The following is a 57,671-nucleotide window of genomic DNA, read 5'->3' on the forward strand; positions in this document are numbered from 1 at the left end:
TCGGGTCTCTGCCTGCCTTTTCACTTTTTTCTTTACGATTGTGTACTTCATCATTGACGCTTACAATCAGTTTATTGGAGGCAGGCACCGCTGTCGGCTTTTCTTTTTAATTTGCTGCAAAATCAATAAATAAACAGAAAAAAGGCTGCAAAGTTATTACAGCCGACCAAAAATTAGCAGGGTATAAAAGCCGTGAACTTAAGGAAATCTATGAAGGAATTTTTTCTTTATGATTACCTACTTTTTTAATAAGAAGGGTTGTGCTTTTATGCCGCTTTCGTACGAACATCAGGTTTCCCTGTTAACAGATATATTAAATAATCATCAAACCGACTGCTGCGGATCTGTAGCAGAATGCGAACAGCTGGAAAGACTCATTAAATCTCTTATGGTTAACACCCAAATTGATGCCGGCGTAAAGACCGTATTGGAAGAAGTTTACCGCTACAGCCAGGGCGGCAGGAATTCATCCGATTTAGACAGCCATATTCTGTCGCATCAGAACCAGCTGGCACAATGGGTAGAGGATATTGGGCAGTTATCTTAATTCTTAATGATGACTTTCAGCGATTCCAGCCCATAGTTGCTCTCTTCCACCCGGTTTTTATCCATGTGCCACTGAATCGAGATGATGGTCTGGCATATCACATACCATTTCATTCTAAGCTGTAGTTCTTTCGTAAGCTCTATTCCGTATAAATGGAGCCAGTCGGCCCATTCTTGTTTCGGGATATATGAGTACAGCAGGACTCCTAGATCAATGGCTGGATCTGCAATCATGGCTCCGTCCCAATCTATAAGATATAGTTCATTGGATTGGGAAAGCAGCCAGTTATTATGATTCACATCGGAATGGCAGACAACCCATTCCTCGCATTTTATATGTTCCAGCTCTTTTTCTAAAAATGCAAGAGACTGCTGTATTACGGGCTTAGAGGCCAGGCTGTTATCAAGCCCGGCTAGAAGCTGTTCTAATAGAGCCTCAGGTTTCAAAGGCGTTTTACCCATTCGTTTCAGCATATTTAAAAGCGGGCGGGATTGGTGAATTTTCCATAATAGTTGAGCCACATTCTCTTGATTCATTTCATCCGATTTAAGTTCTCTGCTGTTCAGCCATTCCTGGGCAATAATGACATCCCCATTTTCAAGCCTCTTTGTCCAAACCAGCTTAGGAACAATACCTTCTGCTGAAAGGACGGCTAGGAATGGGGAAGAATTTCTCTTCAAAAAGAGTTTCTGGTCATTATTCTTTGCTATGAAGGCTTCTCCTGTAGCTCCCCCAGCTGGGGATATCTCCCAATCCCGGCCTAATAAATAATCCAAATGGTTCACCTTCAATGTTTGCGGATTAACAGGGATGTTCACGCACCCCGGTGTTTAATCTTACATGATTTTAAATTCTATATAACCCATTGGCAATTATTCTAAAGTAAACCCTGAAAAAACAGGATATGTAATACAAAAAAGACAGCTAGTCGCTTTGGGTTCTGAAAGCGACAGAATAGCCATCTTATAAATTTTAGTTGATAACAGGTTTTCCCGTCAAGAGGAGGAAGGATTTTCTTCTTGAACCCACACGTTTGCACTTAGTCCGGCCACTTTGAAACTTGAGTGTTCAGTGGACCTAATGCACTCAAGTCCGGCCTTGGACCCGTCACACAGCTGCTTCCAGCCGCCTGATATTCCTGTATCGAGCACGATTTCTTTTTCTGAGCTGCCGTTATAAAAAATAATGGCTATGTTTACCCACGGACCATATTGCGCCACTCCTTTTAAAAGATAGGCCGCTGTATGCTCATCATGGTAAACCAGCTTTAGGTGTCTTTTAATTAATTCGGCCTCATTGAATCGGAAAGCTGCATGCTCTTTTCTTATTTTAATGAGACCCTGTACATATTCTACATTTGAGTTATATAAACTTTTGCGTCCCCAGTCAAGCCAATTGATTTGATCTGGAGAATTATAGCTGTTTTCTATATTTTGTTTGGTCCGATAGAATTCCTGGCCGCTGTGCAGGAACGGGATGCCCTGTGATAAAAGAACAATGGACGTGCCAAGCCGATGCCTGCTTTTCCGGACTTCTTCCGTATCATCCGGGCTGCATAGCGACAGCTTATCCCAAAGAGTATGGTTGTCATGGGATTCAATATAATTTATGGTTTGGTAGGGCTGCTGAAATAAACCAGGGACTTGCGGCTGCAAACTGATGCTTCCCGTTATCACCTGTTTTACAGCATCCATTTTTTGTGTGCTGCCAAGAATAAACCCCCGATCAAATAAATTGAAGGTGCTTCCTTTAATCGTGTCTCTGAACCAATCATTAAAATGGGCTATCCTCGGCAATTTATGGGCGTTCTTAAGGATCGCTTTCTGTTCTTGGGGCAGCGGAGTATTCAAGTCCCATCCTTCACCCAAAATGATGCAGCTCCTGTCGGCGGCATCCGCAGTTTTCCTCACCTCATTCATCGTATCTATATCTAAAATCCCCATAAGGTCAAATCGGAATCCGTTTACATGGTATTCACTTAACCAATACTTCACGGAATCCAGTATATATTTTCTTGCCATCCGTCTTTCCGAGGCAAAATCATTTCCTACACCTGTACCATTCGAGGGTATTCCAAATTGATCATGTCTAAAATAGTAGCCGGGAACAATTTTCTCAAACTGAGAGCTTTCCCGTTCATAGACATGATTATAAACGACATCCAAGATTACCCGGATGTTTCTCCGTTGAAGAGAGGCTATTAAATTCTTAAGCTCCAGGATCCGGGAATATGGATTTTCCGGATGGACAGAGTAGCTGCCTTCAGGCGCATTAAAGTGAAGCGGGTTATAGCCCCAATTATATTCTTTAAGGGGGTCTGTCTCATTAACGCCCTCAAAGTCATTGACCGGCTGCAGTTCCACATGGGTGATTCCCAAAGCCTGAAGGTAGTCAAGCCCCGTAGAGCTGCCGTCAGAGGATTTCGTTCCCTCTTCCACAAATCCACCGTACTTCCCTTTCAATGTGATTCCGCTTTCAGGATGAATGGAAAAATCACGAATATGCGCTTCATAAATTATGGCATCTGTCGGAGACGAAAATTCAGGGAGAATCGGGTAGTCCATTTTCGTTTTAGCCAAATCGATGATCACACCGCTTTTTCCATTAAGAGAAACAGACTCCGCATAAGGATCTGCCGCTTCCGTCCAATTCTTATTCACACATAATTGGTATATATAATGAAGGCCTTCCAAGTTGCCTTCTACTTCTGCGGACCAGACGCCATTTTCTCCCCTTGAACAAGTATGGACCGCCAATAATCCACCGGCAGGCAGAGATAATTTGACTTTTACTTCTGAGGCTGTTGGTGCCCATAACTTAAATAATGTTTTTTCCCTGCTGTAAGATATGCCCAAGTCGCCGCTGTAATAAAATAAATCGTCAAACTCTTTAGTCCTTATGACCGCGCCTATCTGTAAATCTGTTTGAATTCCATTCCCATCTTTAATGACGTAGGATTGTTCAAAGCGGATCGCCTCTGTTGTTTCACATATATATTTTTTATATTCCGGCAGCGGGATACTCTCTTTGATTGTAAGTTCAGACAGCAGATCTTTACTTTTGATAAAAAAGGAGTCAGCCTCTCCATTGTTGCATGTGTAGGGCAAAAGGATCGTAATGATGTCTAATGTGTCCAAATAAGCTAGAAATGGCCGGCTCAAATCCTCCATTGCTTCCCTCCTTATAATTTTCGGGGCAGGATGTTTAGTTTTCCTTTAAGGACTGTTATCTTGGCATGAGAATTCCCTGCTGCTTCTCCATCTGTCTGTATCGCCGTTTCCTGGCTGGAAGATATAGTGGCTTCGCTAAATGAAAGGCTTTCTACATTTTTTATTCCTAAATGCCCGCCCCAATATACGGTTATAAAAACCAAAAGCAGCTTAAGAGGCGAAATGTTATGTACTATTATCATATTTAATAACCCATCATCAGGAACCGCTTTTGGGGCAATTTTTATCCCCCCTCCAAAGAAAGGCTGGTTGGCAGCTACCACGAACCATACCTTAGAATAGCTGCTGGTTACACCATCTATGTTTACAAGGATATCCGGCCGCCTGTACGAAAACAGCATTCGTAAGAAAAAAAGGATATAAATCAGTTTTCCCAGTTTCACAGTATTAAAATACTTCTTCCAAATCGACCGATTAACCATATTGGAAACTTCTGCGTCAAGGCCCATTCCTAAAGAATTTACAAATAACACTTTTTTTTCGCCGATGGAGCTTTCCCCAAGGTCAATCAATGAGGGTTCCCGTTTTTCGTCAAGAAGAACACTGACAAGTTCGCTGATGTTCTTAGGACTGTTAAATCCCCTTGAGAAATCGTTCGCAGACCCGGCAGAAATATTTGTGATAATTGCATGCGGAAAATCCGCTGCCCCGTTGATGATCTCGTGCAGTGTCCCGTCTCCCCCAATAGAAACAATAACTATAGTATGGCTCTCGGAGGAGAGAATGTGCCGAGTGATTTCCGCAGCATGACCCGGACACTCTGTAAAGCGGGCTTGAAAAGGAAGATTTTGTCTATATAGAACTCTTTCTAAGTTTCTCCATAACTTCAGGCTTCCCCCATTTTGTGCTTTAGGGTTGATGATGAAGTATATTGGAAGCTGCCTGCCTTTATTCTCTATTCTCTCCTTTACTTCCATCTTCAATCTCCTTATCCCATTCCAATCTATGACTATATGTGGTCTGGCAGTAATCTAATAAAGCCTGCGCAGCCTTTAGCTGATTATGTTTAAGCGGCGAGGATGTGCTTCTCATTCGTTCCAGCCAAGACTGATGTATTTTTTTATCCACAAACATCGTATCGTGAGGTGCAGAAGGGTAATCAATATACCCATTTCTGGAGATGATTGCCTTTTTCACTGGCAATTCGATTCCGAGTGAAGAATAAATTTTCGTAACTACTGCAGCCGTCCGATTTACAGACAAGAGCGGATTTAACACTTTTTTGTCCCCGTATACATGATGCCGTTTTACCCAAAAACGCTCCTTTGATCCAATGAAGGCAGCATTTTCTTCGCCTTCTAAAATAGTAATGCACCATGTTTCAGTCGGTGAGAGTATAATAATCTCCAATTCGATCGGTGCATTTTTTACAAGAAAAATAGGTTTATATAATATAAGAAAGTTATCAGGAAACCTCTGTAGAAAAAACTTAAGCTTTTCATCGAAAAAATACACTTGGTCGATATACGATTTTTCCCGAATCGTGGAGCTGACCCATTTCAGCTGAAACCGGAAAACCTGATTGAGAAAGGAACGCTTTAATTCTTCTACTGTTTCGGGCTTGGATGACAGAGCAAACGATAGATCAAGAGGTTCCTCATTGGTGCTCACCTCTGTTGATTCTAAAGTTTCTGTGAACGTTTCCTGCCGTTTAAATATTTTTTTCATTTTGGTGAAGACAGTATCCTTTTCAAGTGCTATATATTCTTCTTCCTTTACTGCCGATTCAGCTAATGTTTCCAGCTCTCCGGCTAGGAAGGCCGCCTTCACTTTAGTCCACTGCTGTTTTTTTAATCTGACGAATTGAGCAGGATATCTGTAAATATCCTGCTCATATCTTGAAATATAATCCTGAAGCTTTATAAGCTGGCCCATTGTAATACCCTGCCTCCTTTCTTTCTTTTATTCCATTGTATGAAAAGTAAAGTCCTCTATAGTCTCGTAACTCGGACTCATCCCCATATTTGTTTTATACAACGTGAATTGATCTGCCGTAAATGTATAATCTCCAGGCAGCCTTAATGATGCAGCGTTGAAGCTATTTTCTCCTGTATATCTCCTGGCTGTAGTAATATGCGGCTTAAACGGCTTTTTGTCCAATCGAAACCCCGACTCCTCGCATGCCCGGTATACATCTCTCTGAAGGCTGTACAATTTTTTGCTGTGATCGATTCCTGCCCATAATATCCTTGGAGAGGAAGGAGGTCCGAAAATACCCATTTCGGTCAGCCTCAAGGAAAAGCGTGGATGCTCAGTGGATATCCGCCTCATTTTTTGTATGGAGTTCTCCAATTTTTCTTCTTCAATTTTCCCGAGAAAGGCTAATGTTATATGAAAATCCTCTGGATGCACCCATTTTTTAAAAGACATCTTATCCTTTAGCTCCGACATTTTTTCCTGCAGGTGATCTTTCGCTTCCTTAGGCAATTTTAAGGCATAAAAATAGTTTGAATGCGTCATATATATCTTCCTATCTTTTCTTAATTTTGGCAATGTAACTCACAGAGAAATTCCGGGAATGTTTCTTCTAAAGTAATGTACCCCATTTTCTGCTTATTTTTTCTAATTAGATATAAAAACTATTACGATAAGAAGCCTTGTGAAGTAAAATCTGGTGTGTTATATTAATGGTATAACCGACTGACCAAATTAATCATTTGGTCATTTAGTTTTCTGAAGGTGTTCTCTCTGAGTCATCCTTCTTTTTTTAATCCAATAATGACTAAATGAACTATATAGTCACTCATACAACTCATAAATAACGAAAGGAGAATTTCTGTGAAGGTTCTAACATCATTGAAAGGTGAATTTTTAAATATCTTTAAAACCAGAAAGCTTCTTGTGGCAATCATCGGAATTATGTTTATTCCCTTAATCTATTCCGGGGCTTACCTGTGGGCCTTCTGGGATCCTTATGGACATGTAGATAAGCTTCCTGTTGCTGTTGTAAATAATGACACGGGAGATACCTATAACGGCAAAGACCTCACAATTGGGGCAGATCTTGTTGATAAATTAAAGAAGGAGAAAAAGTTTGATTGGCATTTTGTTGACGCGAAGCAGGCAAAAAGAGGTCTGCAGAATCAGGATTATTATATGGAGATTGAGATACCAGCGGAATTTTCCAAAAACGCAGCCAGTCTCCAAAGTGATGAGCCAAAGAATCTGGAGCTTTTATACACGCCTAATGAAGGTGCGAATTATTTGACTTCAAAAATCGGGGATTCAGCAATAGAACAAATTAAGGAGGAAGTAGCGGCTGCTGTAACTAAAACCTATACAGAATCCATGTTTGCAAACATTAAGGATGTCTCAAAGGGGCTTCAGGATGCAAGCGATGGTGCTGGTGACCTTCATAATGGAATTGAATCTGCAGAAAATGGGGCTGGCCAGATTGATCAAGGAATGAGCTCGGCAAAAAAAGGTGCAGATGATTTAAAAAATGGCATCAGCACCGCGCTTAAAGGCTCCACACAGCTAAATAGCGGAATAAAAAGCGTGAAGTCAGGCACTGAATCCGTAGCGGCTAATTTGAAAACAGTTGCTGAAAAGTCCATTGTATTCACAGAAGGGCTTCAAAAAGCGGCTGCTGGGACTGATGATCTTGAAAATGGCCTCCAAAGATTAAATGGAGGCTATGGTCAGATGAAAACAGGCCAGGATAAGCTTTTAGATGGAGCCAAAAAAGTGGAGTCAGGTACGAATGCTATTGGATCAGGAGCGCAGGAACTAGCTTCAAAGACGGCGATCCTGAAAAAAGGTGCCGAACAGACAAGGGCTGGTTCGGCACAAGTATCAAGCGGACTCAGCCAGCTTGCTGCCCAAATAGACACGATGGCACAGCAAAGCACAAGCCCAGCAGAAAAGGCAAAGCTCGACCAATTAAAAGTAAAGGTACAGGAGCTGAGCCAGGGCAGCAAAAAAGTAGACGAGGGATTAGGCGGTCTGGGAGATGGAGCAGAAGCGATCAATAATGGTGCAGCTGCCCTTTCTGACGCTGCAAGCCACGCTGCTGCCGGGCAGAACGGTGTCGTCCAGGGCTTGACTTCCTTTGGTGAGAAATTGGATGAAGCTCACGCAGGAGGGGTAAAGCTTGAAAAAGGCAGCCGCGATCTTTCTTCAGGATTGAATGAGCTTGCGACAGGCTCTAAACAGCTTGGAGAAGCGACAAACACATTAGCAGCCGGTTCAAATCAATTATCATCAGGACTTGGTGATTTATCAGGCGGCTCAGAAAGCCTTGTTAACGGTATGACGAAACTTTCCGGCGGTTCAATGACCTTATTAAACGGGATCGATCAGTTAAATGGAGGTACCGGAGATTTAGTGAATGGGATGAAAAAACTATCTTCTGGTTCCGAAAAGCTGCAGAATAAACTCCAGGATGGAGCGGATGACACCGGTGATCTAAAGGCTAATGACCAGGTGTATGAAATGTTCGCGAAGCCGGTACAAGTAAAGGAAACCCATCTGAACCGCGTACCAAACTACGGAACAGGCTTTGCACCTTATTTCCTTCCACTGAGTTTATTTGTTGGTTCATTGGTCGTATCTATTATTTTCCCTCTCCGCAAGCCGGCTGTTATGCCGAAAAGCGGTCTTGGATGGTTTGCCGGAAAACTTGGCGTAATACTAGTGATTGGTATGGTGCAGGCTCTGCTTGCTGACTCTGTCCTTCTTGGCCTGCTTGGTCTTGAAGTGAAGAGCATTCCATTGTTTATTGTATTGAGTATATTTACGAGCTGGACTTTCCTTGCTATTGTCCAGTTCCTGGTCACAGCACTTGATAATCCGGGACGTTTCATAGCCATTTTAATTCTAGTTGCACAGCTTGTCAGCAGTGCAGGAACATATCCAATTGAACTTGTACCGGACATTCTGCAAAGCGCTGCAGCATTCCTGCCCATGACATATACGGTTGCGGCCTTCAGGTCGATTATCTCAACAGGGGATTTTAGTTTCATGTGGCATAACACAGCTATTCTTGGTGTATTCTTTTTAGGAGCCATTTCTTGTACACTGATTTACTTCACAATCAGTTTTAACAAGGGGAATAGCTTGAAAGAGCAGCACGCATAAAGTAAAAAAGGATGACTGAGCGAGAAGCTCGGGGTCATCCTTTTTTATTTGGGCTCTTTTCTTGAAGATTGTTTTTTTATAAGTTCTGTGGAACTTTACCCTATTGTTAAACAGGTTGATTGGAACGTAAGGTGCGAGACTCCTTAATCCAGCTACAAGGCTTTAGACCCTCGAGTCATAAGCCATTCCGTCTATGGGGAGAAAAGCACTCCCCACAGCCGGCTCGTCTTATGCTTGGCTAACGCACGAAGCACAGGATGTGCGAGCCAGGCGTGGCCACAGGACGTGGCGTTCGAGCGTGGTAAGTGCGACTAGGCTTCTGTCTTCACTGTCGTTCGCCAATCAGCAAGTCTTCTTTATCGGGTCTCTGCCTGCCAAATTGTTTAGAATTTTATATCAATTGGGATTATCACTGAGCGTTTAATATTTATATGTTGGGCAGGCACCGCTTTCCGCTTTTCTGTGCGGGAGTAGCGGGACAGGTGAGACCACAGGCGAAGCCGAGGAGGCTCAGCGCCCGCCCCGCGGAAAGCGAGCAACCTCACGTTCCAATCAACCCCCTTGTTCAATAACAGCAAAGTATGCGGAAACATCCTTTAGTTACCATTTTACTATCCTTACTTCGCCAATTCATAGATGGCTTTCGCGTAGATAACTGCCGCCTTAAGCATGTCGTCAATTTCAATGTATTCATCAAACTGATGCGCTCGTTCTTCTTTCCCAGGGAAAAGAGGGCCAAAGGCTACGCCTTGTGTTAATGACCTGGCATAAGTACCTCCCCCAATTGCCAAAAGCTTTGCTTCTTCCCCGGTCTCCTCTTCATATACTTTCTTTAGAGTTTGAATAAGGAAGCTGCTTTCCTCCACATGATGTGCAGCGTTGTGACTAATGGTTTTTGATTGAAAACCGTGTCCTTTTCCCGCAGCTTCTAGAAGGTTCTTTCCTTTTTCATACTCATAAGTCACAGGATATCGGAGATTTAGGCCTATTTTCCCGCCCTTTTCTTTTGTATATTTCATGGTACCAACATTAATTGTCAAATCACCCGTAATTTCGTCTGAAAAATCCAGTCCAAGCTTACGGCCGCGGGAATCACCAAAAAAGTGATCGTGAATGAACATAAAATAATCCTTCGCCTGTTTAGGAAGGTCTTTTCCTCCCAAGAAAGCAGAGAGAAATAATCCGGCATTCACTCCGTTTTCCGGCTCAGCTCCATGTGCAGATAGCCCTTCAATTTCTAATACAAGGCTGTCTGCCCCTTCTTCTGCCTTTCCTTTTAGTTCGTGCTTCTGAAGAAACGTACTAAATTGTTCTTTAAATCCTTTTATATCCTGTACCTGTACTTTAGCCACCGCATAATCCGGAACCATATTCAGGCGTCTTCCTGAAGAGAACTCCAGTACATCTAAAGCTGAATCCTCCTCCGGCTTCTGCAGCTCCTGAGTTAGGTGAAGGTCCCAGATTCCTTTTTCCGCATAGATGATAGGAAAGTCAGCATCCGGGGCAAACCCCAGCACAGGCATTTCTTCCTTTTCAAAATAACGCTCCACACATCTCCATTGTGTTTCTTCATCTGTCCCCAGAATCATTCTTACCCGCTTCTTTAATGGCAGATCAAGCTCTTTGATCATCTTCATTGCATAATAAGCTGTCATGGTCGGGCCTTTATCATCTATGGCTCCTCGTGCATACATTTTGCCGTCGCGGATTTCCGCAGCATAAGGGTCTGATGTCCAGCCGTCTCCTTCCGGCACCACATCAAGATGGCAGAGAATCCCTACAATTTCTTCGCCCTCACCCATTTCAATATGTGCAGCGTAATTATCGATATTCTTAACAGTGAATCCGTCTTTTTCGCCCAGGTCCAGCATGAATTCAAGGGCCTCTTGGATTCCCTTTCCGAAGGGTGCCTCAGGGGTTCCCTCTTCGTCTTCTTCAAGAACACTCCTTATGGCTAAGAGCCTCTGTGTGTCGGCAATTAATTGTTCTTTCCTTTCATCGACTTCTTGCCGCCATTCTATTCGTTTCATCGTACCACCTCATTTGAAATTATTCCTGTTACAAGCGATCCTGTTTCCTGGATGTTCAGTCTGTTTGTCGTATGTAAATAACAGCTGGCAGGCTATATGTAGAGTATACCATTTTATTCCTACCCTAACCTTGTCCCGCGGCCTGTTAGTTCATTCCTAAAGGAATCCTTTATTACCGCAGCACCTAATCCCGGTACAGCGATAAAAATTTTTCCAAGAAATCATTTTACTAGAATATTTTACAAGGTTTAATACGTATAATTTAGTGATAAAGATTATAAAGTTAATATTTTGTTAATTTCTCTTTTCCATATAGAAACTATTGTTTTATTTCGTTACAATAAAATTGTAGTACAAATGAACAGCTGGGAAAGAGAGGGGTATCAGGTCTCTGTATAAGTCATGTAAAAAAGAACCATATTATTTATGATTCATGTAAAGGTCAGCCTTTTGGAATAATAATAAGGAGTGGTTAAAATTGAAAGCTTCAACAAATCGAATGTTAACACGTATCAAATCCATGTATGTATTCATAAGGAAGAATGGTACAGTCACGACACAAGACCTTGTAGAAGAGTTCGGCATCACTCCCAGGACTATTCAAAGAGATTTGAATGTACTAGCTTATAATGAATTGATACAAAGTCCCAGCAGAGGCCTATGGACTACAACAGCCAAGAAAGTTAAACTAACCTCATAACCCCCTACTTATTAACTCCATATTAACTTGCAGCAAAAGCAGTGTGCCCACACTGCTTTTGTTTATGGTTTAAGACATGAAAAAAGAGACCTACTTGTTAGAAAGGTCCCTTTTCCTGTTACTTACCCTCTAAGCTGTTCCAGTTCTTCCTCCGTAAGCTCCCTGTACTGACCCAGCTCCAGCTCCTCGTCCAGCGGCAGCGGCCCCATGGAGATTCGCTTTAAGTAAACGACTCTCTTGCCTACTGCACCAAACATTCTTTTCACCTGATGGTATTTGCCTTCAGTAATGGTAACCTCCACATCACTCATTAACCCTGACTTCAAAATAACCAGGTCTCCCGGCTTCGTCTGATAGCCATCCTCAAGGAGGACACCCGCACGGAAGGCTTCAATATCCTCTTCAGTGACCTCTCCTTCAATCACAGCAAAATACGTTTTAGGCACGTGTTTCTTTGGGGATAAAAGCTGGTGTGCAAGCTGGCCATCATTCGTTAGCAGCAAAAACCCCTCTGTATCTTTATCCAGCCGTCCTACTGGGAATGGCTCAAAAACAGCATCCTCCGGTTCCAGCAAATCGATCACCGTGCCCTGCGCGGCATCCTCGGTTGCCGATAGCAGTCCCGGCGGTTTGTTCATCATTAAGTAAATAAACTCTCGATATTCCACCCGGTCGCCATAGACGGTTATCACATCATCGCTGGGATTCACATGCTGTTTTGGATCTTTCACAGATTCCTCATTCACTTTTACAGATCCGCTTTTTAGAAGCTTCTTTACTTCTGTCCGGCTGCCATAGCCCATATTCGAAAGCAGTTTATCTATCCTCATATCGTACATTCCTTTCACGGTGGAGTTTTTGAATAAAAGCTTTTTTTATTATTTCGATGTTTGAGGCCGTTCTGCTTCCCAGGGCAATTAAAAAGTCCGGCCATTTTTAGCTATACGCAGAAAGAATACCATTTACATCATCAACTGTTTTAAAAGCATCGAATTGTCTCTCAGTCTATATGGTTTCTTGCAAGAAAAAACAGGTTTTATCGATTGGTTTGAAGTTTATTCTTATGTTTCCTGAAGTTTATGCTTATGTTTCCTGAGATTTATGCTTAGGTTTTGAAGTAATATGCTTACGTCTAAGTGATTTATGCTTAAGTGCTTCTGGCCTATGCTTATCTTAGTGGAGATATGCTTATCCTCAGTGAGTTATGCTGGTAACATACAGGTATGCTTATCTTTCAGGCAGGTTTGTTATTCCTAGATGATCGGCTTAAGGCAGATAAAAGGCCATCCATTAGATGACCTTTCATTGATTACCCTCTTAATCCTAACTTTTGCTTCAGTCTGTCAATTCTTGCCCCAAGTAATTTTTGTGCCAGTTTCGTTTTTAAGGAAAGCAGGAAGTACACGACTGCCCCTATTCCTGCACATAACGCTATTACAATCAAAGACTGAATTCTTGATTCGGTATTCATGAATACATCCAGTACGCTATGTACAAGGATGACGGATACAGCCATGAATAATGTCAGAACGGCCATAAGAACCGTCCTTCTTATGACAAGTGAGTAGCGGTATCCTGTAAAATAATAAATTACATATAGATTTATTAAGCTAGCTGCCAAATAGCCGATGCTTGTTGCATATATTGATCCTTTTGTTTCAAACAGATGGATAAGCGGAATGTTTAAGCTCAGCTTCAGCAATATCCCAATCATTAGGCTTAAGATGGTAAATCTCTGCTGGTTTATTCCCTGCAGGACAGCCGCGCTGATTGAAAATAAAGCAAACAGGATAGCAGCAGGTGCGTAAGTCTGAAGAACCTCTATTCCTAACTTGTCATAACCGTAAAAGGCGGAATACACAGGCTTAGCAAGCAAGGACATACCGACTACTGCAGGGAAAGTCAGGAACAGGAGAATCTGAATCGCCTGATTTAAATGGTTAGTAAACGCATTATATTTATTTTCAACAAATGCCTTCGTTATATTCGGCACAAGGCTCAGTGAGAAACCGGTAGCCAGTGTCATTGGTATAATAACGAGCTTTTGAGCCGAAACATTCAGGATCCCTATGGCGTGTCCCGATTCTTCACGCATCCCGATATCTGTCATCGCTCTTGTGAAAGTCAGGGAATCGATCCATTGAAATAAAGGCATGGCAATCCCTACAAACACAAAAGGAACCGCATATATAATGATTTCTTTATAGGTGTCTTTCAATGAGATATTGAGTGTACCCTTATCCTCTTCTAACAATTTATCAAGGGAGGGCTTTCTCTTAATCCAATACCAGATCAAAACGGCCAGACTTCCAATGGCGCCGATAAAGGCAGCGAAAGTGGCAATACTGATCGCGGTTACCAGGCTTCCGTCCATGACTTTGAGGACAAAAAATGCTCCCCCAAGCAGCACGACAATCCGAACCAGCTGTTCCACGACCTGGGAAACAGCTGTCGGTCCCATCGATTCATGCCCCTGGAAAAATCCTCTGATCAGACTCATAAAGGGAATGAGAATAAGGGCGAAGCTCACAGCACGGATAACTGTGGTTACATCTCCAACTGTAAAATCAGGGGAATCACTTACTTTTGCAAAGACCGGAGCAAGCAGATACAGCAGGATAAAGGCAAGTATCCCCGTAGCCATCATGACTTTAAGGCCGGATCTAAACAGCTTCCTTCCTACTTCATATTCCCCGAGAGCGTTATATTTTGCTATAAACTTAGAAACAGCCAGGGGCACCCCTGCTGTGGCAATACTTATAAAAATGGTATAAGGCACATATGCATATTGGTATAATTGAAATCCCTTTTCCCCAACGATTGCGTCAAACGGAACAACATAAAGCAGGCCCAGTACTTTTGATAAGACCATGCCTATAGTAAGGACAAAAGTCCCTCTTACAAGCTTAGATGACATAAAATCCCTTCCTATGCAGGTACAAATTAAACACGCTCTTAATCATATCACAAAACCTTTAACAAGCTTTATTAAGAACTGTCTATTATTTAAAATAAATTACTCTAGTAAGTGTACTCCCAGTATCCAAGGTTTACAATCAGAGAAAATATTCCAGCAGTAAAACCAACTAGGAACTTCTGGATAATCCTCGACAAAAGGAGTTTTAGTGGATTAAAGCATTATGGCAAAGGGTGACTTTAACCTTACTGGTTTAACTCACTGAGGTGTAGGTCTAAGCGGGTCATCGCCGATTTTTGCTAAGTTTTAAACGTGTATGTCCTGCTTCTATACAAGGCTTTGCATTGCACTATCGGCCCTTTAAATTATTCATTCCTTCTTTTTTTCTTATACCAATACCAAACTCCTGCAGCTATCAGAACTACCGGGACCAGGACAGGAGATCCCCCTATCAAAAATACTAACAGGCCGGAAATCACCGAGATTAATCCTTGCAGCGTATGGACAAAGCTTTGCTTGCTCCGTTCCCAGGTATTGAGTTCTTTCGAATCTATATCCGGTATAATCACTTTATCTTCTCTTATATGAAGAGTCACTGTACTCATTTGGCTATTTTTATCGAGGAATTGCATGCGCCCTTTTATGTTCTCTATTTCTTCTTGTACCGTCCCCAAATCCCGTGATATTTGGAGCAGCTCCTCCGTCTTTTTCGCTTCTTTCATAAATGCATACAAACGCGCCTCCACTGCCTGCTTTGCTTTTAATCTTGAAGAGAGATCGACATATTCCTCCGTAACATCATTTCCCTGGATATTCTGGCTTGTCACTTGAACTCCCTTCAGAGATTGGAGCCTTCGGAGAAATTCCTGAAATGACGGCTGAGGGACCCTGAGTGTGAAGGTACCTTCCTGGTTGTTTCCTTCCGTGTTAAATACCTCCTGGTTAATCATCTGTCCCTTTACGTTTTGAATTTCCTTTTCGATCAATGTCTGGCTGTCTTTGAAGTCTTTTACCTCCAGGTCGACCTGTGCCTGATAAATCATTTTCCGCTGTGTTTCTGCGGGTTTGCCTCCGTCTTCCACGGTACTGATATTTTCCTTGCTTTTATCCATAGCTGAATCGCTTTTGGACGATTTCATGCTTGAGTCACCCGAATTTGATTCTTCTTTTGAATGGGAGCAGGCAGCCAGGGCAAAAGCTAAAAAAAAGACCGCAAACCAGGTGAGCAGATGATTCACTCTTTTCATAAGAAATCCCCCTTTTTGGTATAGACGTAAGCTCTATGTAAAATGTTGCTTATATTCTCAAAAGTTTTTAATCAACAGGATATGCTTTATAATTAAGTCACTCTTTGATTAAACTGAAATATATAATCAAGCTTACCGAGTAAAAAAAGTCAGGGTGATATAGATGGAATTTGATGTAATAGTAGTAGGGGGCGGCCCCTCGGGTTTAATGTCTGCCATAGCTGCAGGCGAAAAGGGCGCAAAGGTCCTCTTGATTGATAAAGGGCAGAAGCTTGGCAGGAAACTGGCAATTTCCGGCGGCGGAAGATGCAATGTAACGAACCGCCTTCCAGTAGATGAAATCGTAAAGCATATTCCCGGAAATGGACGTTTCTTATATAGTGCTTTTTCCGAATTCAGCAATGAAGATATTATCAAGTTTTTTGAAAACCTTGGAATTACCTTGAAAGAGGAAGACCACGGCCGGATGTTTCCAGTGACAGATAAGGCTCAAAATGTGGTAGACGCCCTTATAACAAAATTAAAAGAGTTAAAAGTGACCATATATACGAACTCTCCTGTTAAAGATGTATTGTACGAAGAAGGAAAAGTGATAGGTGTCGTGTTAAAAGAGGGACAGAAAATTTCCGCGAAAGCAGCCGTCCTTGCAGTAGGCGGCAAGTCTGTTCCCCATACGGGTTCCACCGGGGATGGTTATGCCTGGGCAAAAAAAGCCGGCCATACCATTACGGATTTGTTCCCAACTGAAGTTCCTGTAACCTCGGGTGAACCTTTCATTAAGGATAAAACACTGCAGGGATTATCGCTGCAGGATATTGAGCTAAGTGTGCTAAATCCAAAAGGAAAACCGATTATTACCCACAAAATGGATATGATCTTTACGCATTTTGGGATTTCCGGTCCAGCCGTGCTCCGTTGCAGCCAATTTGTAGTCAAAGCAATGAAGAAGTGGAATCTCAATACAGTTACTATGAAATTAGACGCTTTACCAGAACAAAATAAGGAAGAGATCTTCCAGTCTCTCCTCCAATTACTTAAAGAAGAACCTAAGAAGGCAGTGAAAAATACATTCAAGGGTTTGCTGCCTGAAAGATATCTGCATTTCCTGCTTGAGAGAGCCGGAATTGACCTGCAGGCTCCCGGCTCAACTGTGTCCCATGAAAAGCTCCGCGCCTTTGCCCATGTCTGCAAAGAGTTTAACTTTCAAGTGAACGGCACTTTATCCATTGAGAAAGCTTTCGTAACCGGAGGCGGAGTGTCAGTGAAGGAAATCCATCCAAAAGAAATGGCTTCTAAATTTATGGACGGGCTGTATTTCTGCGGCGAGATTTTAGATATTCACGGCTATACCGGCGGCTATAATATAACCTCTGCCCTAGTGACAGGACGGTTAGCAGGATTAAATGCCGCCCTCTATAGCAGGCAGATAAAAATGAACGGAAAGAAGGCTGAATAAAATAATGAAAGCACTTGTATTTTCTCAATTCGGCGGTCCCGAGGTTCTGACCTATACGGACATTCCGGAGCCGGTGATTAGCAGCAGTGAGATCCTGGTGGAAATGAAGGCAATCGGTCTTAATTTCGCTGACGTATACCGCAGGAAAGGAAATTACCATCTGGCAGGGGAACCTCCATATATTTTGGGTTACGAAGGTGCGGGAGTGGTAGTGAAAACAGGGGAAGCCGTAAGCCAGTTTAAACAGGGTGACAGGGTGGCATTTGCTGATGTCCCTTATGCAAATGCGGAAAAAGTTTCTGTGCCCGCTTCACACGCTATCCCACTGCCTGATGATATTTCATTTGAGACTGCAGCTTCCCTCCTGCTTCAGGGACTGACCGCACAGTATTTAACTCACGATAGCTATAAATTAAAATCTGGTGATACAGTTCTGATCCATGCCGCAGCTGGGGGTGTGGGCCAGTTGTTGACTGGAATTTCCAAACACATGGGAGCAAAGGCAATAGGCCTTACATCCTCCGGGCAAAAGCGCCAAACTGCAATTGAAGCCGGCGCCGAACACGTATTTTTATATAATGAGAACTGGAAAGAGGAAGTCCTTTCTGTAACGGAAGGAAAAGGTGTCGATGTTGTTTACGAATCTGTGGGTTCCACTTTAGCAGACAGCTTTGCAGCTGCGCGGATAGGTGGTACAGTCGTATTCTTCGGAATGGCAGGGGGCGATCCAGCCCCTGTCGATCCAAGGATGCTGATGGATACCTCAAAAACACTGACTGGCGGGGACCTCTGGAACTTTCTGACCTCCAGTGAAGAAAGAATAAGCAGGTCTGCCGGGTTATTCCAATGGATTAGAAATGGAGCAATCCAAATCGCCCCCCCTGCTGTTTTCAAACTGAAGGATGGTGCAGAAGCACATGCTTATATCGAAAGCCGGAAAAGCACCGGGAAAATACTATTAATTCCATAAGAAGGATCGGCCTCTATCCATTTGGATGGGGGCTTTTTCTGTTTTTTTAGCATAATTGGTGAGTGACAAGCGTTCTTTTGAGCACTTCTACATTTATGAGTGCAAACCATTGTTATGTCGGCATTTAAAATGGATGTGAGCAGGCAGTATAAGTGATTTCAATGTTAAGAGTGGAATCCGCATTTTAAGAGTGGGATTTCAATGTCTAAGAGTGGAATCGACATTTTAAGAGTGGGATTTCAATGTCTAAGAGTGGAAGCCACATTTTATGAGTTAGATTTCAATGTTAAGAGTGGAAGCCACATTTTAAGAGTGAGATTTCATTATTAAGAGTGGGAGCCACATTTTATGAGTGAGATTTCAATTTTAAGAGTGGAATCCACATTTTATGAGTGAGATTTCAATGTTAAGAGTGGAATCCACATTTTATGAGTGAGATTTCAATGTTAAGAGTGGAATCCACATTTTAAGAGTGGAATCCACATTTTAAGAGTGGAATCCACATTTTAGAGTGGAAAATTTTAAGAGTGGAATTTCGGTTACGGTTACGGTTAAGAGTGGGATTCTAAAATAAGAGTGAGACTTCAACCTAAGGGTGAAATGCCTCCATTTTAAAATGATATATATCTATAAGAAATAAAGGCACCCTGATTTCACAAGGTACCTTATTTCTTACGGTAAATAACCATTGCGCTAAAGCAGTAAATTTGGTCCTCTTCTTCTTCGCTAATGGCTGCAACATTGTATTTGATATCAACAAGCTGGTCTTCCTTAATTACTTTAAGGAACGAATTCATTCCATTTTCTAAATCTTTTTCGTGTTCATAGTCAAATAGCTTTACTTGAATCACGGCCGGTCTCTCCTATGACTTTTAGTAACAGTATGAACAAAAGAGATTTTTTTTATTCAATTCGGAATTGTTTGTCAGAATACTTTTTCACCTTTCCAATTAAGCATGCCGCCTGTCATATTTCGGACTTTATAGCCTTGATCCTGCAGATAGTGGCAGACGTTTCCGCTTCTTCCTCCAGAGCGGCAGATAAAGATGTATTCTTTATCTTTATCCAGCTGATCCAGCTTTTCCGGGATATCTCCCATTTTTATATGGATAGCACCTGGAATCATCCCTGTAGCAACTTCTTCATCTTCACGGACATCCACTAAAAGAAGCTCTTCTCCCTTTTCAACTTTCTCCTGAAGCTCATCAGTTGTAATCGTCTTTAGTTCTTCCATTCGACATCTTCCTCCCTTATATAACTGCCTTGATCGTACCTTACTAGTAACCCTACAATCTAAAGACTATCTTAAATTAAATCCATGCTCATGTAGCGTTCCCCGCTGTCAGGGGCAATGCACAATACTTTTTTTCCTTTGCCTAGGCGTTTTGCCACTTCAATAGCTGCAAATACGGCGGCCCCTGCAGATAAACCAAGGAAAAGACCTTCTTCCCTAGCCAGCTTTTTGAAAGTTTCCACTGCTTCTTCATCGGCAATCTGGATAATCTCATCATAAATATCGGTATTCAATATATCCGGCACGAATCCTGGGCTAGTACCCACCAATTTATGCGGTCCAGGACTACCTCCGGAAAGAACAGGAGAACCCTTCGGTTCAACGACAGCTATATACAAATCCGGAAGCAGCTCTTTCAGTTTTTCTCCTGTGCCAGTAACGGTGCCTCCTGTTCCAGCCGTAGCTATGAAAGCATTCAGGTTTCCGTCCATCTGCTCATAAATCTCAATAGCGGTTGTTTCCCGGTGGATGTCTGGATTTGCTTTATTCTCAAATTGCTGGGGAATAAAGCTTCCGGGTATGCTCTGTTGAATTTCTAAAGCTTTCGCAATCGACCCTGGCATTTTTTTCTCGCTTGGAGTGAGCACCACTTCTGCTCCATAAGCTCTCAGGATGTTGATTCGTTCTTTTGTCATATTATCCGGCATAACCAGTATAGAACGATATCCCTTTGCTGCTGCGGCCATAGCAAGCCCGATACCTGTATTGCCGCTGGTAGGCTCAATTATGGTGCTCCCCGGCTTCAGATGCCCTTCTTCCTCTGCCTTCTTGATCATATTGGAAGCTGCACGGTCTTTAACACTGCCAGAAGGGTTAAACATCTCCAGCTTTACAAACACATCCGCTGCCCCCTCTGGGACTAATCTATTTAACCGTACCACTGGTGTATCACCGATCAGCTCAAGTACATTGTTGACGACTTTCATTTGAACAAAACTCCTCTTGTGTAAAAGTAAACCTGATACCTTTATCTTAACAAAAACAATTATAGTATTACCAACACCTGAGCTTATATATGAGTTCACAAAAAATACCGAAGCCCATAAGGCCCCGGTTAAAGTTATTATTGATTTGTACGTAAAGGATCTGTTTCTCTGCCAGTCTTTATGTCTATTACCTTTCCTGGAGTTGCCGGTACCGGGATGACTTTGCTCTTCGGTGCTTTACGGGAATTTTCTACCCAATCGACCAGCATATTAAATGATTGGAATACATATGGAAGCAACGGCTGCAATTCTTTTTTATTATCAGGAGATCCCCAGACGAGACTATCTACATGGTTTCCGTTTGTTATTGTATACAGCCGGTGTAAAGCAGATTTCCCCTGACTTTTTACCAGCTCTTGGTAAGGATACGCATGTACTGATGGGAAAATAAGTGAATCCAGACTGCCCGCTATACTAATGAGCGGGACGTTAATATCTCCCGTATTTTCTACCTTTTTAACGTTCTCCTTTACACTAAGAGGACGTGTGGTATAATCATAGCTTTTAAATATACCGTCATAGGTGCGGTCACGTGCTCCATTAGGAAGGAAGTTTAAATATTTCTGCCATTCAATCCGATTTGGCGCTTTAGGATCAAATTCATCACGGTAAATATTCAGAGATATAAACCAATACACAAGGTCATGGTATGCCCACAGGTTTTCAGACCCCTTTGGAAGCCCGGCTTTATATAATTCATTCACAGCATTTACCTTTTCTTCTCCCGCTCCGTAAATAGCTGCAAAGGCATTGTTTACAACCGGAGTCAACGATGTAATTAAATTAAGATCATTCGCTCTCCAAAGAACACCTTCCCAGTCGACGCCTCCGTCATATAGCTGCTTGCCTTTCTTTTTCTGATCATGTTCTAAAGCATATCTCACAACATAGCCTCCATTAGAGATACCTATGGCATATGTGGGAATACGATGTTTCTTTGATACAAGCTTGCTTGCGGCATTTTCCTTATCTTTGGGATCAATCAATTGTGAAGTATAATTTTTTTGCAGGTAGGCTTGTGCCGCTACAGTGATTTCCCTGAACCGGACATTCCATTCTTCCATACTGTCGTCTTCAGATGCCAGGGCATTTTTAGACTTCGATAACGGATCATTATCGAGCATCTCCCCTTGAGTACCTTTATCCGTTGCGGCAAAAGCATATCCTTTCGCTAGGACAAAATCGCTGAAAAGTAAATCTGTCGAGGTTTCATTTCGGGTAGCCGGGATTCCGGCCACAATGAGCTTTCCATTCCAATTGGCTGGTACACGGATAACAAATTTTGCGTCTTCAAATTGACCGTTAATCTGTGTTCCTTTTACTTCCGCAGGATTATTCATATAATGCCAGCCAGTTTTAGTAGCAGAATCTCCCCAGTTGATTGGAGCTAATCCTGAGTTCCCGAATCTAGTGGCTTCGGTAAGTTGATTAGGGTTTTTAGTCGTCAGCCAATTTCCGTTCGTTCCATCAAACGCTGTAACAGTAACATTTTCGGCGCCAGGGATGAGCGGTGTTTCTGATGTTTCAGCCCCAGCTCCTGATGAGGTGAAAGGAAAGGTTAAAATGGAAGCCGAAATAAGGGCTAATAACTTGTGTTTCATACATGTCATTCCTCCATTCAATATTGTAATCGCTTACAAATTTAATCAAGCAAGTTATGTGCCAATCTGAATTTACTCGTGAAAACTTAGTATACAAGTCTTTCTTCCTTTACTCAGTTCCATTTTATCGGAATTATCGATCATAATTCTTCCGTATTTCAGGAAAATTCCGCATATCTGTACTCTCCGATTAATAATAAAAGACAGCCTTGGCATGCCGGCCAAAACTGTCTTTGATAACGACGCTTAGGAAGCGCGCTTTAGGCATTTAAATTGTCCTTTAGATAATACACTTCTTTCGAGACGGTGACCCATTAACCCTGCACACACTGCTAATAATATATCCTTCGGCAGAGGAGCCAGCATCCATAGCCACGCCACTTTGTAGCTGAAAACCGGAGGAGCAGCAGCCCATAATTTAAAAGCCATGTACATCCAGTTTGTACCGAACAGGTAATTCACAGCCATTCCGATCAGAGAGGCTGTAACATACGCGCTAACACTCTTAAATCTTTCAACGATTCTGCCGGCAATGTAAGCTGTCAGGATATAAGAGATAATAAATCCAAATGTAGGGCTGAGAATCGTTGAGAATCCGGCTCCAAATTTAGCAAAGACAGGGATTCCAACAAGGCCGGCCAATGCATATCCCGTCATAGCAATTGCTCCAAGACGGCTTCCAAGTATGACCCCTGCTAATATCGCAAAAAACGTCTGCAGTGTAATCGGAACACTCCCGACCATCATAAATGGAGCGATGGAAGTTATATTTGCCCCAATTGCCATTAAAGTAATAAACATTCCCGCTAAAGTCAAATCAATAGGTCTCAGTTTCATTAGTTTCTTCCCTCATTTATTGTTTGATAATTTAAACATAAAGGGGACTGATATTTTTGTCAACTTATTTTATTAAGCAGTTAACATATCACTTTTTCAAATAACTTTTGGTAAACCATTTCATAGTATAGCTCGATTTTTATTAGAAGAGATATTCTTCAAATCAGGGCAGCCGGTACTTTACAAATACGAAGCGACCTTAAGAGCGGTATTAGAAAATGTATGAAAGGTACATTTTCTAATGAGGGGCCAAGAAGCGTAAAACACTAATGTATGTGTTTTGTATGATTGCCTAAGGCAGGGCGCTTTAGAATCTGCTGTCATTAACAAGCTCACAATCATCATGGTATTCTGTCATTTCAATCGCCCCTTTAAAGGCATCGAAAATCGATTGGAGTGCTGACCAAACTTTTCTCACCCAGCAAAAAAACTCTCCAAACGGAGAGCCTCACTTTACTATTCCAGCATTTTCCCCTTATGATAATCGACCATGAATTGATCGACTGTATCTTCAAGATCACCTGCAGCATCCGGCACTTGAACGATAAGCTCATTGCGCGAGGCAACGGGTGTAATGGTATAGTTGTCAAAACGGTTCACTTCAAGCTGGACCTTCAAATCTTCGGCAAGGTCTTCGGCTTGAAAGTCATCCTTCAGCAAATATCTATGGTTCTTCACTTTTTGCCCCTCCTAACTTGTAATCATCACTAGTTTTTCCCTTCAAAAACAGATCTACTCCATATTCCTTTTTTCCATATAAAAACAGCATCAGGAATACCCAATGCTGTCTTTGTGAAGAATTTAATTCGCAACGATATTTACAAGCTTTCCTGGTACGGCAATAACCTTACGTACAGTTTTTCCGCTTATCTGCTCCTGGATTTCGTTGTCTCCCATTGCTATTTCTTCAAGCTTCTCTCTGCTTGCACCTGCAGGCACCATCAGCTTATGTTTAACCTTGCCATTCACCTGGATGACAATTTCCACCTCGTCGGAAACCAGCTTGGCTTCGTCGTAAGCCGGCCATGCTGCATACGTGATGGTCTCTGTGTGGCCAAGTTTTTCCCAAAGCTCTTCACTGATGTGCGGGCAGATAGGAGAAAGCATTTTTACGAAGCCTTCTACATAAGCTTGTGGAATGACTTCCGCCTTGTATGCCTCATTAATGAATACCATCAATTGAGAAATTGCTGTATTAAAACGGATTCCCTCGAAATCTTCGGTTACCTTTTTAACAGTCTGGTGGTATATCTTTTCAAGAGCCGGGCTGCTTTCCGCATCTGTGATCTTAGCAGACAGTGAGCCGTCTTCTTCTACGAATAAGCGCCAGATCCGATCCAGGAAGCGGCGGGATCCGTCAAGACCATTTGTTGACCATGCAATGGATGCGTCCAAAGGTCCCATAAACATTTCATACAGGCGAAGAGTATCTGCTCCATGGCTTTCAATGATCTCATCGGGGTTTACTACATTCCCCTTGGACTTACTCATTTTTTCATTATTTTCCCCTAGAATCATTCCCTGGTTAAATAGCTTTTGGAACGGTTCTTTAGTTGGAACAACCCCGATATCGTACAGGAATTTATGCCAGAACCTTGCGTAAAGCAAGTGAAGAACGGCATGTTCTGCTCCGCCGATATAGATGTCGACAGGAAGCCATTCTTTCAGCTTTTCAGCTTCAGCCAAAGCATCCTTGTTCGTAGGATCGATATAGCGAAGATAATACCAGCAGCTTCCTGCCCATTGCGGCATTGTATTGGTTTCACGGCGGCCCTTCCTGCCGTTTTCATCGGTTACATTCACCCAATCCTCAATGTTCGCAAGAGGGGATTCCCCTGTGCCGGAAGGCCTGATTTCCGTCGTTTTAGGAAGTACAAGCGGCAGTTCTTCATCGCGGACAGCACTGCTTGTTCCATCTTCCCAGTGAATGACTGGAATCGGCTCTCCCCAGTAACGCTGGCGGCTGAACAGCCAGTCACGCAGCCTGTATGTTACTTTCTTTTCCCCGATGCCCTTTTCCTGAAGCCAGGCGATCATCTGTTTAATTCCCTCTTCTTTATCTGTTCCATCCAGGAATTCAGAATTAATATGCGGGCCATTGCCTGTGTAGGCTTCTTTTTCTACATTTCCGCCTTCCACTACCTCAACAATCGGAAGATCGAATTGTTTCGCAAATTCAAAGTCTCGCTCATCATGAGCCGGCACAGCCATGATTGCTCCAGTTCCATAGGTGGCAAGGACATAATCCGCAATCCAGATAGGCATTTTTTGATTGTTTACCGGGTTAATCGCGTAAGCCCCTGTGAATACACCCGTTTTTTCCTTTGCAAGATCGGTTCTTTCCAGGTCGCTCTTATGCTTAACTTTTTCAAGATATGCATCCACCGCGCTCTGCTGATCATTTGACGTGATTTTGCTGACCAACGGATGTTCAGGTGCCAGCACTGCATAAGTCGCTCCGAATAGAGTGTCCGGACGGGTTGTAAAGACTCTGAATGTTCCTTCATGGCCTTCGATGGCAAACTCGAGCTCGGCACCCTCTGAGCGGCCGATCCAGTTGCGCTGCATATCTTTAAGGCTTTCCGGCCAGTCCAGCTCTTCAAGATCTTCGGCCAGACGGTCTGCATAAGCCGTAATCCGCAGCATCCATTGTCTCATTGGGCGGCGTTCTACTGGATGCCCTCCCCGCTCACTCTTTCCATCAATGACTTCTTCATTAGCAAGAACGGTTCCCAGTGCCGGGCACCAGTTAACAGGCACTTCATCGACGTAGGCAAGTCCTTTTTCATATAACTTCAGGAAGATCCACTGAGTCCATTTATAATAATCAGGATCTGTCGTATTTACTTCGCGGTCCCAGTCATAAGAGAAGCCAAGCTCTTTAATCTGGCGGCGGAATGTATTGATGTTTTGTGCAGTGAATTCCGCAGGATCATTTCCTGTATCAAGAGCATACTGTTCAGCCGGAAGACCGAACGCATCCCAGCCGATTGGATGCAATACTTTATAGCCTTGCATTCTTTTCATCCTGGAAATAATATCTGTTGCGGTATACCCTTCTGGATGGCCTACATGCAGCCCTGCTCCTGACGGGTAAGGAAACATATCAAGCGCATAAAATTTTCTCTTATCTTTATCCTCATCCGTTTTAAAGGTTTTATTTTCATCCCAATACTTCTGCCATTTTTTTTCAATCTTTTTGTGAAAAAAGTTCATTGCTTTTCCTCCTAGAAACTTCTGATAAAAACCAAAAAATCCTCTCGCCCCTCTATAAAAAGAGGGACGAGAGGATTGTATAATCTCCCGCGGTACCACCCAAATTAGTGCAAAACATACTTGCACCCGCTCGAAATCCTTAACGCGGATTATCCGACAGGCACTAATTTCTGTCATGCCTGTAACTCAAAGGCGAGTTCACAATCAATCTCGGTTGACTTGCACCACCCGTCAACTCTCTAAAGCGAGTTCTAATTGCTACTACTCCTTATCGAAGTTTTTCTCGTATCGATAGATATTCATATTTTAGTCAATAATTCATTAAAATGCAAGCTGACTTTTCATTCATCCTGCCCTTATTTAGTCAATTATATTCATAAATCTGGAAAAAGTTATCATGAGTTCACCCAGCCTTTACAGGAAACAGCTCACCTTCCATATTTTTCTTAAGATTTTTATCATATAAGCTGGTTGTGATAATAGCTGTGGCAAATAAAATAATCAACACGATAAACATCATGCTCATACCATAAAAATCGACGAGGATTCCGCCGATGGTCGGCCCCAGCATCCGTCCGCCTGTAGCTGTACTGTTCACAACTCCTTGATAAAAGCCTTCTCTACCTTTAGGTGCCAGTTTGTCAGCAAGGGCTGGAACGGCAGGCCAGACAAACATTTCTCCAATTGTCAGTACTATCATGGCAGTCAGAAACCCAGAGAAGCCATTTGCAAAGGAAGCCATGATAAATGCCCCAATAAAAATGAATATACCTAAGATTATTTGAGATTTTACTTTTTTTAGATAGTTGTTTACAAATACATTCACAGCAGGCTGTGCAAACACAATCAAGGTACCGTTAACCGTCCAAAGGACACTATATTGTTTTAGGCTGACGCCAATTTCCTGTGTATAAGATGCGATCGTCGACTGCCATTGTACATATCCTATCCAGCAGAGCAGATATCCGAAACACAGCACGAGCAGTGCGCTCATCTTAGAGAAATCCTTTACTGCCGGCTGTTCGGTTAGAACGCTTGAGGAAGCAGCCGGGACATCGGCAGGCTGAATCCCTTTAAAACCAAACAAAACGATTAGTAAAAACAATATATACATGAATGTATTGGCTAGAAAAATAAGATCAAATGAATAAGAAGCGACAAAACCGCCCATGGCTGAACCAGCTGCTACTCCTACGTTCTGGGCAATATAGATCGCATTGAAAGCTTTTCTGCCTCCTTCTTTCCAGACGGAGCCTGCCATGGCATAAAAAGAAGGAAAAACGAGGCCTGTTCCAAAACCTATGATAATGAGATAAACAACATAATAGATCCAGGTATGATTCAGAGTTAATCCTATTAAAGCAGACAGTGAAATGACAATTCCAATTAGAATTGTTTTAAAACCGCCGATTTTATCAAACAAACTTCCGCCAATTAAGTTTCCGATTACAGATGCAAACGCGTTTGCCATTAAGACAAATCCCGCGACAGAAAGAGACTTTCCGAGATGGTCGTGTATGTAAATCGCGTTCAATGGCCAAAGAAATGAATTTCCAGTTACATTAATAACCATTCCGATTACGAGCAGCCAAAGACTTCGAGGCATTTTCGACTCCCCCTTTTTGTAAGAAAATGTTACGAGCACCAAAACAATTCTAATGATTCTACAGAATGAATGCAATGGTTATTTTTCCTGTTTTTATGCATATCAGAAACTCAGAAAATTCTTGTTATTTTTGATTTTGTAGTTCCTTTAATCTTAATGAGAATCATTGCAAGAGAAGAAGGAAAAAACCATTATCCACAACCTCGGATAATGGTTTCCTAAAAGTGAAAATGTTTAGTGATCAAGAAGAATCATGTCATTTTGGATGTCTTGCAGACGCAATCTCATTCTATCCAGCTGGTACCTTTGCTGCCCGTCGGCACTGCGTTTCAAACGCTCAAGTTCATTCACAGTCATTTCAACCCGAGCTTGAGCATGTGTATATACATCATCATTATAATGCTCCTGCAGAGATCCGTCCTGAAACTGTTCATGAGCTGCACTAAGTGTTTCTTCACACTGCTTTAGAAAGTTTTCCACTGATTCATGAGTTGCCATTTGCGAACCCTCCTTAGACTCGGATGATACTTCCTCATCCCTTATAGTGTACCTGTGACAGCCGGGCTTTATCAGGGAAATAATATGGGAAATAGGCACAGTCCCCCGGCAGGCTGCTTTATGATAAAATAGCTTTTATGTGTATGAGAAATTTACTGCTTTGTATTTGATATAGAAGCTTTATTTTAAAAGGAGGATGAGTGGGTTTGGGATATAATAATCCTTTTGTTTTTGCCTCTGATGATAAGAGGTATCATACATGGAATTATCATCTCCGCAATGAGTTTGGCCATAAGGTTTTCAAGGTTGCTCTAGACGGCGGCTTTGACTGTCCGAACCGTGATGGCACGGTTGCACATGGAGGATGTACATTCTGCAGCGCGGCAGGATCAGGTGACTTTGCGGGCAATCGTGCAGACAGCCTTGAGAAACAATTTCATGACATCAAGAATAAGATGCACTCAAAATGGAAAGATGGAAAGTATATGGCGTATTTCCAGGCTTATACCAATACACATGCACCAGTCGAAGTTCTAAGAGAAAAATTTGAAAGTGTACTAAAGCAGGATGGCGTGGTAGGACTGTCCATTGCCACCAGGCCCGACTGTCTTCCTGATGATGTGGTTGAATATCTTGCAGAACTTAATCAGCGAACGTATCTATGGGTTGAGCTTGGACTTCAGACCGTTCATGAACGCACGGCCCTTCTCATTAACCGGGCACATGACTATGAATGCTATAAAGAAGGTGTAGCAAAGCTCCGTAAACACGGTATCCGTATCTGTAGTCATATAATCAACGGGCTTCCGCTTGAAGGCCAAGAAATGATGATGGAAACGGCGCGGGAAGTTTCCAAGCTTGACATACAGGGGATTAAAATCCATCTGCTGCATCTTTTAAAAGGGACGCCTATGGTAAAACAGTATGAAAAAGGCATGCTCGAGTTCTTGACGTTTGAGGATTATATACAATTAGTGTGCGACCAGCTTGAGATTCTTCCTCCAGAAGTGATTGTTCACAGAATCACGGGGGATGGACCTATAGATTTAATGATCGGTCCGATGTGGAGTGTAAATAAATGGCATGTACTGAACTCAATAGATGCAGAGTTAAAAAAGAGAAACAGCTGGCAGGGGAAATATTATAACCAGGTTGTGGAGGCATAATATGAAACTTGAAAGAATACTTCCTTTTGCCCGCAGGCTGTTACAATACGCTGTTACAGAAGGTGATATCGCAGTCGATGCAACACTGGGAAATGGGCATGACACCGTCTTTCTCGCATCCCTGACCGGTGAAACCGGGCATGTATATGGATTTGATATACAAGAGAATGCCCTAAACAATTCTAGACAGAGAATAGAAGCGAATAACCTGTCCAAGTCTGTCACATTATTTTTAAAGGGCCACGAAGAGATACAAGCCTGTATCCCTGAAGATCAAGCCGGTAAAATTAAAGGAGCTATCTTTAACCTAGGCTATCTCCCAGGAGGAGACAAGTCGATCGTTACTTCTGCTGAAACAACGATTCGGGCTATTAAGCAGCTCTTGGATTGGATGGCACCTGAAGGAATCATTGTACTTGTCATCTATCATGGCCATCCTGAAGGAAAAATTGAAAGAGATGCTCTTCTTTCGTATATTTCTACAATTCCTCAGGAGGAGGCGCACGTTCTCCAGTATGGATTCATAAATCAGGTCAATGATCCGCCGTTTATCATTGCAATTGAAAAGAGATAAAAATCAGGGAAACCGGGTAAGGGTTTCCCTGGTACAACTGTGGGCCCAGATTTTAGTCACAAGCGACTTTCATGCGGAGCAATCACCGATGTATAAGCATATCTCACAGAAACAAAGCATAAAAGCAGCTGCATAAGCATAAAGAAAGAAACATACGCAAAGGGTGCTTTAAGATCAGCATAAACATCTAAAATATATGCATACAACCTTAAAACCCAAGCATAAACCTCCAAAACATAAGCATAAACTACCGATATATAAGCATAGACCCAATCAATTTGGCAAATATCCTTAGTTTTAGGTCAAAACCTTTCACATTTGGTATGGTTGCACTCCGCATAAAATATAAATTCATACTAAAAAGTATCTATAATTCGATTTTGGCCCTAAAAATAGAGAAATGGGAGTCAACACCTGTACGTTTCCGCGTTGTTAATAACTGCAGGGTAATTGTCATTCTCTCCCAATCAGACCAGAGAAACAAATAAGTTCCGCAGGTTTTTATTTTATTGCCTTAACCGGAATTTTCTATGCCTTTATCGGGCTGAGCTTTTGAAATCCCCGATACATACGTCCATTCAGATAAAAGAACAGGGTAATGCCTCCCCCTAGTTTCCTTACCTTTTTAGCAAGCCGGGCCAGCTGTTTCTGGCTTCGGACTTTTTCATCTGAGAGGTAGATGCCGAGCAAGCCGCGATGGATCAATTTGTGGAATTGCTTATGCGGCAGCTTCTCGGAATATTGTTCAGCCTGCCTGACAAAATGCTCAAGGCGCGCCATCATCTCCTGATCATTCTGATAGTAGAAGCAGAAATTCAAGTCTCCTCCTGCACGGTCTTCTTCTTGATCTATAAGATAATCCAGCAGGATATGCAGGCCCTGAATGTATGGAAAATATCCTTCACAAATCATATCCCCCTGCACCTGCTCAAAATCATCCCTAAAGGCATAAGAAACCAGACAAAAAATTCCGAGAGTCGAGCCGGAACAAGCTGAAAATTCATACCAGCTCATTTCAGGAAGAGAATCCTTGTAGGTATTGTGCCAGTCTTGCAGACGGCTTACTCTTTTATCCGGGTGCACATGTTTATGTACCTGTAAGTCACAATAAAATGTACACAGCTGTAACAAATGATTACGAATCTTTTCGTAATGATGCATTTTTCCGAGTACGTCCTGGCACGTGAGAACCAGATCCCGTAAATAGTGGTGATCATTCTGTCCGGATCTATATCTATAGTAATTTCCCGGATCTGCACCAATCGTTAATGCGTCTGCCATAGATTCATGAAGTGCACTGAAATCATCTGGATCGAGCGAAATACTTCTATCGCATAAATTATCCAGATAGTCGCTGATCGTCTGGTAGGCGACTATAAATTTTACAGCCTCTTCAGCATGTTCTTCTGCCGCCAAAGCAAGGATTCCCCCGCCCTCACAATGAAAAGCCTTTGCTCCAATGCTGTCGCAGGCCTGTTTTCTAAGCTCCCGGTCAGGTATCTCTTCAGCTCGGTTTTTCCAATACGAAAGCTCCTTATGGACGAGCGGCAAAATATGTAAATATGTCTTTGACATAAGAGTAAGTGGAGTTTCCGGTATGGCCATGAAGCTTTCCCCCTAGTAAATATATCCTAAAAGCCTCAGCCTGTTTTCAACAAATCCCCTGGCGTATTCGAAAACCGTCTCTCTTTCGGGTTCATTGAAAATTTCATGATACAGGTTCGGCCACTCTTTATACTGCTTTTCACTTGAAAGAATGTAATTAAACCATTCTTTTACAGCTTTTTTATCTACAATTCTGTCATCTCCCCCCTGCATGAGCAGAATCGGGATATCCTGAAGATCAGGAATTTCATCGAAGGCTTCCTTCACGGATCCAATAAGCTCACGGTACCAGCGTACAGAGACTTTGGTTACATATAAGCTGTCATTTACATCTGTCTCCAGGACCTCTGCATTTCTTGTGGCCATCTGTACCGTCAAACCCGGATCCATCCTTAAGGTAGGAAGTATTCCATTAAGTACAACGGAGAGGGCATTTAGGAATTTGGAAGGATAGTGGACAAGGCCAAGGCATGGTGAAGAGAGAATAATTCCCGCAACGTTTAATTTTTCCTGCTGAAGAAGCCGGATAACCGCAAGTCCGCCCATGCTGTGCCCAAGCAGAAATACCGGCAGCTGGTAAGCATATCCAGCCTGTACCCATTCCTTGATTGAAGTAAGGTACTCATCAAATGAATCGATATGGCCGCGCCTCGAACGTGTAGTCATTCCCTGCCCCGGCAAATCGCCCATTATTACATGGTATCCTGCTCCGCGCCACATCTCAATTAACCATCTATAGCGGCCATGGTGCTCCAATGCTCCATGCACCATCACAATGACTCCTCTTGCTGAATGAGCCGCTTCCCATGTATGCATTCATATTCCCCCCTTAATCATGATGATTATTTTCTGTTCTATAACCCGGTTCGTATTTTACAGTGTAATTTTTAACAGGTAAACTTATTTAATAATCTTACACTTATAATACCCAAATTTCGAGAAAGGTGTGTGTTTCATGATTATTTATCCGTATAAAGATAAAAAGCCTGCTATCGAGGAGGATGTGTATGTAGCAGAAAATGCGGTCATTACCGGGGATGTCACGATTGGAAGTCAGTCAAGCGTCTGGTTTAATTCAGTAATCCGGGGTGATGTGTCACCAACCGTCATTGGAAGCAAAGTAAATATCCAGGATAACAGTGTGCTTCATCAAAGTCCGAATACCCCCCTTATCCTGGAAGATGAAGTAACCATCGGACACCAGGTAATTCTACATAGCTGCAAAATTGAAAGAGGAGCATTGATCGGCATGGGCTCAATCATACTAGATGGTGCAGTCATCGGCAGCGGAGCGTTTATTGGTGCAGGAAGCCTTGTGCCTCAGGGAAAAAAAATCCCGCCTAACACTCTTGCGTTTGGCCGCCCGGCAAAAGTCATACGCGAGCTGAATGATGAAGACATAAAAGATATGAAGCGTATATGCCGAGAATATGCCGAAAAAGGCCAATACTACAAAAATCTCCAGCGGAAATGATCGGGGGACTGTTCCCATTTCCCAAGAGAGCCATTTCAAAAGAAAAAGCACCCGCGGGTGCTTTTTGTAGTTATTTAGTTCTTCACTGATTGAAGTTCTTGTTTGTATAAGTCTTGAAAGTTGTATTTTCCTTCGATATTGATGCTGTGCCACAGCATGAACACAAGGACAGTCCAGATTTTCCGGCTATTGTCTGCTTTACCCTGGACATGGTCTTCTAATAATCCATATACCACATTTTTATGGATAAGGTGGTCGGTCTGGCTGTCACGGATGATGCCTTTTGCCCACTCATACATTTCGTTTTTCAGCCAGTGGCGGATTGGAACTGGGAATCCAAGTTTTTTGCGGTTAAGTACATGATCCGGCACTACACCTTCAGCTGCTTTTCTAAGCAGATACTTTGTCGTGCCATTTGCAGTCTTAAGAGCAGAAGGTATGCCCGAAGACACTTTAAATACCTTTTTATCCAGGAATGGAACACGCAGCTCCAAGGAATGTGCCATCGTCATTTTATCGGCTTTAAGAAGAATATCGCCCCTCATCCAGGTATGGATGTCGATATACTGCATGCGGCTCACCGGCTCATATCCAGCGGATTCTCTATACAGCGACTTCGTAATCTCAGTATAGTCAAGCCCTTCTTTATAGTTTGCCAGAAGCCGTCTCTTTTCATCTTCTGTAAACATTTTGGCATTTCCAATGTATCTTTGTTCCATCGGAGTTACGCCACGTTCGATAAAGCTCTTTCCTCTGACTCCTTCAGGAAGGATCTTAGCAACGCCTTTTAAGAGTCCTTTAACCGCACCAGGCATTTTTTCAAAAACTTCTAATGATTGTGGTTCGCGGTAGATATTGTAGCCCCCGAACAATTCGTCAGCACCTTCACCAGAAAGGACAACCGTTACATGCTTTCTTGCTTCTCTTGCCACAAAGTATAATGGTACACACGCTGGATCAGCCAACGGGTCATCCATATGCCACATAATTTTAGGGAGCTCATCCATATATTCCTGCGGGGAAATAATATAGCTGATGTTCTCTACCCCTAATTTATCAGCGGTTTCTTTGGCCACATCGATCTCACTAAAACCGTTATGGTCAAAGCCCACGGAAAACGTCTTTATGTTAGGATGATATTCCTTTGCGATTGATGCAATAATGGATGAATCAATTCCGCCTGAAAGGAAGGAACCAACTGGCACATCGCTTCGCATGTGCATTTTAACACTATCAAACATGACGTCTTTAATTTCTTTAACCCACTGTTCTTCGGATTTATGAACAGATGTGAATGATGCTTTCCAGTAACGTTTAATTTCCATCGGCTTGCCAATCTTCTTTGTAAAGTAGTGGCCAGGTTCAAGCTTATGAATTCCAACACTCATGGTTTCAGGTTCAGGCACAAATTGATACGTTAGATAGTGCTGAAGGGATTCGTAATTAATTACATCGTTTTCTAGCGCAAGCATGATGCTTTTCTTTTCTGAGCCAAAGAATGTTCTGTCTCCATCTTCCATATAGAAGAATGGCTTAATTCCGAACTGGTCTCTTCCCCCGAATAAAGTCTGCTCTTGCTTGTCCCAGATCACAAAGGCAAACATCCCGCGGAGCTTTTCGATTGCTCTTTCTTTCACATGACTGTACAAAGCAATGATGACCTCTGTATCTGAGCTGGTTGAGAAAGATAATCCTTCCTTAATAAGCTCTTCACGAAGCTCTACATAATTATAAATTTCTCCGTTAAAAATAATCCAATAGCGTTCATTTTCATAGGTCAGCGGCTGGTGGCCTGCTTCTATATCAATAATGCTTAACCGGCGGAAACCAAATTGTATATGATCGTCAAAGAAATACCCATCATCGTCTGGTCCGCGGTGAGTGATGATGTTGTTCATTTCTGTAAATAGCTGTTTATCTTCATCTCGATGCTGCTGTGCTGTATTGTGCACACATCCTATAAATCCACACATATGTTTTCACCTACTTAAAATATCTTATTATCTTTATTTCCAAAGATTATCTAATTCAAATACATCTTTTTACCCTGCTGTATGTAAAACAAACAATCCCTTTTTGCATACTTATCTATTTTAACACTTTTTCAAAAGAAAAGGCATGGGTAAATATCTGTAATTTTAAAAGAAAAGCGGAATGCGGTGCCTTTCCCATAGCGATATGTTTCGCCACCGTATTTATATTACTTTAATTCTTCATATAATCAAAAAGCCAATTTAATGGAAAGGCAGATGCCCGACAAGCATAAGACGAGCAGGCTATGAGAAGTGCCCTTTCTTCTCATAGCCTGCTTGGCTTATGTCTCGAGGGCAGCAGCATGCAGCTGGACAACAAGAAAAGCGGAGAACGGTGCTTTTCTTTTAAAAATATTATATATAAACCAAAAATGATGAAGCATACACTTTAAGAAAACCTAGACTTTATAGAAAAGCAGACACCTGAAAGGCATAAGACGAGCGGCAGCGAAAGGCCGCCCTTGCCTTTTGATGGCGATTGGCTTATGACCGAAGGTGTCAGTTCGCAGCTGGACAAATAGAAAAGCGGAATGCGGTGCCTTTCCCATAGCGATATGTTTCGCCACCGTATTTATATTACTTTAATTCTTCATATAATCAAAAAGCCAATTTAATGGAAAGGCAGATGCCCGACAAGCATAAGACGAGCAGGCTATGAGAAGTGCCCTTTCTTCTCATAGCCTGCTTGGCTTATGTCTCGAGGGCAGCAGCATGCAGCTGGACAACAAGAAAAGCGAAGGACGGTGCTTTTCAAAGGTTACAAGTGAGCAGCTGAATGATAATCAAACCCATTTTGTTGATCCAAAAATCTTATTGAAAAGCAGCCATCCGACAAGCATAAGGCGAACTGGCTGTGGGAAGGGGTTTTCTTCCCATAGACAGTTTGACTTATGTCTCGAGGATGGCAGTCCGTAGCTGGACAAATAGAAAAGCGGAGAACGGTGCTTTTCTAAAAATATTATATATAAACCAAGAATGATGAAGCTTACACTTGAAGAAAACCTAAAACTTTTCAGAAAAGCAGACACCTGATAAAGAAAACTTGCTGTTTGGCGAGCGGCAACGAAGACAGAAGCTTAGTCGCACTTATGCATTAGACAGGCATAAGAAAAGCGGCAGCGAAAGACCGCTCCTATCTTTTAAGGACGAGCGGCTTATGACCGAAGGTGTCAGTACAACATACTTTCCCGCAGCAATCTCCCCCCTTAAGCTCTAAGCAATACAGTGACACATCCTTTAACTAATACAAAAGGCTGACTCCAAGTTGAGTCAGCCTTTTTCATATTATGCTTGTGCTGCTTGTTCTTTAAGGGCTTCTGCTTTATCTGTACGCTCCCATGGAAGATCTACATCTGTACGGCCAAAATGTCCGTAAGCAGCTGTCTGCTTGTAAATCGGGCGGCGCAGGTTAAGCATGTTGATGATGCCAGCCGGACGAAGATCGAAATTCGCGCGGACTAAATCCACTAATACGTCTTCGCTTACTGTTCCTGTTCCGAAAGTGTCAACAGAAATGGATACCGGCTGTGCCACTCCGATAGCATAGGCAAGCTGAACTTCTACTTTGTCAGCAAGACCTGCAGCTACCAGGTTTTTAGCAACATAACGTGCTGCATATGCAGCTGAACGGTCCACTTTTGTAGGATCTTTACCAGAGAATGCACCGCCGCCGTGGCGCGCGTATCCGCCGTATGTATCAACGATGATTTTACGGCCGGTTAATCCAGCATCACCCTGTGGTCCGCCGATAACGAAACGTCCAGTAGGGTTGATGAAATATTTGGTTTCTTCATCAATTAGTTCCTTTGGAACCACTGGATTGATAACATATTCTTTAAGATTGCGCTGGATCTGCTCCAGGCTAATCTCAGGATGATGCTGAGTGGAAATAACAATCGTATCAATGCGTACCGGCTTGTCATTTTCATCATACTCTACAGTTACCTGAGTCTTTCCGTCCGGACGAAGGTATGGAAGAATCTCTTCTTTTCGTACTTCAGTCAGGCGGCGGGCCAATTTATGTGCTAAAGAAATTGGAAGAGGCATTAACTCTTTTGTTTCGTTGTTTGCAAACCCAAACATTAAGCCTTGGTCCCCTGCTCCAATTGCTTCAATTTCTTCATCGGTCATTGTACCTTCACGGGCTTCAAGAGCCTGGTCAACACCCATTGCGATGTCTGCAGACTGCTCATCGATTGAAGTTAACACCGCACAAGTCTCGGAATCAAAGCCGTATTTTGCACGTGTGTACCCAATGTTAGCAATAGTTTCACGAACAATTTTTGGAATATCTACATAAGTAGAAGTTGTAATTTCTCCGGCTACAAGCACAAGACCAGTCGTAACAGATGTTTCACATGCTACGCGTGCATTTGCATCCTTCGCTAAAATAGCATCCAGAATGGAATCTGAGATTTGGTCACAGATTTTATCCGGATGTCCTTCTGTAACTGACTCAGAAGTAAAAAGACGACGCTTTTTTGACATCCTATTTCCTCCTCATATAGATGGTAATTGCTTTTGGTTCGATCCACATAGAATTTCACCATTGCCTGTTTTTTTGAGACGGAGCTCGTTCCCTTAAGTAGTATTCCTTAAAAGATGCATTTTTTATCCTGGCCCGGCAATTATTCAGGCTCTTACAGGAGACTGGATATTGCGGATGTCACTGCTTATGTATAAGTGAGTGCCAAAAAGTTGTGCACTTTTGTTGAAAGGAACTGTGTTTGTATTACATGTGTTGCCCGATTACGTCCAAATATAGAAAAAAGTCAGATCACTTTTTGCCAGGTATCAGTATGCAGTACGTTACCCCATACCCTTTTTGGGCAAAAATAAAAACCTTCCTATTTAATGAGGAAAGGTTTGCTTACGTAAATCAGCCTTTCACTCTTATCGGTCAAGGGCATAAGCCTTGCATCAAGTTAGCACCTTTGCCTCGGAAAATGTCGCCATTTCCTTCAAATGTTTTTATTCAAAATAAAAACGTGCAGGTTGCTGGGTTTCATTGGGCCTGTCCCTCCACCAGCTCGGGATAAGAGAATCCGTTCAAGGTAGAATCATACCTCATTTTATCGAAATATGTCAATTCTTTTTATGAGCGTTTAAATAATTTTATTGACTCTAAAAACTGGAAGTTTATAAATTATGTTTTTTCTTTCTTTTGAGCAATTTTTAAGTCCATAGTCGATTTGGGTATTATGTGGATATTCTAGGCTGCAGGCGCAGGGACTCTCTGAACAGGATAGGTCCAAGGGAGATTACAGAGACTAACAGCTTTCGGGCCGCCTGAGGAAAGCAGCAGCTAAAGCTGTTATCAGGCTGTTTTCGCAACCTTTGTTGTTATTGAACAAGGGGTTGATTGGATGGTTTACCGAACTATAAAAAACAACTATCTTTTAGAAAAAAGCCTTATATTAAAAATGGACAGGTATAACCAGCTTTTTTTGATTAAATTAATGCGCACTTTTTAGATTTTTTTATAAAATAATATATATTAATGTGGACTATTCGAGTTAATGTGTTATACTAATTAACAACAAACAAAAAAGTAAAAGGATGGTATCTCATATATGAATTCTGTTGGAATTTCGAATGGACTAGAAGAATTGTTAGCCGGGCAAAACGTCCATATTCAACTTTCTGTTCCCCAGCTGGTAGAGAAAGTGTTAAAGCGTGGAGAAGGGATCCTTACCTCAACAGGAGCAGTCCGGGCGGAAACAGGGAAATATACGGGACGCTCACCGAAGGATAAATACACGGTAGAAGAACCATCAACGAAAGATAAGATTGACTGGGGCTCAGTGAATCAGCCAATATCTGAAGAAAAATTCAATAACTTATATAATCAAGTGATCGATCATTTAAAAGCGAAAGAAGAAATCTTTGTTTTTAAAGGGTATGCAGGAGCAGATAAAAAACACCGGATGCCAATCCAGGTGATTAATGAATATGCGTGGCATAATTTATTTGCCCATCAGCTGTTTATCCGTCCAGGAGAAGAAGAGCTTGCGGGGCATCAAGCAGAATTCACTATCATCTCTGCACCGGACTTTAAAGCAGATCCAGCTATACACGGGACTAAATCAGAAACCTTCATTATGGTTTCCTTCGAAAGGAGAACCATATTAATAGGTGGAACGGAATATGCCGGTGAAATGAAAAAATCCATTTTCTCTGTGATGAATTACATGCTTCCTGAAGCGGGGATCCTTTCCATGCACTGTTCGGCGAATGTAGGAAAAGAAGGCGATGTTGCCCTTTTCTTCGGTCTTTCAGGCACTGGCAAAACCACTTTGTCTGCCGATACAAACCGAAAACTGATCGGGGATGATGAACATGGCTGGTCTTCAAGCGGCATATTCAATATCGAAGGCGGCTGCTATGCAAAATGTATAAATCTTACCCGTGAAAAAGAACCGCAGATTTTTGATGCAATCCGCTTCGGTTCAGTGCTGGAAAATGTAATGGTAGATTCGGATACACGTATGGCGGACTATGAAGACAGTATCCTGACTGAAAATACACGGGCAGCTTACCCGATCCAGGCTATCGACAATATTATAACCCCAAGCCTTGCCGGTCATCCTAATACGATCATTTTCTTGACTGCAGATGCCTTCGGTGTCCTGCCTCCTATCAGCAGGCTGACAAAGGAGCAGGCGCTGTACCATTTCCTAAGTGGCTATACCAGCAAACTGGCAGGTACAGAAAGAGGAATTACGTCTCCTCAAGCTACTTTTTCAACATGCTTCGGTTCTCCTTTCCTACCGCTTCCGGCACAGCGATATGCGGAAATGCTCGGACAAAAAATCGATGAGCATAATGCGAAAGTATTCCTGGTGAATACAGGATGGACAGGAGGAGAATACGGAACAGGAAGCCGTATGAAACTTGCCTACACACGAGCCATGGTTCAGGCAGCGTTGGAAGGTGAGTTGAACAACGTCGAGACTATTACCGATGACATCTTTGGCCTGGAAGTGCCAGCACATGTTCCTGGTGTTCCCGACCAAGTTCTTCAGCCTAGCAAAACCTGGTCTAATCCAGACGCCTACCGTGCTAAAGCCATGGAATTGGCAGAAAAATTCCGCCGGAATTTCAATAAATTCTCTGGTCTCTCATCTGAAATCCAAGAATATGGCGGCCCTAGAATATAAATGTAACATTTGAAAAACGAGCTGCTGGATTGCAGCTCGTTTTTTCCCTATCAAAGCATATGTACATGAAACGAAGACACCGCATCCAAACAGGACGCGGCTGTATCTCTGCTAGAGGTTCCATCTCTTTTCGCAAATAATATGTCAGTATAAAGAGAGAAAACTTGGGCGGAATATCCGCTTGGCTGATTCTTCTTAATTTGTAGAGTTTAAAGAAACCAGCTCATAGGTAATCACAGTTCCTTCTTTTTCCCATTCCAGCTTCTTGATAATGGCTGTTCCGTTCGGCTCCCCTTCTTTGGTCTTTCTTAGTTCTATAGGAATTTCCATCGGATACAGTCGATAGCCTTCTTTTTTGATCATAAAAACATTATCATGGGCTCTGGTTTCACGGCCTTTGGTTACAATCATTGTATTCATTTCTAATGGCATCCCCATACTAACCCTCCTATTCTTACAGATATCATATCACTTTTCTGGGCTGCTTTTCATCCAGGCTGTTAAATCGCCTACAATCTTCCGGTTCATGGCTGGCGGGAAATAGTGGGTAAATCCGGTGAAATACCAGGTTTCCGCTTGTCTTCCAACTTCTTTAAGTCTCTTTTCGAGACGGTAGGCATGTTCAATCGATACATTATGGTCTTCTTCGCCATGGATAATGAGGACGGGGCAGTGAATTTTTTCGACTTCATAAAGAGGAGTGCGGAATTTATAGCGTTCTGGGAATTTAACAGGCGTTCCTCCGATCACCCTCTTCATCATTCTTCTAAGATCCGTTCTTTCTACATAAGTCAGGGCCATGTCTGTCACTCCTCCCCACACTACAACAGAAGCAGCGGCCGGACACTCGATGGCTGTCAAAAGAGCCATTACCCCTCCTCTAGAAAAACCAAAAATATGGATTCTTGCGGTCGCTGTCTTTGGCCATTCTTTAAGAACCTGATAACCATTCACTGCATCCTGTCTATCCTCGCCTGCAAAGTCCTCGTCACCTTCCCCTCCCTGATTTCCTCTATAGAACGGGGCAAAAACCACAAACCCTTCCGAGGCAAATTGAGCAATTCTGGCTGGCCTGACCTTCCCCACATTCTTAATACCGCCTCTTAAGTATAAAAAACCGTCATAGGGTCCATTTCCCTTTGGTTCTGCCAGAAGCCCCTTCACACGGAGACCTTCTGACCAATACGTAATAAGGAACATTTCTATCTCTGGGTTAGGTGATGGAAAGCGCTGTTTGGTGCATAATGTCCCGTTTAAATCCTTCATATTCTGCCTCCTTTTTATTTGGCTGTTTTCGCAAACTTTGTTGCTATTGAACAACAGGTTGATTGGAGCGCAAGGCATGCTCGCGGACCTTAGGGGCGGGCGGTGAGCCTCCTCGGCTGCGCCTGCTGGGTCTCACCTGATAGAAAAGCGGAAGCGCCTTGTTCAGACCCGATAAAGAAGACTTGCTGATTGGCGAGCGTTAGCGAAGACAGAAGCTTAGTCGCACTTACCACGCTCGAACGCCACGTCCTGTGGCCACGCCTGGCTCGCACATCCTGTGCTTCGTGCGTTAGCCAAGCATAAGACAAGCGGGCCGTGGAAAGCGGTTTTCCTTTCCATGGACCGATTGGCTTATGACTCGAGGGTCTAGGCGCTGGAGCCGGACAATGCCCGCTGCTCTCGCACAGAAAAGCGGAAAGCGGTGCCTGCCCAACATATAAATATTAAACGCTCAGTGAAAATCCCAATAGATATAAAATTCTAAACAAATTGGCAGGCAGAGACCCGACAAGCATAAGACGAGCCGGCTGTGGGGAGTGCTTTTCTCCGCATGGACGGATCGGCTTATGACTCGAGGGTCTCAGCTTGTAGCTGGATCAAGGAGTCACGCACCTTACGCTCCAATCGACCTGACTGAACAATAGGGTAGCGTAACAAAACTTATTAAAAAACAACAATCTTTTAGAAAAGAGCTTTTTATGTTTGTTTTCTTAATTAATAGCCTTTTCTACGAAATTGTAATCAATGAAAAAAAGGTTCTATAGGCAATCACACATTTTTTAAATAAACATACGATATGTTAGTCACCCGAGATTTCAATCTACTGTGCAAGGAGGTTTTTTAAATTGAGAAAATCATTAAAAATCAGTTTTAGTGTGCTGCTGGCTCTTGTTCTCATCATTCCGCTTGCTGCCTGCGGCAAAGAGGAAGTACAAAAAGTCCGGATTGCTGAGGTCACCCGTTCTATCTTTTATGCTCCCCAATATGTAGCCATAGAAAAAGGCTTCTTTAAGGAAGAGGGGTTGGACATCGATTTAAAAACCACACCAGGCGGCGATAAAACCATGACAGCGCTGCTTTCCAATGGTGCCGACGTGGCTCTTGTCGGTTCGGAAACATCGATTTATGTAACAGCACGGGGATCTAAGGATCCGGTCATTAACTTTGCCCAGCTGACTCAGACAGATGGTACTTTCCTTGTATCCCGGAATAAAGTCGATAATTTTAAATGGGATCAGTTAAAAGGCAGCACTTTCCTTGGTCAGCGGAAAGGCGGAATGCCGCAGATGGCTGGCGAGTTTGTCCTAAAGAAGCACGGAATCGATCCCCATAATGATTTAACTTTAATTCAAAATATCGATTTTGCAAATGTGGCAACAGCTTTAGCGAGTGGGAACAAAAAACACCACTATAGTCTTTTTATCTCTATACCCTTCTTATAAAGAATATCTTCCATAATACACAGGGTATATTAACAGGATTATCACAAAAACGGGTAAAAAGGTTACTATTCTTTCCTCAGTTTTAGTAGGCATTTACCAGTTGTTATAAAATAAGCCCCCCCGATTCAATCGGGGGGGGGGTTAATTATGAAAAAGAGACTAAACTAAGATTGGCTGAAAACTTTGTGTAGCCATAATTTCATTGATATCAAATGCAAAATCCACTTCTATTTTATCTTTGCTAAGATAAACTTTTTTTATTATTCTTGAAAGCATTGCCTTTTTTAAATCGTCTTCTGCATTATCAAACTTTATTTCCCACTGATCTAATTCTCTGGCAGTAAATATGATGTCAGAGTAGTTATCTTTTTCATATTGTAATTCTTCCTTAAGTGATTCTAACTGGATAGTAATTTCAGTTACTTTACTTTCGTTAAGTTCCAGTGCTGTAGAAAGTTGGTCAGGGGTAAATTTGCTTGATCCAAGGAGAGAATTTGCAATTTCCTTATTTAGCGTTTTTGCAGCTAAGATTAATTTGTCCTTCTCTCTTTCTAAGGACTTAACATTTTTTTCTTTTGTTTCAAGTTTTTCTTTCTTTTTGTTTACAGATGAGTCAATGTACTTTTCTATATTAATTAAACTCAACATAGCTTTAATTTCATTGATAATCAATGAATCAAACTTCTTTGCTCCCCACATATTTTTTTTATGATTATTATTCCCCTTGTTTCCAGGACAACGGTACCGGTAAATAATTGCACCGTTATCTTTCCGATAAATATAATTACTCTGCAACTTATCTCCGCAATATTCACAATATGCCAATCCGGAAAATAATAATTTGCCCGCCAAAGGAATCCCAGTTTTATCCTGAAAATTTATTGCTTCTTTTCTTTTTTTTGTTATTTCTTGAGCTTTAAAATACAAATCATCTGTTAGGATTCTAAGTTTTTCATTGAAAGGTTGCGTGTCACCGTCTTTACCGTCAAAGCTTTTATACCTCTTCAAACCGATATATATAGGGTTATGAAGTATTCTTTGAATTGTGTTAACCGTGAATAGCTCTTGATTACGTTTTCTATAACCCTCTTCGTTCAAAAAGTCAACAATTTTTCGGTATCCTTTATGGTGCACTATATACATACTATAAATCAACTGAACAATCTTCGACTCCTCAAGGTCAGGTAACAAAATTTTTAAATTTCTATCTCTCTTTTTGGGATGCTTCTGATCAGTTTCTACTATTTTATATCCATAGGGGGCAACTCCCCCCTGAAAAAAACCTTGTTGGCTAAGGAGTTTTTTTGTTTCCCTTACATGTTGGGATTTGTTTACACTCTCACTTTCAGATTGCCAAAACCTAACATAGGTCATTAGCTTGTCCGCTTGATTTTCCAATTTAATTTGTCCCTCTTGTGTAGTCCATACTTCTACATCGCACTTATGAAGGAAATTCAACATGTAAGGTAATTCATCTGCATTTCTTCCTATTCGATCATCTTTAAATACCAGCAAAATATCGAATTCTCGTTTGCTCGCCGCTTTCCTTATTGTGAGTAATTCATCTCTTTCATCAATACTTTTTTTCCAACCTGAAATACCCCGTTCATAAAGTTCATTAGAAATTTTCCAATTACTATGAGCTTTCGCATAATTACGACATTGCTCTCTTTGTGTTGGAATATCATCATCCGCCGTTAATTGCTTTTTTGTCGAGACTCTATATAAACACCAAACTCTTTTTAGCTTATTTAATTCAGTACTTACTGACATATTTTTCTCCTCCATTAACATCTATAGTTACTTCAACAAATAAATCAGGGACAGAGCTAATTATATAGCTCCGTCCAAAACATTTTTAAACCTTCAGCGGCTGTTTCATGATCTTTGGGATCTTTACTGAATGAGAAGTTAATCTTGATGTCACCAGCGTTTGAAGTGTCGATTAAATAAATTTTTTCCTGCTTTACTTCTACTCGGTAAATACGACCATTGAAAACAATGTACTCCATCCCGGCTCACCTCTATAAATATTTATGCTTACAATGCCTGTCATCTTTCCAATGGTTATTTTATATTGTGATTTGTGTTTTGTGTTTTGTCAATAACTCATTGAAATTCCTTTATTCTTGGTTTTTCATAATGAAAACTCCTTGTATAATGTATTAATACCATCACTTTACAAAAAACAGCAATACGGTTTTAGTTATAAAGTTAATTTTTGTGTAAAATGATTAAAACTAGAGGAGGAGAAGAAATGGAATACTCCATGTATAGCCCTAACGAGTTTGGTCTGTGGTTGAAGGAAGAGAGGTTAAAACGGGGAATAAGCACAAGAACTTTGGGTACTACAATAGGTAAAAGTGCATCTTATGTATCTCAACTTGAAACCGGATATATAAAGGCTCCGTCGGAAGAGGCTGCTGTACTTCTTTTGGATGAAATGGGAATAAAAGAAAAGCAAAATGTCCTACAACACTTTGAAATTATCCCGAGTAATAAAGATTTCTTTTCTAATAAACCTTTGTATCAGAGGGAAGCAATTAAAAGGAAGAGAACACAGCTTTTGGACAGTATAGAAAAATTGCCTGAGACTCAAATAGAATTAATACATACTCTATATTTTAACCATCGTGACCTCTTGCAAGCATTATATGAAATATCGAACTTTGGAGCAGAGAAGGGTTCAAAAATTCCAATTACCGTTATTAAAGAATTTGTAGATGTAATGCTACTTAAATATCAATTAGAGCAGCAAAAGCAGCTTGAGGAAAGAGCATCTGGCAATTAAGGTTTTATATACGAACAAAAAGGTAGTCAATTGGGTACTGACTACCTTTTTTTGTTCTTTTTAGGAATTATTCGAATAGTTTCCTAAGCGAACTTGATTTATTATTTCTTTGAAAATGCTAACCATAGTTGATCTTGCTTTGTCTACGGGATATTGATTTTCCAATATATTCAATCCTGTATAAACTGAATGTTCAAAAATCCCCTTGACCTTGTTAGTCAAATTTGTACAGATAACAATATTACCTTTAACATACCCTTTCTTATAATTACGCCGGTCAACTGACCAAGACTCAATATTATTGATTTCGTTTTCCATTTTTACACCGGAATAAAAACAATATCCTTTCTGTTTTTCAAGCTGTTTTTTCACCAGAACGGAAATACTTTTATCTACCGGACAGATTCTCTTTCTCATCTCTCTTTTTTTTGCAAGGTTTTTGACCTCTCTAATCTTATATTTAAAAAAATCTTTTTTGTATCCTTTTCGAATTTCACTGAAGCATTCTTTGCAGTAGGAATTCTGCATTTTTTCGATTAGTACTGGCTTCCCCTTACAAAAAGGACCCCTACATTCCTTGTACATTTTGCCATCTAGGTAAATGATTTTTTTAACACGAGAGCCAGATTTTCTACCGCTATTTTGACCGCCCAATAAAAACAACTCCTTATATTTTTTTAAAACCAAGGTCCTAAAGCTCAACTCTTATATGTATAATGTATACCGTTTTGCGTTTTGTATACAAGGTTCATAAATTTTTTGAAAAACACGGTTACTACCGCTTTTTTGAGTGCTACTAATGCTTTAGCATTAATAAACACTGCCCTATTTTATGTCTTCCCTATCTTAGGGAAAAGGCTCCTAAAGCAAGGTCTAATAGCCTATTTTTATACTTACTAGCTCATCAATGTATATTAGTAATAACCGAATATTTTATTAAAAAAGAAAAAGCCCCCTTAATCAAATGTTTTTTGATAAAGGGGGTTGGCTACAATATAATGGCTGCTATAGCATCCATTTTCATTTTCAATAATAGCGTAGTTTTACTTCTAAGAGCTGCGGAATTAATGTAGGTCTGCACAGCTCCTAGAGGTTTATTCCATTAGAATCTCCGGTTCCACATTAAAAATTCCTTGAATTCCTTCCCTGTAAGGCGAAAATGACCTACAGGCGTAACTGACTCTATATATTTTTTTCGAAACCATCTCCGAGCTGTTTCCTTAGAGACTCCTAAAAGGTCAGCAATCTGTGAAGTGCTAAGTAGGTCATCATCTTGTATAAGCAATAGCATCTCATGTTGTTTTCTGTTATTTAATTCCTCCATTACACTCTCTCCCCGTTTTTCAATTTTCTCTCTAGTTTTAGTAATTGATCATTTAATTTTTTCCTTTGTTGCAGGAATACTTTGTATTCCATTTTCTTTTGCCTTTCATTCAGTTTCTTTAATTCTTCCTGAAGCAGTATGGCTTGATTTTCAATTTCAGTTAAATTATGTTCAGCATCAATATTATTGGCAGTTGTTCTTTTTGAATCAAAGGTTTTACCGTTGATCTTTTTTTCCTCTTCCTGTTCATTATCATCATACCCGTTCTCTATCTCCCACTGTGTTAGTTCATGGATATCCCAAGGGAAGTTAAGGGCTGCGTCTATAATGAGATAATAGTCCTTAGGAAGTATTTCTTGAGTATATATATCATTTGTTTTTCCGCCTGCCTTAAACACATCATGTCTCATATGTATTTCTGCAGCACGTAGAATTTTTTTGTTTAATTTTTGGTTTACTATTGTTTCGTTCCGTATAATTTCATTCATGGATCGTCTAGCTGTCTTAATCTCCAAAAAGTCACGTTTATCTTTATCCACGAATTCAAACAAATCGCGGTACAGACTTAGAAATTTTGGTGGAATTTTAAGTTTTGACTTAGGATCGGCAATATGCTTTCGAAATAAGAATCCATCTCCAACATAATTTTGATACCTATACAGCTGCCCTATATACCAGTTAAGCAATTCAACCAGCCGCGGAACAACCAGATGACCAACATCTTCATGGGAGGGAGAATACTTACCCTTCGACTTTTCTTCAGGCAATCTAAACTCACCGTAACCGCTTTGATTTGTCGCAATATACCCAGAAGAATCCAAAACAAAATCAGAGATAGTTACTTCTAACATTTCCTCAGGGCGTATTCCCAAAAAGGCTCCAAACATCCACAACACGGAGTTTCGCATGTTAGTATGTTGATTTCCATTAGGATTTTTTCTCAAGGTGTGGTACATTTGCACAATTTGCTTGCGAGTTAAAAATACTTTCGTCGTATTGAATTTTCTACGCCTATATCTATGAGGAACAACTTTAAGTACCGATTTAATTCGTTTTCTTAATTTTCTTACTCTACCGTCATCTTCATCAGATTCTTCGTCAACTTTCTCAAAGTACCAGCTTAAGAAAGGTCTTAAATGCCCGCCGTAATGTCCTTTAGTTGAATCAGAGAGACCATCAAAAACTTTGATGACATCATTCTGTGTCAAATTTTCTATATTAAACACAGCTGGATTAAACTGATCCATTTCATTCTCGGACATATCACACACTTTACGTCCCTTAATAGATATAATTCCGCACTTCTCTTTTATTAATTTTACAAATAAAAGAGCTAGGATTTCTCTGGAAGTGTCAGCATATTTTCGGTCTATTTTGGGGTAGATATGTCCGTCCAAAGAGGCTAATTCCTCAACGTTCAGCCGGAAAACAAGATAATCCCGAATTAAATTTTGGAACTCAGTGCTAAGCAGCTCCCAGCATGTATATTCTGCTGAAACACTTTGCACAGCATTCTGAAAATAGGATTCACGAATAAGGGGAAGCTTTTCTCTTATTTCTTCTAAATCAAATAATTTGGTACCTTTTAAACGATCAGGCTGAGTAATATCACCATTTGTTTGATACCGAATTAAGGCATCCATAGAAACATTTAATATTTTTGATACTACTGATAGTGGTTGATATCTTCTTTTCAATAACGCTTGTTTATCAAAAAAGAAACATTTTCTCCCATTGGGGTTATACGCTACTTCCGCAAAAGAATCATCCCATAGACCTGTCTTCACCTCCATTTCTAAATCATCAACTGTGGAACCAATTAACCTGGCTAGTCCTACATCAGCATAAAGTGTCTTATTTTTCTTAAGCTCCCTGTACTGATTACAAAGAGATTCGTAAAAGGTAATAAACTCTTCAAGTTTTTTCCCTTTAAAGAAATAGCTACTGTTGTTGGTAGGATTATTATAGGAAAAATCCTTTCCATCAATAAGGAAGAAATCATCAACGATACCATGCTGGATCAAATTGAAAATCACATGGTGACTGTGAATAATGTCTCGTTCATCTAATATTGTAGATAACTTCTTTACACTCCAGATAGGACCATGAATTTTTTCAGCCTGCTTTTGCTTTAACATTACTTTTGCCCCCTTTTCCCATATATTGTGTAAGAAATATATTCTTATTCGTTATGCCACACAAAACGTTAAAAACTATACAGGTTTTATTTCATATTCCCCACGCTATTTAACATTAGTTGTAGTGTTTTGCACGAGATGTGTTCCCCCCCTCCTAATTCGTACTGGTAAAATAAAAATAATCCTGTTTAAATGAAAAAAAACCTGAAAAATGGAATCAGGTTTTTAGACATATATCTACTAGATTAAAGTTTTTCTTTCATTTATTTTGAACGGCGGGGTCTCTTCTTTCTCATCTCCGCATACCATAATTCTATCGCCGCCAAAATAATCTCCTCTTTTTGCGTAAGCCCCTCAGGTTTAATTGAATCCCCCGATTTTACTTTCAATTTTTCTACCGACATTTTCGTGCACCTCTTCTCTTTTTTTGCCCGCTTTTTTCAGACTCCCGCCTTAGCGAATCCCCGGAATAATTGCGATTACACTGTATTAATAACACGACTTTTTTAAAATGGGAATATACTTTTCAGACAAAATCGACATCATGCACAGTAACAGATAAAAAAAAAAATAATACTGCTTAAATGAAAAATATAAATATTTGAAGCTTATTTAATTCTTTTCAATTTTGATTTCAACTGATGACGTCTCTTCCTACTCATCTCTGCTAAATATAATTCTGTATGAGCTAAATGAATATCTTCATATCTGAAGAAGTCCTCCCGAGTAATAGGTTTCCCCGAAAAAAACGCATCTACATAGGATCGTAAAGTATCTTCTCCATATAACTCTTTCAACTTTTCAATATACATTTTACTACACCTCATTAAATTAATTTAAATCGTGAATCAGACTCCCGTCTTCACGATTACACTGTATTAATAACACGACTTTTTTATAATCGATAGATACTTTTCAAATAAATAGAAAAAGACCTAAAAAATTTCAGGTCTTTTATCTGCAATATTTTGCTTTTCTTCCTTAATTAAATATGTTAATAAGATATTTACTTCTTGTTCTAATTTTTGAACATATTTAATGATACTTTCATCCATTTCCAGTGTTTTAAGATAACCAAATTTTTTTTTTATTCTTTTCCTTTCTCTGGCTGGATTATAAATCTTCACCCGGTTTGGAGCCGGTTCGTCTTTAACTAATTTAATTAAATCTATTAAATTCCCTTTAATTTCACAGGTCATACATTGCCATAATGTATTATCGAAATCCACTTTTGCACGCTCACCACATAGAAAACATGAAAAGAAATATTGATTCTCAAATTGATGGAAATACTCTACTTTATGTTGTTTAAAAAAAGATTGTAATACTGGTTTAAATTTCACTTTGTATTCCATAACCCATTGCCCGGCGGGAAGCTCTCATAAAATGTTTGAAATCTGTACCTACGACGATATATTTTCCGCCAAATTGGTATGAAGACAATTTGCCAGACCTACACCATCTCCGTACTGTTTCTACACTCATTTTGGTCATGTCTGAAATCATGTCAACTGTTAAAACTTGATCATCGTCTACATTAAATATTTCATGAATATCTTCGTCCCATCCTAATCTCTTTCCCAAGGAGCTATCCAATATCAATCATTCCCTTTAATTTTCCCTTAGTATAAGCAGTTAGAACAGGAAATATACTGTTCTCGTTCAAAACACACATTTAGTGAGAAAAGAGAGTATGAGGCGATAATGACAAACATTCCAATCGATTTCTTTCTTCTTAATAAAGAACATAGTCAAAGAGGGACAGAAGACTCCGTATTTGTATTTTGTGTTCCCCGGTCTAGTTCTCTATCCTGAGTAGTTTTTCATCTTTTTACGTTGACAGAGGATTTCCGGTTTTGGGTTATCTAATTAATATATATGGAGTTTAGTTTTTTCCCAGAATTATGTGATACAAAAATTGAAATAACCTTCGCAGCTCCATTATTCAGTTCAGCTTTTAATTAAAATTTATGATTTTTTACTTTTTTGTTAGAAGGAGGTGTTTATTGAGTCGAATATAACTGAGGGTGGTGGGGGAAGAGCTACTACCCCCTGCTAAAGAGGTAAGAAAGCGTCTACTGCGTAACGGAGCCAGTTGTCGCTGCATGATAGTGTTATAAATAACAAATGCCCAGGTCCTGCTTTACCATTCAACTTATCACAAGTTCTATCATGCCCTACCTAAGCAAAAGCTTACAGGGACGGGATGTGTATTTTTTCAAATACTCTGGGGATAGCAATTCCCTTCTAACGGGAGACTCCCCGCTGATTAGGCGGGGCGGAGGAAAACGGGAAACTCTCGCAATTTGTTACGTTTTTTTTCTACTTAGAAATGCCTGTCAAGTATAAGTAGGGCTCACTGCCAGTTATATGTGGTTTTAATGTTGCCATAAATAATACTAAGATTACAATTTTTATCCTTTGTCCCTTAAGATAATTTTTTATTATTTTTTGCGGTTTTAATGAAGGGATATTGTTTCGTGTAATGGTTTTTCACTTGTATGGTTTTGAAGCCTGAAAGTATCTAATTAATAAACAAATAAAAAAAGCTGCTACAGGAGCCAATACATTTGATAAACTAAAGAGAACATACGTTCCAAAAAATTAATTTAAAGGAATGATTTGAATGAATATCAATTTAGAGGTCACTTTGTTGGTAAACGAAACACAGGTCTTACAAAAGGGAGTTTTTCCTGTTAACAATAGTAGGTTTAAAGAGAATCCTAACAAAGAGGTTGCTTTAGTAACAAGTGAATGGATAAAACAATTGCGTAAGAAATCGGGATTCTTTTATGAAGCACAGATAGTTAAGGTCTCTTATGATAACAACGAAATCACTGATATAATTATGGAATCTATGTTTTTTCGTTCTTAATTCTCTTCTCTTAAAGATAACCTTAGGTATGTCATGAAATACAAAAAACAGCTACCCTAAGCAACCTGTCTTTTTGAACTAACTCCGTTAGCTACCATTGTTTAAAAATATGTATACATATTGTAAACATTATATTTATACGATAATAAGAATTATTTATGAAACAAACATCAATAATTTCCTCCCTGTAATAATTTTCAATAAAAATGTTAAAAATTATAGGTACCTCCAATGACATAATAACGAAATATTAGTAACTATAAAAAAAGGAGCCGTAAAAGGTCTCCTTTTTTCAGCGATTTCCCGTATTCCCTAATAGCACTAGTCCTGACTTATCATCAGTCAAATCAGGAACCAAGGTTTCAGTATTCGGCTGAATCTTAGGGTCAATTGCTACAAGTAAAGTATTTCATTAATGTCAAAGTAATATCATCCTTATCTTGCTCATCACGAGCAAGTCCAACTCTTGGCTGTTCTCAGCCATAGCCTGCGAAGCGGCTGGTACTGTTTTGAGCCTCATCAAAGGAGTATATCGGAAATACAGCCTTTAAAGAGGTTATTTCTTTCAACTGACTTGATCCTCTACCAAAAAAGTATATCAGAAATTCAGCATTTATGTGTTATTCGTTTCTGACTTATTCTCTAACACATCTGGTTAGATTACATTGTCAAACGGACTAAACTGACAATCATGCAAATTATACGAGAGTAATATTTCGTATTTATTTTTTATTTGTAAGGCAGGGTTTTTTAAGTCAGGATTAACTGAGGGTGGTGAAGAAGAGCTACTTACCCTTGTTAAAAGGGTAAGAAAGCGTCTACTGCGTAACGGAGCCAGTGTCGCTGCATGATAGTGTTATAAATAACAAATGCCCAGGTCCTGCTTTACCATTCAACTTATCACAAGTTCTATCATGCCCTACCTAAGCAAAAGCTTACAGGGACGGGATGTGTATTTTTTCAAATACTCTGGGGATAGTAATTCCCTTCTAACGGGAGACTCCCTGCTGATTAGGCGGGGCGGAGGAAAACGGGAAACTCTCGCAATTTGTTACGTTTTTTTTCTACTTAGAAATGCCTATCAAATATAAGTAGGGCTCACTGCCAGTTATATGTGGTTTTAATGTTGCCATACATAATACTAAGAATATAATTTTTATCCTTTGTCCCTTAAGATAATTTTTGATATTATTTTGCTATTTTTTATAAAGTGGATCTGTATCATGTAATTGGAGATTTTTCTAGTGGGTTGGTTTATAATTACACGAAAAGGGGTGCCGGAACAGCCGTTTGTTCTTAAACTAACGCACCCATTAGTTCAAGATCTTATGTAAAATAAAAACGCCTATTTGTAAAGTAATCTAATTGAATCTGACAGCTGCTTCAACCGCTATTCTGTTTTCTTTTCTTCTATTATATAATCAAGCCATAAGCGGCAAAAATGGATGAATAGTTGCTAAAAGTTTCACAGTTTTATTGTCTAATCTTCTGGATCCCTTGGGGCTCATGGGTTGAAGGAGGTTACACAGTGGTTCAATTGCCAGAACTTCCATTCTGACCACTGAACCTTACCAAAACAAGTGAAATAGTTGTATCCCTACTCCCCCAAGGGAATAAAACGAAAATAGCTGTATAACTTTTTGTGTAAGTTATTAATCGGCGGAGAGACATGTGTTGGAACTTATTTCTCCTGTATTATTAACTCATTTTTAAATCAAAAGCTCTTTCTAGATTTTCCTTTAATCGCTCACTTCTTTTGGCAATAAATGTGGTCCAAAATGTTTTGCCTATCTTAGCGAGCTGTTCACTAGAATAATCACTTACCTCAAATTTTCCCCAGCACCCATCTTTAGTCAGCTTATCCCAGGAAACATAGTCAGCAAATTTATTATGTTCGACCGGCACTTCAGACCCCATATTTTCTATCTTTACAAGTTCAGGACATAACCACAAAGCTGTGCAAACAGATAAGAAACCTCCATGTTTCTCCTTTAATCCCTCAATTCCCGCTTCTCTTAACGCTTCTTCCCAAGCTAAATGTCGGTGAGTTGTAATGAGGATCAGGTCTTGGTATTTAAAGTTTATATGTTTTACAAATGAAGATTCCCAATATGCTCCGCCGTGTCCATTGCATAGAACGAATTTATTGAATCCTTGTCTCTTAAGGTTTACAATGACTTCCTCTAACATGGCGGTTAAAATGCTCGGACTTATTGTAACTGTTCCCTTAAAGGAAGCATGTTCTTCGGAAGTATTAAATGGAATGGTTGGAAGTACATAAGCTCCTAAAGCATTACCAAATGCTTCTGCATATTCTTCGGCAATTAAGGTATCCAAATGCATTGGAAGGTAGGGTCCGAATTGTTCAGTAGCTCCTACGGAAATCATGGCAATATCCGTACCGCTTTCTCGTATGGTTTTTGTGGAATTTTTAAAACTTAACAATTCACATTCCCCTTTATTCTTAATATTCTTTATTTTACCATACGACTTCCAGAATTTTTACAATTAAATAAGAACGGCTATAGCGATCCTTCACTATTCCTCTGTACTGTTTGGTAATAAGGGTGATTCATGAGGCGGACTCGCTCATGAATGACAGATTACACACTTATATAGAAGAAAGTCGGTGTTGACTCTAGAAACTCCCCACTCGCTTATTTTAACGAATTGGCTATTTCTATTAAATCTTCTTTTGTGTAAGTGTTTTTGGTAGTAGCCGGCATCATTAAAAGCAATTGATAGCTTGTTTCGTTTTCGTTGTCCGTCCAGAACAAAGCCTTCCCGTCATCTATTTGGTCCGTCTTCTTCCAATATGCAGTTGTGCCGTCCTTTAGCTTTACTTTTTCTAAGTGCTCGGTATCGCTGATCGGGACTTTGGCTCCCCAAGACCCCACGCTGAGCAATTCACCTCTCGTATATGAATAAAAGCTGATATCGACAGGTCCATTCGGAACTACATTCGAATAGGTAATACTCACATTTTTCACTTTGAATGGAACTTTTGCTGGGACTTTAAGTAGTTCCAGGCGATTCTCTGGAAGCTTTTTCAACTCATTATTGAATTCTGGATGCTTCTCCGCCAAACCTTCGATCGTCAAGTCACCATTTGAGCTTTGCGTACTCGTCATGTTTTCGATAATATTCAATTTACTTGCTGTGAATCCCACAATAATTACTATTATCGCCGTCAGTACAGTGAAACTAAGCATAGATGTAAAAGTGTATTTTTTAACTTTTTTGCTGTTTGTTCTAATCCTATGGCGTACATTATTTTTAAGTTTTTCATCAAATGAATAGGTGTTAAGAACAGTCTGCTCCATTTGTTTTCTTATTTGTTTTAATTCATTCTCCATACAGCTGCACCCCTTTCGGATACATCTTACTTAGAATTTCCTTCGCTCTTACCATTCTTGATTTTATGGTATTTTCGTTCTGATTAAGGCACTTTGATATTTCATTTATTTTCATATCTTCAAAGTAATAAAGGAAGATTACTTCGCGATATTTAATAGGCATGGACAAAACTGAACTCCATAGTTCTTTTGAATTTTCTTTTTTAACTGCTAATGATTCAGTTGAATGATCATTATTTTTGACGTACATATTAATTTTGTTTGTTAATATTACTTTTCTTGCCTGCCAGCTTTTTAAATAGTCTTTGCTCTGGTTGATCGCAATTCTTATGATCCACGTTCTTAAGGAAGATTCACCTCTGAATGAATCATATTGCTTATAGATCTTTACAAAAACATCTTGGGCAATATCCTCTGCCAGACTGTAGTCTTTTACATACGAATAGGCGACATATAACACATCATTGCCGTACTGGTTCATTATTTCTTCTAAAAAGCTGTCTTTTGATTCGTCTTCAGAAACCCTCTTAAACTCATTCAATTTCTCACGCTCCTATCTTAGCTATCTAAGTATTTGACGATGCTCTTGATAAAAAAGTTGAAATTACATTAATAAATTTTACAATCACCAGATATATAAAAAGACTGCCAGAGCAGCCTTAGATTTAATTCTGTTAATTTGGATTATCTCCGCCGGGAAAGATGTTTTTCGATTGTTCTTCGATCCTAATTCGCTCAATTTCTTGTGCATCAGAAGTATTTCTCTTGAACACTCGATTTCCAAGAACACGCATTATTTGAACCACCACTACGATGGCTATAATGCCTACTAATGTCCATATCATGTTATTTCCCCTCCTTTTCTTTATGTAGTTATAATACATATTTTTGTATTATTTGGTAATTTCCTTAATTATAAAAAAAACCGCTGTTAGCGATTCTCGGAGTGTAATTTATTCTGATGCCTTCTTTCTTGCCCTAATAAGTGTACTTTTGCTAATGCCAGTCATGCCTTCAACTTCTTTGTAGGAATGGGTTTCCAACAACATTAGTTCGTGTTGCATTTGCTTTTTATTATAAATGAAATCCTATTGTATGGAAATAAATGTTATATTTATTTAAAGGAGAGTGATTGCGTGACTTGGTTAGTTCTAGCTGTTCTCGGTATTTTGGTATTCGCCCTTTTTATTGATTGGAAACGCAAGAAAAATAATAACAATCCCCATAACCCAATAAATCATAACGCTAAGCCTGGTGAGGACACGAATCATACGATGGGTGATAACCGTTATTCGGGTGGAGGGCAATAAAGTTACCAATGCCAAGCATTTTTAGAGACCTTTCTGAGTTCTCTTTTGCATACGTTTAGTGAAAGAAAAAGCTTCCCAAGCAGCCCTAGCCCTACATTCTTTAATTAAAGCACCCGTTTGTTGAAGAAGAACAAATATGGGTTAATGTTAGATGCTTTCTTTGCAATAAAGAATCAAACCCCATAATGTATCATGTGTTTGTTGTCTTCGTTTGCCTCATTAATTTTTGTAGCCAATTCATTAAGTGCTGCGGATCCCTCATAAAATGTTGAAGATATAACAGCTTCGTAGAATAATGATAGTGACTCAGGAGGAATAATTGTAATTCCCCAATAGGCAAAACCAAAGTCTGGGCGTTTAAGCGAATGATAGTATGTTTTCATAATAGATAAATGCTCACTTAAGCTATTAATAATATCATCATCAACGGATATACACTTGTATCTTAATGGTTCATAACCAATCTCATTTTTCTCGTTTACAATATCTTCAATGATTCCAAATTCATGAACAGGCATTATTTTCCTCCTCTCATTCTGGTTCCATCTCACGACTACTCTTTATACCTCTGTTCGTAAAGCAACAAAAAGGGCGTCAAGGTAGCCAGTGCTGCTTAAACTAACGCACCCGTTTGTTCAAGAATGTTTTAGAATTAGTGTTATTTATAGTTGAAATTTACTTAGAGGAATAATTAATCCTCTGTAGCTTTGATTCATGAACTAATTCAACATTATATTGGCTTCCTGCTTCCCTGATTTCCCAATACCCCGATGAATACTTGTGCATAACCGTATAAACCTTACCATTGTAATGTACTTTTTCTAAATTCAAGTGATCCGCCTCATTTTTCTGTTAATCAGAGTACATTATAAAATAAAACCAAGTAAATTAATAGGATTACTTTATGGATTCAACTAAAAAAAGGATGCCGAAGCAACCTTTCT

Annotated in this window: 49 protein-coding genes, 2 pseudogenes, 1 riboswitch and 1 other annotated feature; of the genes and pseudogenes, 13 read left to right on the plus strand and 38 right to left on the minus strand. The window is 40.5% G+C overall.

Annotated features, from left to right (window positions below; genetic code table 11):
- Positions 1 to 268: 268 nt before the first annotated feature.
- A complete protein-coding gene (locus CUU66_RS13715; RefSeq protein WP_101643131.1) occupies positions 269 to 547 on the plus strand; it encodes a YtzH-like family protein in 279 nt (92 codons plus the stop codon).
- On the opposite strand, the gene CUU66_RS13720 is transcribed toward CUU66_RS13715, so the two are convergent.
- The 5 genes from CUU66_RS13720 to thpR form a co-directional block, all read right to left on the minus strand.
- Complete coding sequence (locus CUU66_RS13720; protein WP_101643132.1) at positions 544 to 1,323, minus strand: phosphotransferase family protein; 780 nt, start codon at positions 1,321 to 1,323, stop codon at positions 544 to 546. The two genes, CUU66_RS13715 and CUU66_RS13720, sit on opposite strands and share 4 nt — an antisense overlap.
- 219 nt (positions 1,324 to 1,542) lie before the next feature.
- Positions 1,543 to 3,717 carry a type I pullulanase gene (pulA, locus tag CUU66_RS13725; protein ID WP_101643133.1) on the minus strand — a complete coding sequence of 725 codons (2,175 nt, stop codon included), beginning with the start codon at positions 3,715 to 3,717 and terminating at the stop codon, positions 1,543 to 1,545.
- Between the two features lie 11 nt (positions 3,718 to 3,728).
- Positions 3,729 to 4,694 carry a diacylglycerol/lipid kinase family protein gene (locus CUU66_RS13730; protein ID WP_101643134.1) on the minus strand — a complete coding sequence of 322 codons (966 nt, stop codon included), beginning with the start codon at positions 4,692 to 4,694 and terminating at the stop codon, positions 3,729 to 3,731.
- A complete protein-coding gene (locus CUU66_RS13735; protein ID WP_101643136.1) occupies positions 4,666 to 5,652 on the minus strand; it encodes an NERD domain-containing protein in 987 nt (328 codons plus the stop codon). Before CUU66_RS13735 ends, CUU66_RS13730 begins: the two co-directional genes overlap by 29 nt.
- A 27-nt stretch (positions 5,653 to 5,679) precedes the next feature.
- Complete coding sequence (gene thpR / locus CUU66_RS13740; RefSeq protein WP_101643138.1) at positions 5,680 to 6,237, minus strand: RNA 2',3'-cyclic phosphodiesterase; 558 nt, start codon at positions 6,235 to 6,237, stop codon at positions 5,680 to 5,682.
- Between the two features lie 318 nt (positions 6,238 to 6,555).
- Between thpR and CUU66_RS13745 the strand changes: the two genes are divergently transcribed.
- The gene (locus tag CUU66_RS13745; RefSeq protein ID WP_257967997.1) at positions 6,556 to 8,856 is read left to right on the plus strand and encodes a YhgE/Pip family protein; all 2,301 of its coding nucleotides are present in this window, start codon (positions 6,556 to 6,558) and stop codon (positions 8,854 to 8,856) included.
- A 617-nt stretch (positions 8,857 to 9,473) separates the two neighbouring features.
- On the opposite strand, the gene pepV is transcribed toward CUU66_RS13745, so the two are convergent.
- Positions 9,474 to 10,886: a dipeptidase PepV gene (gene pepV / locus CUU66_RS13750; RefSeq protein ID WP_101643141.1), complete on the minus strand. Its 1,413-nt coding sequence runs from the start codon at positions 10,884 to 10,886 to the stop codon at positions 9,474 to 9,476.
- Positions 10,887 to 11,364: 478 nt separating this feature from the next.
- Between pepV and CUU66_RS13755 the strand changes: the two genes are divergently transcribed.
- Positions 11,365 to 11,586: a DeoR family transcriptional regulator gene (locus CUU66_RS13755; protein WP_101643144.1), complete on the plus strand. Its 222-nt coding sequence runs from the start codon at positions 11,365 to 11,367 to the stop codon at positions 11,584 to 11,586.
- Between the two features lie 122 nt (positions 11,587 to 11,708).
- Here the strand turns inward: CUU66_RS13755 and CUU66_RS13760 are convergent, their stop codons facing one another.
- The 3 genes from CUU66_RS13760 to CUU66_RS13770 form a co-directional block, all read right to left on the minus strand.
- Positions 11,709 to 12,416 carry a pseudouridine synthase gene (locus CUU66_RS13760; RefSeq protein ID WP_101643146.1) on the minus strand — a complete coding sequence of 236 codons (708 nt, stop codon included), beginning with the start codon at positions 12,414 to 12,416 and terminating at the stop codon, positions 11,709 to 11,711.
- Between the two features lie 479 nt (positions 12,417 to 12,895).
- Positions 12,896 to 14,503 (minus strand): putative polysaccharide biosynthesis protein, encoded by a 1,608-nt coding sequence (locus CUU66_RS13765; RefSeq protein ID WP_101643151.1) that lies wholly within the window; start codon positions 14,501 to 14,503, stop codon positions 12,896 to 12,898.
- Between the two features lie 365 nt (positions 14,504 to 14,868).
- Positions 14,869 to 15,750: a DUF4349 domain-containing protein gene (locus tag CUU66_RS13770; RefSeq protein ID WP_101643154.1), complete on the minus strand. Its 882-nt coding sequence runs from the start codon at positions 15,748 to 15,750 to the stop codon at positions 14,869 to 14,871.
- Positions 15,751 to 15,913: 163 nt separating this feature from the next.
- Between CUU66_RS13770 and CUU66_RS13775 the strand changes: the two genes are divergently transcribed.
- Both CUU66_RS13775 and CUU66_RS13780 read left to right on the plus strand, forming a co-directional pair.
- Positions 15,914 to 17,206, plus strand: a complete 1,293-nt coding sequence (locus CUU66_RS13775) for an NAD(P)/FAD-dependent oxidoreductase (protein WP_101643155.1) — start codon at positions 15,914 to 15,916, stop codon at positions 17,204 to 17,206.
- Positions 17,207 to 17,210: 4 nt separating this feature from the next.
- The gene (locus tag CUU66_RS13780; RefSeq protein WP_101643157.1) at positions 17,211 to 18,176 is read left to right on the plus strand and encodes a quinone oxidoreductase family protein; all 966 of its coding nucleotides are present in this window, start codon (positions 17,211 to 17,213) and stop codon (positions 18,174 to 18,176) included.
- Positions 18,177 to 18,841: 665 nt separating this feature from the next.
- On the opposite strand, the gene CUU66_RS13785 is transcribed toward CUU66_RS13780, so the two are convergent.
- The 9 genes from CUU66_RS13785 to CUU66_RS13825 all read right to left on the minus strand — a co-directional run bounded on the left by CUU66_RS13785 (position 18,842) and on the right by CUU66_RS13825 (position 28,214).
- Complete coding sequence (locus CUU66_RS13785) at positions 18,842 to 19,027, minus strand: sporulation protein Cse60 (RefSeq protein ID WP_101643158.1); 186 nt, start codon at positions 19,025 to 19,027, stop codon at positions 18,842 to 18,844.
- Between the two features lie 74 nt (positions 19,028 to 19,101).
- On the minus strand, positions 19,102 to 19,410 hold the full coding sequence (locus CUU66_RS13790; protein ID WP_101643159.1) for a rhodanese-like domain-containing protein: 309 nt from the start codon (positions 19,408 to 19,410) through the stop codon (positions 19,102 to 19,104).
- 71 nt (positions 19,411 to 19,481) lie between these two features.
- Positions 19,482 to 20,396: a cysteine synthase A gene (gene cysK, locus CUU66_RS13795; RefSeq protein ID WP_101643162.1), complete on the minus strand. Its 915-nt coding sequence runs from the start codon at positions 20,394 to 20,396 to the stop codon at positions 19,482 to 19,484.
- Between the two features lie 137 nt (positions 20,397 to 20,533).
- A complete protein-coding gene (locus tag CUU66_RS13800) occupies positions 20,534 to 22,057 on the minus strand; it encodes an alpha/beta hydrolase (RefSeq protein WP_101643165.1) in 1,524 nt (507 codons plus the stop codon).
- Between the two features lie 246 nt (positions 22,058 to 22,303).
- The gene (locus CUU66_RS13805; RefSeq protein WP_101643167.1) at positions 22,304 to 22,894 is read right to left on the minus strand and encodes a biotin transporter BioY; all 591 of its coding nucleotides are present in this window, start codon (positions 22,892 to 22,894) and stop codon (positions 22,304 to 22,306) included.
- Positions 22,895 to 23,350: 456 nt separating this feature from the next.
- Entirely contained in the window at positions 23,351 to 23,572 is a 222-nt protein-coding gene (locus CUU66_RS13810; protein ID WP_101643169.1) for a hypothetical protein, read from the minus strand.
- A gap of 123 nt (positions 23,573 to 23,695) precedes the next feature.
- Complete coding sequence (gene leuS, locus CUU66_RS13815) at positions 23,696 to 26,110, minus strand: leucine--tRNA ligase (RefSeq protein ID WP_101643170.1); 2,415 nt, start codon at positions 26,108 to 26,110, stop codon at positions 23,696 to 23,698.
- 59 nt (positions 26,111 to 26,169) lie between these two features.
- Positions 26,170 to 26,394 (minus strand) — a binding site (T-box leader).
- Positions 26,395 to 26,513: 119 nt separating this feature from the next.
- Positions 26,514 to 27,716 (minus strand): MDR family MFS transporter, encoded by a 1,203-nt coding sequence (locus CUU66_RS13820; RefSeq protein WP_101643171.1) that lies wholly within the window; start codon positions 27,714 to 27,716, stop codon positions 26,514 to 26,516.
- A 234-nt stretch (positions 27,717 to 27,950) separates the two neighbouring features.
- A complete protein-coding gene (locus tag CUU66_RS13825; protein WP_101643172.1) occupies positions 27,951 to 28,214 on the minus strand; it encodes a YtzC family protein in 264 nt (87 codons plus the stop codon).
- A gap of 206 nt (positions 28,215 to 28,420) precedes the next feature.
- On the opposite strand from CUU66_RS13825, the gene CUU66_RS13830 reads away from it, so the two are divergent.
- A complete protein-coding gene (locus tag CUU66_RS13830; protein ID WP_101643174.1) occupies positions 28,421 to 29,380 on the plus strand; it encodes a TIGR01212 family radical SAM protein in 960 nt (319 codons plus the stop codon).
- A 1-nt stretch (position 29,381) separates the two neighbouring features.
- Positions 29,382 to 29,954 (plus strand): class I SAM-dependent methyltransferase, encoded by a 573-nt coding sequence (locus tag CUU66_RS13835; protein WP_101643176.1) that lies wholly within the window; start codon positions 29,382 to 29,384, stop codon positions 29,952 to 29,954.
- Positions 29,955 to 30,482: 528 nt separating this feature from the next.
- Here CUU66_RS13835 and CUU66_RS13840 read toward each other — a convergent pair.
- Together CUU66_RS13840 and CUU66_RS13845 are read right to left on the minus strand one after the other, a co-directional pair.
- The gene (locus tag CUU66_RS13840) at positions 30,483 to 31,559 is read right to left on the minus strand and encodes a tetraprenyl-beta-curcumene synthase family protein (RefSeq protein ID WP_101643178.1); all 1,077 of its coding nucleotides are present in this window, start codon (positions 31,557 to 31,559) and stop codon (positions 30,483 to 30,485) included.
- A 12-nt stretch (positions 31,560 to 31,571) separates the two neighbouring features.
- The gene (locus tag CUU66_RS13845) at positions 31,572 to 32,375 is read right to left on the minus strand and encodes an alpha/beta hydrolase (protein WP_101643180.1); all 804 of its coding nucleotides are present in this window, start codon (positions 32,373 to 32,375) and stop codon (positions 31,572 to 31,574) included.
- Positions 32,376 to 32,517: 142 nt separating this feature from the next.
- On the opposite strand from CUU66_RS13845, the gene CUU66_RS13850 reads away from it, so the two are divergent.
- Positions 32,518 to 33,033 carry a gamma carbonic anhydrase gene (locus tag CUU66_RS13850; RefSeq protein ID WP_101643300.1) on the plus strand — a complete coding sequence of 172 codons (516 nt, stop codon included), beginning with the start codon at positions 32,518 to 32,520 and terminating at the stop codon, positions 33,031 to 33,033.
- Between the two features lie 74 nt (positions 33,034 to 33,107).
- Here the strand turns inward: CUU66_RS13850 and asnB are convergent, their stop codons facing one another.
- Together asnB and metK are read right to left on the minus strand one after the other, a co-directional pair.
- Positions 33,108 to 35,006 (minus strand): asparagine synthase (glutamine-hydrolyzing), encoded by a 1,899-nt coding sequence (gene asnB / locus CUU66_RS13855; protein WP_101643183.1) that lies wholly within the window; start codon positions 35,004 to 35,006, stop codon positions 33,108 to 33,110.
- A gap of 1,344 nt (positions 35,007 to 36,350) precedes the next feature.
- Entirely contained in the window at positions 36,351 to 37,553 is a 1,203-nt protein-coding gene (gene metK / locus CUU66_RS13865) for a methionine adenosyltransferase (protein ID WP_101643186.1), read from the minus strand.
- Between the two features lie 402 nt (positions 37,554 to 37,955).
- A riboswitch (SAM riboswitch) is annotated at positions 37,956 to 38,107 on the minus strand.
- 531 nt (positions 38,108 to 38,638) lie between these two features.
- On the opposite strand from metK, the gene pckA reads away from it, so the two are divergent.
- Positions 38,639 to 40,225: a phosphoenolpyruvate carboxykinase (ATP) gene (gene pckA, locus CUU66_RS13870; protein ID WP_101643188.1), complete on the plus strand. Its 1,587-nt coding sequence runs from the start codon at positions 38,639 to 38,641 to the stop codon at positions 40,223 to 40,225.
- Positions 40,226 to 40,420: 195 nt separating this feature from the next.
- On the opposite strand, the gene CUU66_RS13875 is transcribed toward pckA, so the two are convergent.
- Positions 40,421 to 40,663: a DUF2584 domain-containing protein gene (locus tag CUU66_RS13875; RefSeq protein ID WP_101643190.1), complete on the minus strand. Its 243-nt coding sequence runs from the start codon at positions 40,661 to 40,663 to the stop codon at positions 40,421 to 40,423.
- 30 nt (positions 40,664 to 40,693) lie between these two features.
- On the minus strand, positions 40,694 to 41,491 hold the full coding sequence (locus CUU66_RS13880; RefSeq protein ID WP_101643191.1) for an alpha/beta hydrolase family protein: 798 nt from the start codon (positions 41,489 to 41,491) through the stop codon (positions 40,694 to 40,696).
- An 845-nt stretch (positions 41,492 to 42,336) separates the two neighbouring features.
- Between CUU66_RS13880 and CUU66_RS13885 the strand changes: the two are divergent.
- Positions 42,337 to 42,885 (plus strand): annotated as a pseudogene (locus tag CUU66_RS13885) (ABC transporter substrate-binding protein); the annotation flags it as partial.
- A 207-nt stretch (positions 42,886 to 43,092) separates the two neighbouring features.
- Here CUU66_RS13885 and CUU66_RS13890 read toward each other — a convergent pair.
- A complete protein-coding gene (locus CUU66_RS13890) occupies positions 43,093 to 44,706 on the minus strand; it encodes a recombinase family protein (RefSeq protein ID WP_101643193.1) in 1,614 nt (537 codons plus the stop codon).
- A 56-nt stretch (positions 44,707 to 44,762) separates the two neighbouring features.
- The gene (locus tag CUU66_RS13895) at positions 44,763 to 44,945 is read right to left on the minus strand and encodes a hypothetical protein (RefSeq protein ID WP_101643195.1); all 183 of its coding nucleotides are present in this window, start codon (positions 44,943 to 44,945) and stop codon (positions 44,763 to 44,765) included.
- 245 nt (positions 44,946 to 45,190) lie between these two features.
- On the opposite strand from CUU66_RS13895, the gene CUU66_RS13900 reads away from it, so the two are divergent.
- Positions 45,191 to 45,724 carry a helix-turn-helix domain-containing protein gene (locus tag CUU66_RS13900; RefSeq protein WP_180955285.1) on the plus strand — a complete coding sequence of 178 codons (534 nt, stop codon included), beginning with the start codon at positions 45,191 to 45,193 and terminating at the stop codon, positions 45,722 to 45,724.
- Between the two features lie 60 nt (positions 45,725 to 45,784).
- Here CUU66_RS13900 and CUU66_RS13905 read toward each other — a convergent pair whose 3' ends face one another.
- The 6 genes from CUU66_RS13905 to CUU66_RS13930 form a co-directional block, all read right to left on the minus strand.
- Complete coding sequence (locus CUU66_RS13905; protein WP_101643199.1) at positions 45,785 to 46,378, minus strand: hypothetical protein; 594 nt, start codon at positions 46,376 to 46,378, stop codon at positions 45,785 to 45,787.
- Between the two features lie 448 nt (positions 46,379 to 46,826).
- Positions 46,827 to 47,048 carry a helix-turn-helix domain-containing protein gene (locus CUU66_RS25445; protein WP_101643201.1) on the minus strand — a complete coding sequence of 74 codons (222 nt, stop codon included), beginning with the start codon at positions 47,046 to 47,048 and terminating at the stop codon, positions 46,827 to 46,829.
- Positions 47,048 to 49,186, minus strand: a complete 2,139-nt coding sequence (locus CUU66_RS13915) for a hypothetical protein (protein WP_101643203.1) — start codon at positions 49,184 to 49,186, stop codon at positions 47,048 to 47,050. Before CUU66_RS13915 ends, CUU66_RS25445 begins: the two co-directional genes overlap by 1 nt.
- 263 nt (positions 49,187 to 49,449) lie before the next feature.
- The gene (locus tag CUU66_RS24215; protein WP_180955286.1) at positions 49,450 to 49,590 is read right to left on the minus strand and encodes a hypothetical protein; all 141 of its coding nucleotides are present in this window, start codon (positions 49,588 to 49,590) and stop codon (positions 49,450 to 49,452) included.
- A gap of 531 nt (positions 49,591 to 50,121) precedes the next feature.
- A complete protein-coding gene (locus CUU66_RS13925; protein WP_101643207.1) occupies positions 50,122 to 50,541 on the minus strand; it encodes a hypothetical protein in 420 nt (139 codons plus the stop codon).
- Positions 50,519 to 50,770, minus strand: coding sequence for a helix-turn-helix domain-containing protein (locus CUU66_RS13930; protein ID WP_142383732.1), 252 nt, complete (start codon positions 50,768 to 50,770; stop codon positions 50,519 to 50,521). Before CUU66_RS13930 ends, CUU66_RS13925 begins: the two co-directional genes overlap by 23 nt.
- Before the next feature lie 1,042 nt (positions 50,771 to 51,812).
- Here CUU66_RS13930 and CUU66_RS13935 point away from each other — a divergent pair.
- Positions 51,813 to 52,061 (plus strand): hypothetical protein, encoded by a 249-nt coding sequence (locus CUU66_RS13935; RefSeq protein WP_101643210.1) that lies wholly within the window; start codon positions 51,813 to 51,815, stop codon positions 52,059 to 52,061.
- 1,698 nt (positions 52,062 to 53,759) lie between these two features.
- Here the strand turns inward: CUU66_RS13935 and CUU66_RS13940 are convergent.
- The 5 genes and pseudogenes from CUU66_RS13940 to CUU66_RS13955 all read right to left on the minus strand — a co-directional run.
- The gene (locus CUU66_RS13940) at positions 53,760 to 54,506 is read right to left on the minus strand and encodes a creatininase family protein (protein WP_101643213.1); all 747 of its coding nucleotides are present in this window, start codon (positions 54,504 to 54,506) and stop codon (positions 53,760 to 53,762) included.
- A gap of 212 nt (positions 54,507 to 54,718) precedes the next feature.
- Complete coding sequence (locus CUU66_RS13945; RefSeq protein ID WP_101643216.1) at positions 54,719 to 55,417, minus strand: hypothetical protein; 699 nt, start codon at positions 55,415 to 55,417, stop codon at positions 54,719 to 54,721.
- Positions 55,407 to 55,958, minus strand: coding sequence for a sigma-70 family RNA polymerase sigma factor (locus CUU66_RS13950; RefSeq protein WP_101643218.1), 552 nt, complete (start codon positions 55,956 to 55,958; stop codon positions 55,407 to 55,409). The genes CUU66_RS13945 and CUU66_RS13950 overlap by 11 nt, the downstream gene beginning before the upstream one ends.
- Positions 55,959 to 56,091: 133 nt before the next feature.
- Positions 56,092 to 56,262, minus strand: a complete 171-nt coding sequence (locus CUU66_RS24220) for a hypothetical protein (protein ID WP_180955287.1) — start codon at positions 56,260 to 56,262, stop codon at positions 56,092 to 56,094.
- 108 nt (positions 56,263 to 56,370) lie between these two features.
- Positions 56,371 to 56,496, minus strand: a pseudogene (locus CUU66_RS13955) (recombinase family protein); the annotation flags it as partial.
- Positions 56,497 to 56,553: 57 nt separating this feature from the next.
- Here CUU66_RS13955 and CUU66_RS24225 point away from each other — a divergent pair.
- Entirely contained in the window at positions 56,554 to 56,727 is a 174-nt protein-coding gene (locus tag CUU66_RS24225) for a hypothetical protein (RefSeq protein ID WP_180955289.1), read from the plus strand.
- A 173-nt stretch (positions 56,728 to 56,900) separates the two neighbouring features.
- Here the strand turns inward: CUU66_RS24225 and CUU66_RS13960 are convergent, their stop codons facing one another.
- A complete protein-coding gene (locus CUU66_RS13960) occupies positions 56,901 to 57,245 on the minus strand; it encodes a short-chain dehydrogenase (protein ID WP_101643220.1) in 345 nt (114 codons plus the stop codon).
- Positions 57,246 to 57,671: the final 426 nt, after the last annotated feature.

The organism is Peribacillus deserti (assembly GCF_002863585.1).
In the GTDB taxonomy this organism is placed as follows: Bacteria; Bacillota; Bacilli; order Bacillales; family DSM-1321; genus Paraperibacillus; species Paraperibacillus deserti_A.

Bases quoted from the DNA above. Each gene is read 5' to 3' on its own strand.
- CUU66_RS13715 (WP_101643131.1), top strand. From the start codon at position 269: ATGCCGCTTTCGTACGAACATCAGGTTTCCCTGTTAACAGATATATTA.
- pulA (WP_101643133.1), bottom strand. From the start codon at position 3,717: ATGGAGGATTTGAGCCGGCCATTTCTAGCTTATTTGGACACATTAGAC.
- CUU66_RS13730 (WP_101643134.1), bottom strand. From the start codon at position 4,694: ATGGAAGTAAAGGAGAGAATAGAGAATAAAGGCAGGCAGCTTCCAATA.
- CUU66_RS13735 (WP_101643136.1), bottom strand. From the start codon at position 5,652: ATGGGCCAGCTTATAAAGCTTCAGGATTATATTTCAAGATATGAGCAG.
- thpR (WP_101643138.1), bottom strand. From the start codon at position 6,237: ATGACGCATTCAAACTATTTTTATGCCTTAAAATTGCCTAAGGAAGCG.
- pepV (WP_101643141.1), bottom strand. From the start codon at position 10,886: ATGAAACGAATAGAATGGCGGCAAGAAGTCGATGAAAGGAAAGAACAA.
- CUU66_RS13760 (WP_101643146.1), bottom strand. From the start codon at position 12,416: ATGAGGATAGATAAACTGCTTTCGAATATGGGCTATGGCAGCCGGACA.
- CUU66_RS13765 (WP_101643151.1), bottom strand. From the start codon at position 14,503: ATGTCATCTAAGCTTGTAAGAGGGACTTTTGTCCTTACTATAGGCATG.
- CUU66_RS13770 (WP_101643154.1), bottom strand. From the start codon at position 15,750: ATGAAAAGAGTGAATCATCTGCTCACCTGGTTTGCGGTCTTTTTTTTA.
- CUU66_RS13775 (WP_101643155.1), top strand. From the start codon at position 15,914: ATGGAATTTGATGTAATAGTAGTAGGGGGCGGCCCCTCGGGTTTAATG.
- CUU66_RS13780 (WP_101643157.1), top strand. From the start codon at position 17,211: ATGAAAGCACTTGTATTTTCTCAATTCGGCGGTCCCGAGGTTCTGACC.
- CUU66_RS13790 (WP_101643159.1), bottom strand. From the start codon at position 19,410: ATGGAAGAACTAAAGACGATTACAACTGATGAGCTTCAGGAGAAAGTT.
- cysK (WP_101643162.1), bottom strand. From the start codon at position 20,396: ATGAAAGTCGTCAACAATGTACTTGAGCTGATCGGTGATACACCAGTG.
- CUU66_RS13800 (WP_101643165.1), bottom strand. From the start codon at position 22,057: ATGAAACACAAGTTATTAGCCCTTATTTCGGCTTCCATTTTAACCTTT.
- CUU66_RS13805 (WP_101643167.1), bottom strand. From the start codon at position 22,894: ATGAAACTGAGACCTATTGATTTGACTTTAGCGGGAATGTTTATTACT.
- leuS (WP_101643170.1), bottom strand. From the start codon at position 26,110: ATGAACTTTTTTCACAAAAAGATTGAAAAAAAATGGCAGAAGTATTGG.
- CUU66_RS13820 (WP_101643171.1), bottom strand. From the start codon at position 27,716: ATGCCTCGAAGTCTTTGGCTGCTCGTAATCGGAATGGTTATTAATGTA.
- CUU66_RS13825 (WP_101643172.1), bottom strand. From the start codon at position 28,214: ATGGCAACTCATGAATCAGTGGAAAACTTTCTAAAGCAGTGTGAAGAA.
- CUU66_RS13835 (WP_101643176.1), top strand. From the start codon at position 29,382: ATGAAACTTGAAAGAATACTTCCTTTTGCCCGCAGGCTGTTACAATAC.
- CUU66_RS13840 (WP_101643178.1), bottom strand. From the start codon at position 31,559: ATGGCCATACCGGAAACTCCACTTACTCTTATGTCAAAGACATATTTA.
- CUU66_RS13845 (WP_101643180.1), bottom strand. From the start codon at position 32,375: ATGCATACATGGGAAGCGGCTCATTCAGCAAGAGGAGTCATTGTGATG.
- asnB (WP_101643183.1), bottom strand. From the start codon at position 35,006: ATGTGTGGATTTATAGGATGTGTGCACAATACAGCACAGCAGCATCGA.
- metK (WP_101643186.1), bottom strand. From the start codon at position 37,553: ATGTCAAAAAAGCGTCGTCTTTTTACTTCTGAGTCAGTTACAGAAGGA.
- pckA (WP_101643188.1), top strand. From the start codon at position 38,639: ATGAATTCTGTTGGAATTTCGAATGGACTAGAAGAATTGTTAGCCGGG.
- CUU66_RS13875 (WP_101643190.1), bottom strand. From the start codon at position 40,663: ATGGGGATGCCATTAGAAATGAATACAATGATTGTAACCAAAGGCCGT.
- CUU66_RS13880 (WP_101643191.1), bottom strand. From the start codon at position 41,491: ATGAAGGATTTAAACGGGACATTATGCACCAAACAGCGCTTTCCATCA.
- CUU66_RS13890 (WP_101643193.1), bottom strand. From the start codon at position 44,706: ATGTCAGTAAGTACTGAATTAAATAAGCTAAAAAGAGTTTGGTGTTTA.
- CUU66_RS13895 (WP_101643195.1), bottom strand. From the start codon at position 44,945: ATGGAGTACATTGTTTTCAATGGTCGTATTTACCGAGTAGAAGTAAAG.
- CUU66_RS13900 (WP_180955285.1), top strand. From the start codon at position 45,191: ATGGAATACTCCATGTATAGCCCTAACGAGTTTGGTCTGTGGTTGAAG.
- CUU66_RS25445 (WP_101643201.1), bottom strand. From the start codon at position 47,048: ATGGAGGAATTAAATAACAGAAAACAACATGAGATGCTATTGCTTATA.
- CUU66_RS13915 (WP_101643203.1), bottom strand. From the start codon at position 49,186: ATGTTAAAGCAAAAGCAGGCTGAAAAAATTCATGGTCCTATCTGGAGT.
- CUU66_RS24215 (WP_180955286.1), bottom strand. From the start codon at position 49,590: ATGTCGGTAGAAAAATTGAAAGTAAAATCGGGGGATTCAATTAAACCT.
- CUU66_RS13925 (WP_101643207.1), bottom strand. From the start codon at position 50,541: ATGGAATACAAAGTGAAATTTAAACCAGTATTACAATCTTTTTTTAAA.
- CUU66_RS13935 (WP_101643210.1), top strand. From the start codon at position 51,813: ATGAATATCAATTTAGAGGTCACTTTGTTGGTAAACGAAACACAGGTC.
- CUU66_RS13945 (WP_101643216.1), bottom strand. From the start codon at position 55,417: ATGGAGAATGAATTAAAACAAATAAGAAAACAAATGGAGCAGACTGTT.
- CUU66_RS24220 (WP_180955287.1), bottom strand. From the start codon at position 56,262: ATGATATGGACATTAGTAGGCATTATAGCCATCGTAGTGGTGGTTCAA.
- CUU66_RS13960 (WP_101643220.1), bottom strand. From the start codon at position 57,245: ATGCCTGTTCATGAATTTGGAATCATTGAAGATATTGTAAACGAGAAA.